This is a genomic window from Desulfobacula sp., assembly GCF_030611305.1.
Taxonomy (GTDB): domain Bacteria; phylum Desulfobacterota; class Desulfobacteria; order Desulfobacterales; family Desulfobacteraceae; genus Desulfobacula.
Genome location: NZ_JAUWQB010000015.1, coordinates 1 through 53,477, shown reverse-complemented (window position 1 = coordinate 53,477; position 53,477 = coordinate 1). Strand labels below are relative to the sequence as shown.

The following is a 53,477-nucleotide window of genomic DNA, read 5'->3' as shown; positions in this document are numbered from 1 at the left end:
CTGAATTTTCATGGTGATATGCTGATGCGTAAAGGGGGTCTGAATTCCATATCCAGAAAAACAAGGATTGAAACTTCATTATTTTGATCATGACATCCTCCTTATTTATGTCTGAATTCCATATCCAGAAAAACAAGGATTGAAACAAATACCATGTACGCATTATATTTGGGCACTCCTTGGGTCTGAATTCCATATCCAGAAAAACAAGGATTGAAACTTTGGGCACTCCTGTATCTTGCTGGGTATCACTGTCAGGTCTGAATTCCATATCCAGAAAAACAAGGATTGAAACATAAATCATATTCCGGACAGATCGCAGTTAAGCAGGGTCTGAATTCCATATCCAGAAAAACAAGGATTGAAACTCAAAATCAAATCGTTTCCACGCTTCCGATGCTCAGTCTGAATTCCATATCCAGAAAAACAAGGATTGAAACTAAACACCCTTCATAGCGCTCGATTTAAAATTTATAAAAAACAGCAAACCTTAGTCCAATAGTGACAAAAATAACCCCAAGGGAAAAAAAGTATTGACAATTTTTACCATAAGGTTATTTTTGTCATATGGAAACACGGTATTTAACAGACATCCTTAGGGATGACCTTAAAAAAAAGATGGTGTTCATAGGCGGACCCCGACAGGTAGGGAAAACAACGCTTGCCTGCTTTATCGCTAAAAAAAGTCACATCTACCTGAATTGGGACAGTCCTAAACATAAATTACAGATCACAGCTCAGCAATGGCCGCCGAATACAGAATACCTTGTCTTTGATGAAATCCATAAATATGACAAGTGGAAAAATCTGATAAAAGGTATATGGGATACCAGAAACAACGAGGAAAAAATCATTGTAACCGGGTCATCCAAACTCAATATTTTCAGGACATCCGGCGACTCTCTGCTTGGAAGATACCATTACCATGTTTTACATCCTTTCTCTCTGAAAGAACTTAACGGGAAGTGTATGACTGACACAGGAATACCAGAGCCTTGTCATTCCCTCATTTTTCCTGAAAAAGGCGAAGACCTCAAGGAACTTTTTAAGTTTGGCGGATTTCCGGAACCCTTACTTGAGGGAGAAGAACGCACACTTTTACGATGGCAAAATGAACGGTTTGAAAGAATATTCAGAGAAGACATCCGTGATGCTGAAAAGGTGAGGTTCTTATCCCAGGTTGAACTTTTGGGAGCGCTCATCCCCGACAGGGTTGCATCTCCTCTCTCTCTTGCTTCTCTTTCAGAAGATGTCCAGACAAGCCCGAAAACCATAATTAACTGGATGGATCTTCTGTGTCGCAATTATTATTGTTTTCGTGTGATGCCGTATCATTTCAGGCTTGAGCGGGCTCTAAAAAAAGAATCCAAGTATTATTTATGGGACTGGTCACAAATTGAAAATGATGGCCCGCGGTTTGAAAATATGGTGGCCTCACATCTATTGAAATTTTGTGATTTTTATTATTATGTCTATGGCCTGAAAATAGAGCTTAGGTATTTGCGGGATCGTGAAGGTCGTGAAGTTGATTTCCTTGTCACCTGGAAAAATACACCCTGGTTCATGGTGGAATGCAAACTTAAACCGGGTCCGCACAAACCCCTGAGCTATTTTGGAGATCGACTGGACGTTGATCAAAGATTTATGGTTACCATGGACGAACAACAGCACTACATCGATAAAAGAAACAATGCTCATGTGATTCCTGCGTCAAAATTCTTGATGGCACTTATATAGAAGGGTGTGTCTGAAAATATTTGTAGTTTAGTCCTTGGCAGATTTTCTTTTCATTTTTTGTAAAGATTTTTTGAATTCTTCACAAGGGTCCGCATAGGAGACTCTCTGGGTAAACCAAAGATAGTCTGCCGGGGGGACTTTTTCAAATCCTTCCAGGTCCAACGGCATAAGATATTCCGATGAATCTGATGGGTTTACACTGATTTCCCTTAAGGCGATGTTGACCTGTTTAATCGTGTTGTCAATTGCCATAACCCTGTTGATTACACCAAGTCCATATTCGGTATGGCCGCCGCCAATAATAATGACTATGGGTCCTTTGCGATGGTTGTACAGCCGGGTGACGGATAATGCCATTTCATCATTTCTTGCGACCCAGGTGTCATACAGTCTTGACTGCATTTTTCCATGACCCATGCCGCAGTGAACTGCTTTGAATATGGAAAACATGTAATCTTTGTATGCCTCATCAGACAATTTAGTTGAGAAAACCTGCTCTTTTTCGATAGGACTGATACCGTTGATTCCTTTCCGTGTAATTCTTTTTTTCAATGTGCCCGGAAGATCGATCCCTGCCACCTGGAGTTTTTCTTTTTTTGCCATACTTAAAAGATCATAATAGTAACGCCACATTTGGTCTGAGTGGGTGTCCCACCTCAGTTTTTTTCTCAGGTCGGCCTCAATGATTTTTTCTATTTTCTTTGAATGGGTGACTTTTCCGGAATCAACAAAATTGAGCAGGTCAGGGGTATTATCCATGGAAAAAAATTCAAATCCAATGGTAGGATTCAATCCATTTTCAATTAGACTGCGGATGACTCTCTGCTGGATATGGTGATGCTCGGGGTTATCATGTTTTTCAGAAAGATAGATTACATCATAGGCGCTGATATCCTTGATCAGGGATTCAAAATTAATGGCTTGGTTTTCTTGGGTGTTAATTATTTTTCCGATAAGAGGGTCTTTTCTCATTATCGATTTTTTCGGTGTAGCGCAGGATTGAATCATGGATATGGCAAAAAAAATCAGGAAAAGAAAAAATAGTCGATTCATTGTGGGAGTCCTTTATCATTAAAAAGCATATCCTCTTTTATGAAGGTATCAGACTTCATTGTTTTTTAAAATAGAGAACCAGGCTTTTCCCGAGGATGGGGTTGAACAGTTTATCAATAAATGCTGTGAATTTCGGTTTTTTCATCAAATCCCAAACCAGAAGCCTGTGATAAAGGTTTACAAGTTTTGAATCTGTTCTGTTGGGCCCGACAAGGCACTTGAGCCACCAGAACGGGGTATGGATGCTGTGGGCATAATGGGAGGAAAAATATGTTACTCCGGAGGATTCAATGGCCTTGATCAAGGAAGCTTTTTTGTAGATCCTGACATGTCCCATGTTGGCATTAAAATACTCATCTGATAAGAGCCAGCAGATTTTCTCCGGCCAAAATCTAGGCACACTGACAGCAAGAATTTTTCCGAGTTTTAAAATTCTGACAAGTTCAGATATGGCCTTTTTATCATCCGGGATATGTTCTAAAACTTCAGAGCAGATAACACTATCAAAGCTGCTGTCTTTAAACGGCAGGGTTGTCACATCCATGCAGGATAGATCAACGCTTTTGCAGCAAAGATCGTTGAGGGTCTTGTGAAATGTTAATTTTTTTTTAGTTTCGATAAGATTTTTAAAGCTGAAATCCGCTCCAACACACAGGGTTTTGTTTTGCTGGCAGGCCTTGATGGTATGCCGGCCTTCACCACATCCGATATCAAGGATTCTGTCTTCAGGAAGAATATCAAGTTGGTTAAAATCAATGGTAATCATTGATAATCTCTCTATAAGCTTCAACAGTCCGGATGGCGGTTTTTTCCCAGGTGAATTCTTTTAACACCCGTTCATATCCTTTTTGGGCAAGCGCTTCACACTGGGAAGGATCATCCATTAATTCTAAAATCGCCTTTTCCAATGCCTTTGCATTTGCCGGCGGTACAAGCTTTGCCGCATTTCCGGCAACTTCCGGCAATGCACCGCCTGTGGTGCAGATCACCGGGATTCGACAGGCCATGGCTTCTCCGACAGGAAGTCCGAACCCTTCATATAAAGACGGTACAACAGCGATGCCGGCCTTGGCATACTCTCTGACAAATTGTTCATGGCCGATTCGGCCGGTAAATGTGATGTGCTGTCCAAGTTCAAGTTTTTTAACCAGGTTTTCAATACCGCCGTTCTTTTTTGGGCTGCCGATGACAACAAGCTTGACCGGTCGTATTTTCAGGATGCCTTTTATTGCAAAAAGAAGATGATAAAGCCCTTTTAAGGGAGTGTCCGCACTGGTGGTGACAATGATGCGATTGGACTGTTTTTTGACAGTGTCCAAAGGATAAAAATTATTGGTATCAATGCCAATGGGAATGGTTTTAAACTTTGATTCAGGAATATTGAATTCTCTGGCAATATCTTTTTTGGAACTTTGGGAAACAGTGATAATACAGGGCAGTTTTTTTGCCACTCTTTTCTGCATACCGATAAACGAATACCACCGAAGCGCCTTGATCTTTTTCAGAAAAGATCTTGTACTTTGAACCGCAAGTCTTCTGTCCACTGTCATGGGATGATGAATGGTTGCCGTGACCGGCATTTTTTTTGCCAGGGATAAAATGCCGTAAGACAGGCACTGGTTGTCATGGATGATATCATACTGCTTTTTTGTCTCTTTAATGTATTTTTTCACCCGCATCCCAAAAGTCAGGGGTTCAGGAAAGCCCATGAAGGAGACATCAAGCCATTCAATCAGGTTGATGGGGTCCTTGAGTTCCTCTATGCGTGGAGTCCTGAAAAGATCTTCAGGATTATAAAGATCCAGTGTTTTAAGCATGGTAAGTGTCACATTGTTATCCGGTCTGTTATTTAATAGGGGATCAGGCGGACCTGAAATGACCTCGACATCATGCCCAAGGTCACAAAGGGCATGGCTCAAGTGCCGGATATAGACGCCCTGACCTCCGCAGTGGGGATTGCTCCGGTAACTGATAAGGCCTATTTTAAGTGATGAATTCATGAGTATATCTGGTGCGCCCGGCTGGAATCGAACCAGCGATCTTCAGCTTCGGAGGCTGACGCCTTATCCCCTGGGCTACGAGCGCGAAAGTCATATAATACTTAAACCTTGACTAATGATCAAGGTCATTATCCAATTTTTCTTTGGCTTCACCGGCAACATAGAGTGATCCGGCAATGCAAATCGCATCTTCTGCCTTTGAAGTGTCAATGGCATGGGTTACAGCCTCTTTTACATCTTCAATAATAGTGACAGGGCTTTGGGTAAATCGCTGGGCGGCTTCTTTCAATACTGAGGGTTCAAGGCTTCTGTCGATTTTTGCCTTTGTGATAATGATATTTTGAGCACAGGGAACAAGGCTTTTAAGCATTTTTTCATAGGGCTTGTCATCAAGGATGCCAATGACAAGTGTCAGTTTCCTGTCTTTCAGAGTTGATGATAGATGCTTTCCGAGAACCTTGGCAGCCTGAAGATTGTGTGCCCCGTCAAGGATCACCAGAGGTTTTTCCATGACGTGCTCAAGCCGTCCCGGCCATCTGGCTAAAGCAAGCCCTTCTTTGACCAGTGTTTCGTTTAAATGGTATCTGTTGTCAGTTTTTTCAGATGTCCTGAAAATCAGTTCACAGGCAGCCAGTGCAAGGCTTAAGTTTTCTTTCTGATGCTCTCCGGGCAAGGGTTTGATCAAATGATGAAAGCGTTTGTCCAGCCCATTATAGGTATATCTGTTCTGCCCTGGATTTTTTCTCGCTGAAAAATCTTTTTTATAAATAAAGAGGTCGGATGATTTTTCTTTTGCAACCTGTTTTATGACACAAAGCCCTGAAGGCTGGGATACACCGGTGACAACAGGTGTGTTCTGTTTGATAATTCCGCCTTTTTCTTTGGCCAGATCTTTAATGGTATTACCCAGATAATCCGTATGCTCGATGGACAGGTTGGTAATAACACTCACCTGGGGCTTGATAACATTTGTGGCATCAAACCTTCCGCCCATGCCGGTTTCGATAACGGCCCAGTCCACATTCTTTTTTGAAAAATAATAAAACCCCATGGCTGTAGTAATTTCGAAGAAAGTGGCTTTTCTTTTCCCGATGTCGACGCTATGAACCGCTTGATAGGCATCCACAACATGCTTATTTGAAATCTGTTCACCATTAACTGCGATCCGTTCATTAAATTTAACCAGATGCGGTGACGTATAAAGTCCTGTTTTAAACCCGGCTTTTTGTAAGATTGATGCAATATATGTGGCAGTAGAACCTTTGCCATTGGTGCCGGCCACGTGAATCAGGCGATAGTTTTTTTGGGGATTGTTTAATAATTTTAAGATGTTTAATATGGTGTCAAGCTCAAGCTTAATACCGAAACGGCCAAGCTTGTAAATTTTATCAAGGCATTCTTGATAGGCGGTTTTTGGGCAGGCGGTTTTTTTCATTTTTTGCAAATAAAAAACCCGGTATAAATCATTAAATAAATAATTTATACCGGGTGAGTTTTAATCGTTACCTAGGTTTTCTACGTGATCTTGAGGCAGCAATCCTTTGCCTTCTCATTGCTTCTCTCATCTTACGCCGTCTATACTGACATGGTTTCTCAAAATGCTTTTTCACTTTAAGACGTTTGAAGAGGCCATCGTTCTGGATTTTCTTCTTCAATATTCTTAAGGCTCTCTCAACATCGTTATCAATAACCGTGACTGTAATTTCCTTCAAAAAACATCGCCCCTTTCATAGTGTATTTAAATATCGAGATATTTATAACCGAACTTTGTAACAAAGTAACACCTTAAAAGCAAGGGAAAAATAAAGCCTTTTCACCTAAAACTGAAGGAGAAAAGGCTTTAAAGTCGAAATTTAAATTAAAGTGACCTATAGTTTGGAAACCAACTCCGCTGTTACTTCCGGAAGTGCTTTTTCACCGGCCAGTGTGAAGTATTTGACAGCATCATCTTTAGCTGCCACATCTTTGAAATAATAGGAAGACGCAAGCGTACCTGTATCTGTGTCATAATAGATGGAATGGCGTTTATCAATGGCAGTCTCATCCTGATCATCATCGCGTGCGCTTAATGCACCGCCGCAGACCCTGCATTTGTCTCCATCCGGTTTGATGGCATCAATAAAAATATTATTCGGGTGGTTGTTATTATTTTCGCAAAGGCGGCGGCCCATGATTCTGTTTTTTGCAATCTGCCTGTCAAGAAGCATTTCAATAACATAACTGAGTTTGATGCCGGCTTCTTCCAAAGATGCATGAAGTTTTTGGGCCTGAACTTTATTTCTGGGGAAGCCGTCCAGAAGCCATCCGTTTTTGCAGTCATCTTGTTTTATTCTGTCAAGTACCATTGGAATTGTGATTTCATCAGGAACCAGGTCACCCTTATCAATATATTCTTTTGCTTTTTTGCCCAGTTCAGTTCCGCCTTTGATGTTTTCACGGAAAATAGCGCCTGATTCAACATGTGCAATATTATATTTATCTTTCAGGATAGTTCCCTGGGTTCCCTTGCCGCTTCCGTTTGGCCCAAAAAATAGAATGTTCATTTAAAACTCCTTATATGTATTAATTTAAGTACCTGTACCCGGTACAATTTTTCTTGACAATTTTTTAAATTATAAGACTCGTTTTTATTTGTCAAGGTTAAGGAAAAAATTGAGAATAGCCTTGAATGTCAGAATGGATGTTGCTATTAATGGGGAACAGAAAAAATCATGAAGCTTTTATAACTCATAAGCGTAAAATATATTTAGGATAAGGGGGAAGGACATGACTGAATTAATTGATGTCAGAGCAAGGGAGATAATTGATTCCAGAGGGAATCCAACGGTTGAGGTGGACGTTGTTTTAGCCTGCGGTGCCATGGGCAGAGCAGCTGTTCCATCCGGTGCCTCGACCGGAACAAGGGAAGCCCTGGAACTTCGGGATAACTCTGAAAGCCGTTTTTTAGGGAAAGGTGTTTTAAACGCCGTTGCCAACGTCAATGAAGTCATTGCACCTGAAATTATTGGATATGATGCCATGGATCAGGCAGGTCTTGACAGAACCATGATTGATATCGACGGTACGGAAAACAAGTCAAGGCTTGGTGCTAATGCCATTTTAGGCGTGTCCATGGCAGCAGCAAGAGGTGCGGCAAAAGCATGTGAGATCCCTCTGTTTCAGCACCTGGGGGGGATTAATGCCCGGGTTCTGCCGGTTCCCATGATGAATGTTATCAATGGTGGTGCTCACGCACCGAACAATCTGGATATCCAGGAGTTTATGATTCTTCCGTTTGGTGCCACTTCTATTACGGAAGCGGTTCGGATGGGCGCTGAGACCTTTCATCATCTTGCAAAAATATTAAAGGGTGAAGGCCTTTCCACAGCAGTCGGGGATGAAGGCGGGTTTGCCCCGAATCTTAAATCCAATGAACAAGCGTTGGAATATATTATTAATGCCATTGAAGCTGCCGGGTACAGGCCGGGTAAGGATATCGGTATTGCCCTTGATGCAGCCGCTTCAGAATTCTACAGGGATGGCAAATATATCTTTCAGTCAGAAGACAGAGAACTTTCAGCCGTGGAGTTGATTGATTATTATGAAAAGTTGATTGAAAAATACCCCTTATATTCCATAGAAGACGGGCTTGCTGAAGATGATTGGGATTCATGGGAAATCATGACCGAACGGCTGGGGGATGCCATACAGATCGTTGGTGATGACATCTTTGTAACAAATCCTGATATTTTTAAAAAAGGAATTGAACTGGGGATTGGCAATTCAATCCTGATTAAACTAAATCAGATCGGAACGGTTACAGAAACTCTGGATACCATTCAAATGGCAAAAGAATCCGGCTATACAACGGTTGTTTCCCATCGATCAGGAGAAACAGAGGATTCTTTTATTGCCGATCTGGCAGTGGGTGTAAATTCAGGACAGATAAAAACAGGGTCCATGTCCAGAAGTGACAGGGTGGCCAAATATAATCAACTCATCAGGATTGAAGAAATACTGGGAGACAGTGCATCATTTCCTGAAAATCTTTTTGTTTGATTTTTTTAATTTACGTGTGACCTTTAGGTTATGAAAAAAAGATTCTTTCCAACCTTTTTTCTACTGTTTTTCATCCTGGCATCAGGTACGGGTGAGGCATTTGTCCCCCAAACGGCTCACCTGTTGCATCTTGTTGTTGGAAAAATCAAACGGCCTGCCGGTATTGAAGCCTTTCAGACCCAAAAAGTTTTAAACTATGAAGACACGGAAAAAGACTTTCTGGAATTAGGGGAAAAATTGATTTATTCATACCCCAACCGGCTCAGATCTGAAATTATTTCAGATACCATGACAAGTTTCAGTGTTGAATCCGATTTCAGATTTATCAAAGTGATGGATGGGATTATAGTTTCCCATGATAAATCATTGGTTGATCTGTATACGGATATCCTTCTTTATCGTGACCATGAAAGTCTTTTAAATCAGCTTGTCTTGGCTGGTATCGATACAGAAAAAGTGTCTTTTCAAAGATATAATGATACCATTTGCTATGTCATTGGCAGGTCTTTGGAAAAAGGCAAACCTTTTGCCGGGCTCTGGATAGAAAAAGATTCTTTTTTACCCATTAAATATGTGATTGAAAAAAACGGCTGGATGGCCGAGTTTTTTTATAACAACTGGCAGCGGGTCAGTAAAACCTGGTACCCAATGCAGGTCAGTATTTTTTTGGACAATCACTTATTTGCAATGATTCATGTGAAAAGCGTTAATTTAAAATCAGGGTTTCCCCCGCTTTTATTTGATATTGACCACATTGAGCGATCATATCCCCAAAATGATCCGGATTCTTTTGATGAGCATGATAAACGCATAGAAAATTTTAAAAAATTATATGAATAACTTTAAATAAGCGAGGAATAATGGTTCAAAACACCAAGTATATTTTTGTTACCGGAGGCGTACTTTCATCTTTAGGCAAAGGGCTTGCATCCGCTGCCATAGGAATGCTTCTTGAAAGCCGCGGCCTGACAGTTACCATACAAAAACTTGATCCCTATATAAATGTTGATCCCGGGACGATGAACCCTTTTCAACATGGTGAAGTGTTTGTAACAGATGACGGGGCGGAAACAGATCTGGATTTGGGCCATTATGAAAGATTCACCCATGCAAAGCTGGGTAAAAACAATAATTTTACCACGGGTAAAATTTATGACCAGGTGATTACCAAGGAGCGCAGGGGGGAATATCTGGGGGGCACGGTGCAGGTCATTCCCCATATTACCGATGAAATCAAGAAGAGCATCTGCCTTGTAGCCGGAGATGTCGATGTCGTGATTGTTGAAATCGGTGGTACCATTGGTGATATTGAATCCCTGCCTTTTTTAGAAGCCATCCGGCAGTTTAAGACTGATGCCGGGGCAGCCAATGTTATCTATATTCATCTGACCCTCGTTCCCTATATCAAAACCGCTTGTGAAGTAAAAACAAAACCCACACAGCACAGTGTAAAAGAGCTTCGAAGCATTGGTATTCAGCCGGATATTCTTCTTTGCAGAACTGAAAGCTATCTGTCCCAGGAAATTAAAGAAAAAATTGCACTTTTTTGTAATGTGGGTGCAGACGATGTTTTTACGGCAAAAGATGTGGACTGCATCTATGAAGTGCCTCTGGTCTACAATAAGGAAGGCCTTGGTGATAAGATATTAAAAAAACTGAACATCTGGGCCAGGGCGCCAAGGCTGGATGAATGGAGAGACGTGGTTGAAAGGCTTAAAAACCCAAGATTTTCAGTGAATATTGCTATTGTCGGCAAATATGTTGATTTGACGGAAAGTTATAAAAGCTTAAACGAGGCGCTTTCCCACGGTGGAGCATCCAATGATGCCAGGGTTAATCTTCAATATGTCGATTCTACAACCCTGACAGAAGATAATGTTGTAGAAATTCTTTCTAAAAGTGACGGGGTTCTTGTCCCGGGCGGGTTTGGCTCAAGGGGGATTGAAGGAAAGATTGTTGCCGCAAAATATGCAAGAGAGAACAAGGTCCCTTATTTTGGGATTTGTCTTGGCATGCACATGGCCGTTATTGAAATAGCCAGAAATTTACTCAACCTTGAAGATGCCCATGGTGAAGAGTTTGATCCCTATACGCCATATCCTGTGATTTATCTTATGAAAGAATGGTATGACGAGCAGACCCGGCAGATTGAAAAACGAGATGAAGATTCTGACAAAGGCGGCACCATGCGTCTTGGCGCATATCCTTGTAAACTGGTTCCTGATACGCTTGCCATGGCAGCCTATAAACAAGAAGAAATTTCAGAGCGTCACAGGCACCGTTTTGAGTTTAATAATGAATATAAAGACCGACTGATAGAGAAGGGCGGTCTTGTTGTCAGTGGGACCTCTCCGGACCACGAACTTGTTGAAATCGTGGAGCTTAAAGATCATCCGTGGTATCTTGGATGTCAGTTTCATCCGGAATTCAAATCTAAACCCGGAAATCCGCATCCATTATTCAGGGAGTTTATCAAAGCGTCATTAAAAAATGCCAAAAAATAAATTGTGATAAGAAGAGCAAAAATTTTTATTTTTACAGGGCTTTTAAAAAATCAATTCAATCATCAAAATAAACGTGTCATCAGTTTTCCTCTGACGGCCTAATTTGTTCATTGTATTGTTCAACAAGCTTTTCATAAAAACAGGGTTACGCATATGGAGTCAAATATTATAATTGAGTGCGGAAATATAAAGCTTGAGGGGATCTTGCAGAAAAATACGTCTCAAAACGCTGTCATTATCTCACATCCCCATCCGCTTTATGGCGGGAATATGAACAATCCGGTGGTGATGACCATTGCAGAGTCTTTTTTTGAAAAAAGGTTTTCAACCCTGAGGTTTAACTTCAGGGGAACGGGCAACAGCACCGGCATGTTTGACAATGGCAACGGTGAGCAGGAAGATATCAGAGCAGTCATGTCCTGGCTGAAAGAAAACGGACATCAAAAAATTTACCTTGCCGGATATTCTTTTGGCGCAAGGGTGAATGCCTGGGTGGTTTTCAAAGGATGTAAAATTGAAGACCATATTATGGTGTCACCGCCTGTGGGATTTATAAGTTTTGATGATATTGAAAAAATACCTTCTACAGGGCTTATCGTGACCGGGGCCAATGACGATATTGCCCCTGCAGACCTGGTTCAAAAGCATATCAATCGATGGCAAATCGCCCCGCGGTACGAGATTATTGAAAATTGTGACCATTTTTATTCAAATTGCCTGGACAGGCTTAAGGCCATACTGACAGATTATCTGTCATAAAAAGGATACGTAATGGGATCAAAACAACCGCATGATTTTGATTATATTGTTATTGGTTCAGGCTTTGGTGGGAGTGTGTCTGCATTAAGGCTTTCCCAAAAAGGGTATCGAGTGGGGGTGCTTGAAAAGGGAAAAGAATGGAAGACGACAGATTTCCCAAAAACTAACTGGAATATCAGAAAATATTTTTGGCTGCCGGCCATGGGGTGTTATGGATATCAGATGCTCACGCTGCTTAAACATGTCATGATCCTTCATGGTGGTGGCGTCGGCGGCGGAAGCCTTGTCTATGCCAACCAGCTTCTCATTCCTCCTGATGGGGTGTTTGAAAGCCCGGACTGGTGTATTGAGAATGTCAAAGAAACACTGATGCCCCATTATGAAACAGCAAAAAAAATGCTGGGGGCAAATATAAGTCCCCAGGTGGGCAAGGCTGATAAGCTGTTAAAAGAAGTGGGAATTGAAATGACAGGGAAAGACACCTTTCATAAAAATGATGTGGGAATTTTTTTCGGTGAACCTGATAAGATAGTTCCAGATCCCTATTTTGACGGCAAAGGGCCGGACCGGACCGGATGCACCTTTTGCGGCGCCTGTATGATTGGATGCCCTGTCGGGGCAAAAAACACGCTGGATAAAAATTATCTCTATCTTGCCAGGGACCTGGGCGCAAAAATTATCCCTGAAACTTATGTGACCGGTGTCAGCCAGGTGCATGGGGGATATGAAGTCATTACAAGAAACACCACCGGGGTTTTTAAAAAAGAAAAGCGATATAAGGCTAAAGGTGTTGTCTTCTCCGGTGGAGTATTGGGTACGGTAAAGCTTTTAAACAAATGCAAGGATGAGGGAATGCTGCCCAATATTTTCGATGAACTGGGAAATTTTGTGAGAACCAATTCCGAAGCTCTTATCGGTGTTAAATCAAATGACAAAACAACCGACTGGAATGACCAGATCGCCATAACATCAGGGATTTATCCGGATGATACCACCCATGTTGAAATCGTGAGATATAATAAAGGATCTGATTTTCTGTTGAATCTTCTAACCATTATGTCCGGCGGTGGTGGTAAGATACCAAGAGTGATAAGGTTCCTGGGAAATATTGTAAAACATCCTTTAAGATTTATCCGGTTGTTATGGCCTCTGGGGAGGGCTGCATCCATGTCCGTCCTTTTGGTGATGCAAACGGATAAAAATCATCTGAAATTGAAATATAAGCCAAGATGGTGGCGGTTTGGCGGCAAATCAATTAATTCTGAGATACCGAAAGGATTTGAAAGATCCCCCAACTTTATTCCGGTTGCCAATGAGACTGCAAAACGCCTGGCAAAGAAAATGGATGGGATTCCTTTAAGCTCGTTTCCTGAAGTTGTTTTACATACATCAACGACTGCGCATATTTTAGGGGGGTGCTGCGTGGGTGCTTCACCAAAGAATGGTGTTGTCTCCAATAAAGGGGAATTGTTCAATTATCCCAATCTCTATGTGGCCGACGGATCAGTTGTTTCAGCCAATCTTGGTGTGAATCCAAGCCTTACCATCACGGCTCTTTCAGAACATATTATGTCAAAGATTCCTAAGAAGGGATGATGTCAATTAATTTGTATGGAGTGTTTCAGGGTATTTGCCTGAAAATTGAGCATAAAATGCTTTAATAGACGTCATGTCTTCATCTATATTGCCGGAAGGGATGAAAACCGGGCCGATACCAATGGTTTTTTGTTTATAATCAATAAAGCCCAAAACAATTGGAATTTTTGCCTGGTAGGCTATATGATAAAATCCTGTTTTCCATTTTGTCACTTTTTCCCGGGTGCCGGATGGGGCTATGGTGATAATCAGTTGTTTTGACTTTTCAAAGGCTTTTATCATGGATAGCACAACATTACCTTTTCCTGATCGGTCAATGGGTATGCCGCCAAGTCGCTTCAGCAGCCATTTAAACGGCCATTTAAACATGGTGTGTTTCCCCATCCAGTGTGTTGGGATTTTGAATTTAAAAACAATTAATAAAAAAAATACAAAATCCCAGTTGGATGAATGCGGAGCGGCAATCAGGACAAATTTTTTGATATCAGGGATTTTTCCCTTAGCCTTCCATCCCATGATAAAAAGCGAAAAGGTTGCAAACCCGTAAAAAATCGGTCGCAACACACCATTATTCATTAAAGTCGGGTTCAACTTTTTCTGTCCCATTTATAAAATTAAAATTCGAATATAAATAAATGACTGCGTAAGTAAATGGATGGGTCGGGGTTTTACAATATTAATACAAAGGGTGCTGAAAAGGCGGTGGTTTATATTTGTCCAGGGCTTATTATGAGTGGATGAGTGGATGATGAGTCGAGGCGAAATTAAAATAAGGCAAACTTGGGGAACAAGTTTACAAAATAAGTTAAAATTGCGAGATATGGTTTCGATTATTATTAATAATTCAATATTTTCCTTATAAAATTAAAAAAATACTTGACAAAAATTTCTTGATTTGGTTAGCCTTAAAAAAAAGATCACTCAAATTTTGTTTTGCGTCTCTTTTTTTGAATCTTAAGTTGAAGGTGTCTCTTTTTTTAAAGTATTACACATTATTAAACTGATATATTTAAGGAGGAAACCATGCCAATCAAAGAAAATACTCTTATTCTTGACGGTTATACATTAACAATTGAAGAATTGATGAAAGCCGGTAAAGATCTGTCTATGAAAGTTGAAGTTGACGAAAAGAACTGGCCCAAGATTCGCGATTGCAGAAAGCTGGTCGATAAATGGGCCAATGAAGAGCGTTGTATCTATGGTGTAAATACAAGCTGCGGCGGTCTTGTTGACTATCTTCTGCCCAAAGAAAGAGATAATGATTTTCAGAAAAATCTTGTAAGAAGTATCACCACCCAGGTGGGTAGACCCTTTGAAGATACACTTGTCAGAACCTTTATGATCGCTAGGGCCAATTCACTTTGTCGCGGTTTTTCCGGCATTAAAGAAGTCAATCTGAAAATTTATCTGGAGATGATCAACAAGCATGTTTTTCCGCTTGTTCCCAGAAAAGGTTCTCTGGGTACCAGTGGCGATCTTGGCCCCTTAGGCTGTATAGCCAGTGTTGCTTTTGGAGAATGGAAAGCAAACTATAAGGGCAAACTCATGCCGGGTAAAGAAGCCATGGAAGCTGCCGGTATTGAACTCATGTATTTGAATGCCAAAGAAGGCCTGTCCCTGATCAATGGAACTTCGGGCATGGTGGGTCTTGCATGCACTGTTATCACAGAAGCCACCAATACACTGAAAAATTCAGATATAATAGCAGCTTTTGCCATTGAAACTCTAATGGGTAGATTTAATCCTTTTGATCCAATAGTTCACGAGCAAAAATACCATCCTGGTCAGTATGCTACTGCAATGAATTTAACCAAGCTTCTCAAGGGAAGTAACCTGGCTATTGATGAGTTGGAACTCTCTATAAAACTTCAAAAAACTTTAAAGGAGCACAAAGGTGTTTCTGTGGCAGATATTCCTGTTGAAGATGCCTATTCAATCCGGTGTACCCCGCAATTTGTGGGCCCCACAAAAGAGGCTTTACAAAACGCCCATGAAGTGCTTTTAAGAGAACTCAATTCCAGTAATGACAATCCATTGATTTTCACAGAGTTAGATACATTTTTTCATAATGGTCATTTCCATGGACAGCCCATTTCATTTGTAATGGATTGCCTTGGAATCTCCATGGTCAATATCGGGGTTGTAAGTGACAGGCGAATTGACAGATTTATGGATGAAGCCCACAGTACAGGACTTCCTCCATTCCTGTGTAAAGAAGATACAGGCGTCAGAATGGGACTTATGGGTGGCCAGTTCATGACAACATCGCTTGTTGCAGAAAACAGAACCCTTGCAGTGCCAGCTTCCATTCAGTCAATTACTTCCACTGCTGATTTTCAGGATATTGTAAGTTTTGGTCTTATTGCAGGAAGAAAAACAAGAAAGATTGTTGAAAACACGAATCATATTTTGTCTTTTGAATTGCTTTGCGCTGCCCAGGCAGCAGATTTAAGGGGTGTTGAAAGGCTCAGTCCTGCGGGTAAAATAATGCACAAAGCAGTACGCGAAACCCTTGATTATATGGATAAAGACAAGGTCTATATTGATGATCTTGAAGATCTCAAGGCCAGGATTGAATCCGGTGAATTTGTTGAAAAAATAGAGAATGAACTTGGCGAGCTTTTGATCGTGCATACAAAAGAATAATTAAAGAACAAGGATGACACCATGATTGAAGAACAAATTGAAAAGAAAATTGCAGATGCTTATAAGGAAAAATTTCCTGTATCCAAAGAGCGGCATGAACAGCTGATCAATTATATTCCCGGTGGTGCAACCAGAAGCTTGAGTTATTTTAAACCCTATCCCATTCATATCGATTATGGACAAGGCGCCTATGTCTATACCCATGAGGGACATAAACTCCTTGATGTGACCAATGCCTATGGTGCCATTGTCCATGGTCATGGTGATCCGGATATTGTCAAGGCCGTTCAGGAAGGCATTGCAAGAGGCTCCCAGTACTCGACCCCCACGGATGGTCAGTATCGCTTAGCAAAACTTTTATGCGAAAGAATACCCGGGTTTGACAGGGTCAGGTTTGTAAATTCAGGGACAGAGGCCACTTTATTTGCTATGAGAACGGCAAGGGCATATACTGGAAAAGACAAAATCCTGAAAATGACCGGCGGGTTTCATGGAACCCATGACAGTGTGGCAGCATCCACAAAAAAGAACGTCATCACAGCCGGAATCCCCAAGGGCATGACCGAGGATATGCTGGAAGTTCCGTTTAATGATTTTCATAGCCTTGAAAAAGCGGTCAGGCGAAATGCACCCGAACTTGCTGCCGTCATCATGGAGCCTTTTCTGGGTGCCGGTGGTGTTGTACTGCCAAAGCCGGGATATCTTGAGCATGTTAGGAAAGTGACTGCCGATAATAATGTCCTGCTCATTTTTGATGAGATTTTTTCTTACAGGGTTAATACGGGCGGGTGCCAGAAGTTTTATGGCGTGGTACCTGATCTGACAACCGTTGGAAAGGTTGTGGGCGGAGGGCTACCCATTGGCGTGTTTGGCGGTAAAGAAGAAATCATGAATATCTATTGCCATGAAAATACGGATAAGCCATTGTACCACTCTGGAACCTTTAATGGGTATGAAACGGTGATGCAGGCAGGATATGCGGCCTTGGTCAAATACGACGAAAATGCGGTAGCCTATGTTAACAAACTGGGAGATCAGCTCCAAAAGGGCCTCATGGAAAGTTTTAAAGCCAATGGGTTAAATATCCAGTCCAACCAGATCGGATCTTTGCTGAACCTGCATTTTGTTAATGAACCGATAACAACGGCTGAACAGGTCTTAAAATCGGAAGAGCAGCTTCATACGCTGATGCACCTGTCTTTACTGAACAAAGGGATTTTTACAATTCCAAGGGGATTGTTTATCCTGTCCACTGCAATGACGCAAAAAGAGATTGATCATCTGGTCGATAAAATAGATGAAACCTTAAAAGAATTGTTGCCATTGATTAAAGAAAAATATAACCATTTAATCTTGTAGCAGGTTTAATTTAAAAAAATGTTCAAAATGAGGAAATAGATGGTTCTGGATAAAATTGATAAGCAAATTTTAAATACACTTCAGGAAAATGGAAAAACAACAAATTCCAAGTTGTCTAAGATTGTCGGAATTTCAGCCCCTGCAACCCTTGAAAGGGTAAAACGCTTAGAGATTGCAGGAGTGATTTCTCAATTTACGGCTGTGCTTGATCCTGAAAAAATTGGGTTTTCAATTATGGCCCTGGTCAGTATCAGCTTAAGCTTAAGTAATCTCTCTTCTGTGGCCTCCATAAAAGAAAAATTTACTGAACTGGATGAAGTGATTGAGTGCTACCAGATTGCCGGTGCAAATGACTTTATTTTAAAGGTGATTGCAAAGGATATTAAAACCTATGGGGAGTTTATGAATAAAAAACTTACCCAGATAGAAGGTATTCAGATGATCAAATCCTCTTTTGTCATTGATAATGTCAAGGAAAAGAGGATGTTTGTTCTTAACTCGGATGAGGAGTATAGAGTGTAAGAAACGATTATAACTTTTTTCAACAGGAGAATTAAAAAAATGGATAACAAAATAATCATCACAGCAGCCGTTACCGGGTCGGTTCATATTCCAACCATGAGTGATTACCTTCCCATAACTCCTGACGAGATTGTGGAAGACGCGGTAAAGGCTCATGATGCCGGTGCCGCCATTGCCCATATTCATGTAAGAAATCCTGAAAATGGATTGCCGGTATCTGATCCGGATCTTTTCATGGAAGTATGTTCAAAGATCAAGGCAAGATGTAATATGATACTGCTTCCCACTACAGGTGGCGGCATGAATCAGACCACTGAAGAAAAACTGATCCCTATCAAAAAGCTGAGACCCGAAATGTGCTCTTTTGATCCCGCACCTTTTAATTTTGGTATTTTCCAGATTGCAGGCCGTTTTAAAGAGTTTAAATATGAATGGGAAAAAGAATATCTTGAACTGTGCAAGAATGTAACTTTCAGGCCAACCTTTAATGATGATATCATCTATGGAAAGGCTTTTCTTGAAATTGATACCAAACCTGAAATCGAAATTTATGAACTGGGCCATGTCAGTTATGTGTCCTGGCTTCTGGAAGAAAATCTTTTAAAACCACCGGTTCATCTCCAGTTTGTGTTCGGCCCCATGGTCGGATGGATGACACCCTCAGTCAAACATCTGGTGTTGATTTATGATGAGGCCAAGGAAGTTCTTGGAGAAGAAAATTTTACCTGGTCGGTTGCCGCCGGTGGAAGATTCCAGATTCCCATTACCACGACTGCCATGGCAATGGGGGCACAAAATGTGAGAGTGGGACTTGAAGATTCTATTTATGCAGGAAAAGGCATCATGGCAAAAGCAAGTGCCGATCAGGTGGGTATGATTAAACGGGTTGGAAAAGAAATGAGCCTTGAGCCCGCAACATCAGATGAGGCAAGGCAGATTCTTGGATTAAAAGGACTTGATAAAGTCGCTTTCTAGGTTTATGAAGTGTTTATTTGAGGCAAAATATGAAAAAAGGAGCAATTCGGTTTTAAAAATATAATCAATTAAAAACAAAGGAGGGCCTCGTTGAATTATTCAGGTTACGCTTCAATTCATGCTCGACACATTCCTGACAAGGTTTGCCTGATCGAACGAACTCCGGCAACGGGTGAAAGACGAACCTTTACCTGGCAGGAATTTAATGACGAGATCAATCGAGCAGCCAACTTTTTGGCAAAAGAGCTGGAGGTAAAGCATGGAGATTTTGTCATGCACCTTCAGAAAGATTCACTGGAATGGCTTGTCACCTATTATGCCATCATACGTCTGGGGGCAGTAGTAGTACCATTAAACTTCCGGTTTGAGACTTCCGATATATTGTATGCCGCAGAAGTCTGTAATCCTGAAGCCTTTATTCTCGGCTCAGAATTTTTAGGAGTTGTCCAGCCTGCTCAAAAAGATCTTACCACTATTAAAAATTATATCTGTATTGGCGATGACGTCCCTGATGACATGATCAATTTCAAAGCCGTTCAAAATCATAAAAACACCTCTGATGCACTAGTTGAAGTTGACAGGGATCATTCTCTGGCCATGATGTTTACTTCAGGTACAACAGGGAAACCCAAACCTGTACTTCATACCCATTTTTCAATTAATAATACGGCCATTGGTAACGGAATGACCTATTTCGTTCAAAAGGATGATAATTATTTATTCTTTTTGCCTTTATACCACAGCGGCACCATGTTTTTGTGGGCTCCGTTTTATGCTACAGGAGCTGCAGGGACCATTATAAGAGATTTCAGAGACCCCAAATGGATCATCGAAGCCATAGCCGAGGAAAAATGTACGGATGTGCTGTTTGTAGTGCCCATCGGGATTGCATTGCTGAATGCCCTGGATAAAGGGGATATCAATCTTTCTGATTATGATCTGTCTTCATGGAAATATATGGAGATCGGTGCTCAGCCCGTGCCATTTGATATTATGAAGCTTCTGGTGAAAAAACTGCCTTGTGCCGTATCTAATATCTATGGCATTACAGAGGGCGGCGGCGGTGGATTGTTCAACCTGTATCCGGAAGATGTCCTTTCAAGACCCGGTTCCATCGGCAAACCAACTTTTGGTGTAGAAGCTAAGATTGTTGGTCCCACAGGAGAGGAGATTCGTGATGACGAGGTTGGTGAATTAATATTCAGGACCCCCAGAATGATGCGGGAATATTATTCAAATCCTGAAAAAACTCAAGAAGCATTAAATAATGGTTGGCTTTATACCGGAGATTTATTAAAGAAAGATAAAGACGGGTATTTTTATATTGTTGATCGAATGAAAGATATGGTCACCAGTGGCGGTGAAAACATCTTCCCGGTTGAAATTGAAGATGCACTCATGGACCATCCTGATATAGATGATATCGCATGTATCGGATACCCGGATGACAGGCTGGTGGAGATTGTTCTTGCAGTGGTTCAACCCAAAGAAGGAAGGGTATTGAGCGAAGAAGATGTAATCGAATTTGCAAAATCAAAACTTTCCCTTTATAAGGTGCCGCGCAGGGTTATTTTTGATCACGTACCCCGCAATCCCACAGGGAAGTTGATGAAACCCCAACTTCGGGAAAAATTTACAGGCAGAAAGGAGGCATTTAAAAAACTGGATTAAATAAAATTTTTCGTTGAGGGCAACTAGTAAAGAAAAAATTAGCTGGATTCCAAAAGTTGAAACAGGTGCGAGGTGTTTTTAAAGCCCGTGCTACAAATCTATAAATTTAAAGGAAAGGAACTAAGTATGAAGCTTCGAACATTTTTAGTATTATTGTTTGTTTTAATGGTTGGATCATTTATGTTCACCTCTCCGGTGTTTGCAAAGGCACCCTCGTTAGATAAGTGGAAACCTGCTTTTGACCCTAAAGGGGCAAAATATAAATGCATTGTTTCTAATGTTTCAACTCCTGGTCTTGTGGGTACGCTTGCCGGTTTTGAAATCCGCGATGAAGTCTGGAAAAGAACAAACGGTCAAGTCTATGTGGACTTTAAACCTTATTCCATGCTGGGCGGTGAGGTGGAAGTGTTGAACATGCTTCAAATGGGGGCTGTCCAGGGTATGGGAGTAAGCTCTGTGGCTTCGACAAACCTTGGTCCCAGATTCGGTATAGTGAATCTTCCTTTTCTTGTGAATTCTTTTGAAAATCTTGATAAATTTATCAACAATAAAAAGATTTTTAATCATTTCCTAAATGCAATGGATCACCAGGGGATCACGGGTCTTGATATTACAGGATATGGAAATTATGGCTGGGCAACCACCATACCCGTTAGAAATATTGCAGATGCCAAAAAGGTAAAATTCAGAATTGCAGAAGCGGCTGTTAATCAGTTAAGCTACAGAAACTGGGGATTCAATCCTGTTTCCATGCCCTGGCCTGATGTGCCGGTTGCTTTGAAACAGGGGGTTATCACCGGCCTTGATCATACTCTCACCGTTTGTAATGTAACAAAGAAATTTGAAGTGGCTAAGTATTTTACCCAGATCAACTATGCCCAGGGGCTTTTCATCTGGATTTTTAATAAGGCCTGGCTTGCAAAGCTTCCCGCTGATATAAGAGAAGCCTTTATTGCCAGTGTTCACGATGTCTGTGCAAAGAGCCGTGTGAAATCACTCACGGAAGAAAACACCAATATCGAAAAAGCAAAAGCAGCCGGTGTTGAATTTTTCAAGCTTTCTGATGCAGACATGGCAACCTTATTGGAACAAAGCAAGGGAGTATATGATAAATATGCCCCTGAAATTAATAAACTTTATCCTGGCGATACCTATAAACCGGATAATTTCTTAAAAGAAGTTCAGGAATCGCTGCAATAAGTTAATTATTGTTTGATAACAAACGCTTAACAGGACTTGGTTTATGCTTGGGAAAAGTTTAAAAAAAATAGACACCATTGTCACCAATATGGAAGAGTGGACCCTTTTTATTATTGTAATGGCAGCACTTTTATCTCTTTTTGCCAACGTTGTTTTAAGGTATGGGTTTAATTACACCCTTGCCTGGAGTGAAGAGCTGGTGCGTATCGTCATTATTTACTCAACATTCGTGGGTGCCAGTGTGGCAGTCAAGCAAAGGGCAATGATTAAAATCGATGCCATTGTCCAGATCTTTCCCAGGCTTAAATCAGGATTGACATTTTATTCCAATATACTGATGCTTATTTTTGCCTGCATGATGGTGTACTATGGGTATAAAATGACCCACCTGCAGTTTTTGACAAACCAGAAAACAATCATCATGCAGATTCCCCTTGTGGTTATATATACCATCATGCCTGTAATGGGCGTGATGGTATTTATCAGAACTGTTCAGGTAATAATTCAAGATTTTCGAACCAGACATCCGAAATAGATAAAAGGGTTTATTTTCATGCAGATCAGCGATTTGATTATTCTATGTATTCTCCTGGGTTTTATGACAACGTATATTCCGGTTTTTTTATGTTTGTTTTTTACAGCAACCATTGGTTTTGTCGTATTCCTGGATATTCCCCCCGACCTGCTGGCACAGACGCTTTTTAGAAGTCTTGATAAATTTGCTCTAGTTGTGGTCCTGTTCTTTATCCTTTGTGGTAATATCATGAGCAAAGGAAAAATGATTGAAAAATTGATGAACCTTGCCAATGCCCTGGTCAGCTGGCTGCCGGGTGGCCTTGGGATGGCCGGTGTCATTGGCTGCGGCCTTTTTGGTGCCATATCCGGATCTACCGTTGCCACGGTGGTTGCTCTTGGCGGATTCATGATTCCGGCTCTTATCAAGAACGGGTATGACGAGGACTACACACTGGGCCTTATGACCACCTCGCCAAACCTTGGTGTTATCATCCCGCCCAGTATCAGTATGATATTTTATTCCATGATCAGCAATGTATCTCTGGAAGGCCTTTTTATGACAGGGCTTATCCCGGGCATTCTTATCATTGCCTGTGTATGTCTTTATACCTGGCTTCTCTACAGAAAAAGAACCGATATCAAGAGATTGCCTGCCCCTGATTTTAAGCAGTTATATATTATTTTCAAGGAAGGATTCTGGGCAATAATGCTCATTGTTATCATTTTTGGCGGCATATTTTCAGGCATGTTTACTGCAAATGAAGCAGCAGTTGTTGCGTGTGTATATGCGTTCCTGGTTGAGCTTTTTATTTTCAAGTCCATGGGGTTTAAAGTAGTAAAAGAAATAACTGTCAGTTCTGCTGTAACCAGTGCCACCTTACTTTTGATTGTTGCATCGGCTACGTGTTTTGGAAGATATCTGACCTTTGAAAATATTCCTAACAGGGTTGCAGAAATTGTTGTGGCAAGCATTCAATCTCCCATTGTCTTTTTGCTGGTCATGAACATTCTGTTGCTTTTTATCGGCATGTTCATGGATATTATTTCTGCGACATTGATATTGGGTCCGGTATTCCTGCCATTGCTCGGCCCATTTAATGTTGATCCCATGCATTTCGGGCTCATCATGACAGTAAACCTTGCCATTGGATACTGCACGCCGCCTATGGGGGTGAGTCTGTTTATTACGGGGGCGCTGGCAAAAAGGGATATCATTTATGTCTCAAGGGCAGTAATGCCATTCTTGGCTATTCAGATCGGTGTGCTCTTCTTTTTGACATACTTCCCTGAAGTTGTACTTTTTTTGCCCAGGCTTTTGGGATATATGTAAAAAAAGCGATAGTTTATGCCAAAAGCCTGATAACAGAAGCCGGGATTCAAGAAAGATCACCCTCTTTTGAATCCCGGCTTCTGTTTAATCTACGCGGCTATATCCCTTTATCAATGATCTTTTTGTCGTGTAACAGTCTTTCCTGGATACCTCTTGAGACTTTCCAGTCTTTCTCAAAATCATTCCAGAAATCCTTGTTATCATCTTTCCAGTCTTTCCCGAAGCGCTGGTTAAAATGGTCTCCAAGTTTTTCAAATAGAAGTTTCCATGTGGGGGTGCCATCATTATGTGCGCCCAGAAGTTCATTGATTAATGAATCAAGCTCACTTAAATGTTCTTTTGAAAGATAGGAAATAGCGCCTTTTTTAATGGATTGCATCAGGGATTCCGGGTTCAACGAATTGGCCGTCAGCATAACGGCAGGGATGTCTCTTCTTACGCACTCTTCTAAAAGTTTAATCCCGTTGACTCCCATAATGTCGAGGATAGCAAGGTCATATTGGGTCTGGAGAATTTTTTGGGAAGCTGTCTCATAATCCTGGGCAATGTCCACCTTTGCTTCATTCAGAATTTCCTGTATGGTTTCAATGACGTCCCATTCATCGTCAACAGCCAGTATATGTTTGCCTTTGAGAAAAGAATCGGTTTGTTTCATTTTTTTTCTCCTTGCCAAAATATATATAGAGGTGTCTGTGCTGTTTGGCTTATAATAATTTTGTTAACGCCCTCAATTAGGCAATAAATATTAATTAATTTTAATATTTATCTTAATTTTGTAAAGTAATCAAAATATGTCGAGAAGTCAAGCTATTACAGGTGTTAGGTGAAAAAATGACGGTTCAGAATAGTTCTAATTGTTTGTCTTTAACCTTGTTTTGAGATTGATGAGATTCAATTTTTTCAAGGTCTGAACATTTTTTTTCAATCCCGGGCTTATCCCATTCCAGGCAGAATGAAGTTTGGGGATGATTAGAATACTCTACCTGCATTGACTGGTCCTGCATCATTTCAATTGTTTTTAATTCATTGAATATCAATTCCTTTTCCTGGTTGGTGATGACCGGAAAACCATAGGGCATATTTTTATGCTTTAAGGGTTTGCCGGACGCTATCCTTTCATTAACAAAATGAATATGCTTCTTTAATCTGTTCTCCATATGATTGTTGGACAAATCAATAATATTATCTTTGATCTTAATGATAGATTCATAAAAACTTTTATCAATTTCACATCCAATGCTGTTTCTGGCTGAAGCTATGGATGCGGCCATGGTTGTTCCAGTGCCCAGAAACGGGTCAAGAACCATGTCTCCTTTAACTGAGTACATATTGATCAAACGAAAGGCCAGTTCAAAAGGGAAGGCTCCGCTTCTGTTTCTTAAAGCCTTGTCAAGCAACCCCTGGCGGCTTCCTTTAATGTCAAACCAGATGTCTGAGAAAAAGGTATTTCTTTCTTCCCAGAATATGGCGCTCTGTCTTCTTTTCTGTTTTTCAGGGCCGCTTGTAAATTCACGCTTGCCGCCTTTCCTGGCTATCAGTATATATTCGTGTTCCAGGGTGACATAAGCTCCTGCCGGCAGCATGCCCGACCCCATGAATTTATTGGGGGCATTGGTCTGTTTCCTCCAGATGATTTCAGGCAAGGCTGTAAAACCAATTTTGACAAGATATTGAAGAATCCTTGCATGGTTTGGATAAATCGCAAAGTTTGACTTGAGACTTCTTGTGGCATCCCCGATATTGATGCAGGCAAATCCCCCATCTTTTAAAACTCTGAATACCTCATCCCATACGGAATCCAAAGATTTGTGCATGAGTTCAAATGCTTTGTTCCCGTTCTGTTTTTGAATTGCCTTTCCAATGGATCTGTTTTGTTTTAAAAAGATGTCATCCCACATTTCAATCATGGGATAGGGTGGAGATGTGACAATAAGACCAATGCTGTTGGAAGGGATCTGTTTGAGATTGTTTGAATTTTGAAAAAAGAGTTGATGCGTTGTTTTCATGTCTGCTCTACCTATTCTGGATAACAATTCATACAATTTAAATTCGAGCCCGAGTATAGCAACCTTATAATTGTTTGTAAAAGGATAAAAAGATTGACGGTGAAAGGGTGAAACTATATGTTGAGTGTGTTTTGGTCCAATGTGAAATTTTAAAAATAAGGAATTCTAAAAAACAGTGAAAAAGAATTTCAAAGCTGGCGTTGTTCAATTTGATGTGGAAAACGGGCAAATTGAAACCAATTTGAATACAGCACTTGGATACCTGGAGACACTCGCATCTGAAAATGTGTCCCTTGCCGTTCTGCCGGAAATGTTTTCGTGTTCCTTTGATAATGAAAATTTAAAAGACCATGCCAGGATTACCGATAAAGTGATTGAAAGGCTTTCTTTGTTTGCAAAAGAGAACCAAATGGCCATTGCGGGAACGCTTCCTGAAAAAGAAAAAGCCCGGATATACAACACCATGGTATTTATTGATGTGGATGGAAAGGTAAAGGGAAGATATAGAAAGCTGCACCTTTTCAGGCTGACAGGCGAACATCTTTATTACACTGGCGGAAATAAGATTGTTACGATTGACTCAAGTTTTGGCAGGATCGGGTTGATGATTTGCTATGATTTAAGGTTTCCTGAACTTGCCAGATCGTTGTTCTTAAAGAAAGCACAAATTGTTGTTGTGTCTGCCCAGTGGCCGGAACCAAGAAAAAAGCATTGGAAAACACTGGTCAAAGCAAGAGCTATTGAAAATCAAATGTTTATGATCTGTTCAAACAGGACAGGGATTGATGATCAGTTGCGGTTTCCCGGTATGTCTATGATTGTTGATCCAATGGGAATAGTTTTGGCTGACGCCGGAAGCGATGATGGCAGTGCTTTTGCAGAAATTGAGATAGAATTGGTAGAAAATACCAGAGCAGAAATCCCATGTAGTACAGACCGGAGACATGATATTTATGGATAAAATTGTCACTTTTTCTGAAATTAAAAATCTATCCAGGCAGTATAAGAGTGCTAAAAAGACAATCGTTTTCACCAACGGGTGTTTTGATATTATTCATGCAGGCCATGTCAAATACTTAACCCATGCTGCAAACCTTGGGGATATCCTTATCCTGGGGTTGAATTCCGATCGTTCGGTGAAGCACATCAAAGGGGAAAAACGTCCGGTTATTGGTCAGGAACACCGGTCTTTGGTCGTCGCAGCTTTGGCATGTATTGATTATGTGGTGTTGTTTGATGAACCTGATCCAAAATGTTTGATTGAAACTATTTGTCCCGATGTGCTGGTTAAAGGGGCGGACTGGCCGGAAGATCAGATCATAGGGGCTGATTTTGTAAAAAAAAATGGGGGACGTATAGAAAGGATCATTTTGGAACCGGATATTTCCACAACAAAAATCATAGAACAGATAGGTGAGCTTTATTATGGAAAGCGCTGATATCAAGGTCTATGAGTTTGAACATTTTAAAAAGCACGCCAGTATTGTTCACGGTATATTTACAAGGACAGGTGGAATCAGGAAAATGAATATGAATCCCTTTGTTTTTTTAAACCAGGTGCACGGGAGTGATATTAAGGTATTGAAAAAGGATGACAATGATTTGCCTGAGAACTTTCAACCCGGAAAAGAGACCTACACGGCTGACAGCATTGTTACCGACATGAAAGAAGTGTTTCTTGTCATCTGGATTGCCGATTGTCAGGCTGTGATGTTGTATGATCCTGAAAAAAAGGTGATTGCAAACGTTCATTCCGGGTGGCGGGGAAGTGTTAAAAATATTATTGGAAAATGCGTGGACAAAATGATTCTGGAGTTTGGCTGCCAGCCTGGAAATATTATGGCTGGTATTTCTCCATCCCTTGGTCCCTGTTGTTCTGAATTTATAAATTATAAGGATGAGATCCCGGAAACTTTATGGAAATATAAAATTAAAGGTAAAGATTATTTTAATTTCTGGGAAATGAGTGAGGCTCAGCTTATGGATAAGGGTGTAAAAAAAGAACATATTGAAAATATGGAAATTTGTACAAAATGTAATACAGATGTTTTTTATTCTTTCCGGGAAGAAAAAACAACCGGCAGATTTGCCTGTGTAATATCAATGATTTAATACAGGGATTTGATTTTGGGCGTTAATATAACGATTTGAAATGAGAAAGTGTAAGAATGGAAAAAATTAATAAAGTTTTTTTAACACAAAAAGTAAAAGCCTCTGGCTGAGCAGCCAAAATTGATCCAGGGACGCTGGATCGAATTTTAGGAGGACTTGAGATTAGAGCCCACCCCAAGCTGATCGTGGGGCTTGATTCTCCTGATGATGCCGGAGTCTATAAGCTTAATTCACAAACAGCGCTTATCCAGACCCTTGATTTTTTAACACCGGTTACGGATGATCCCTATGAATTCGGCCAGATTGCTGCTGCCAATTCTTTAAGTGATGTGTATGCCATGGGAGGTGAGCCCATTACTGTGATGAATATCGTCTGTTTTCCATGTTCCGACCTGGAAGAGGATATTCTGGCCGAGACATTAAAGGGGGGCTTAGATAAAATCAATGAATCCGGTGCCACACTTGTGGGCGGTCATTCAGTTGATGACAAGGAATTTAAATACGGGCTTTCCGTTACAGGTATCGTGCATCCGGATAAAGTGCTGACCAATTCCATGGCCCAAATTGGTGATACTATTATATTAACAAAACCCGTGGGAACCGGAATCATGTCAACTGCCATAAAAGCAAAACTGGCCACAGAGGAAAATATTAAAGAAGCTGTGGCTGTCATGTCCATGTTGAATAAGACCGCAGCAAAGGTCATGTCACAACTTGACATCAATGCCTGTACTGATGTTACCGGATTCGGACTGGCCGGACACTTGCTGGAAATGGCAAAAGGATCAAAAAGATGCATCACACTTCATTCTGAAAAAGTTCCCATGTTAAAAAATGTATTGGATTTTGCGAATATAGGCATGGTACCGGCGGGTGCCCATAAAAACCGCAGGTTTTTTGAAGAATTGACCCATATTGATACAGCAGTTGACCGGGCAGTTGCTGATCTCATGTTCGACCCGCAGACATCTGGCGGATTGTTGATCAGTCTGAACGGAAAAGATGCAAAAAATTGTATAGAAAAAATGAAAACCAATGGCTTAAACGCCTGGATAATTGGTGAAATCACCCGTGACAGCGGCACAGGTTTTTTGAATATAATTTAAAGTTTTTTCACATTGACTTGAGATTCAGCATGTGTTATTTGCTCTCAAGATAAATTGATCTTTGAAGGCTAAAAGAAGTTTTAAAAAGGCAGAAGATGAAAAAGGAAACCGGCAAAACCGTCAGAGAACTTGGATATTTTGCCAGCCTCGGGATATCAGTGGCGCTCGCCATTTTCATTGGCCTTGGAATCGGACTTTGGCTGGATAAGAAATTTGACACAGAGCCTGTTTTGTTGCTTGTTGGACTGGCACTCGGTATTGCAGCCGGATTCCTTAACATTTATAAAGCAGGGCAAAAGGGAAAAAAGTTTTAATGCAGGACCTACAAAAGTTAATTGATTTTATAACAACGTCTAACTGGCTGATCCTTCTGGCTGGAGGAATAATAGGCCTTGCGATGACTCCAGTTAAATTTGCCTTGGGAATCATTTTAGGCGGTTTGATTGCTGCTATCAATTTCCATCTTTTGAGGCGGACATTAAAAAAGATGTTTCATCCTGATATAGTATCAGAAAGAGGACGGTCTATTATCGGCAATGTCCTAGTGAAATATTATATTCGATTTGCCATAAGCGGGGTGTTGATCTTCCTGCTGATATCGAAACATATTGTTCATCCGGTAGGCCTTCTGGCAGGTCTTTCGGTCGTTGTTGCAAGTGTATTTTTGGCTACGGCACTTGAATTAAAAAGAATATTCTTCAAGGAGGCAGTATAAAGTGGAACATCCATATTTGTTTATGACGTCATTGTTCGGAATATTTGGAATGGAAGAATGGGCTGCAGCTCACCCTCATGTCACCTATATGTGGCTGGCGATGGTCGTTTTGATCATTTTAGGTTGGCTGGCCGGAAAAAGTATTTCCATGGTCCCCAACACAATACAGAATGTGTTTGAAGTAGTGATATCCGGGCTCGAAGAATTCATGGTATCCATCACCGGGGAAGAGGGCAGAAAATCTTTTCCTCTGTTATTAACCATCTTTCTATTTGTTCTATTGGGCAACCTGTTTGGATTGATTCCTGGATTTTATCCGCCAACAGCCCAGATCAACACCACAGTGTCGCTGGCCATTATTGCGGTAACATGGAGTCATGTGATCGGCATCAAGATGCACGGGATTAAATATATTAAACACTTTTTGGGGCCGGTACCCGTCTTGATGCCTTTGTTTCTAGTTATAGAAATTATCGGTCATCTGGCACGCGTCTTGTCCCTTACCTTGCGTCTTTTCGGAAACATGATGGGTCATGAGCTGGTTGTAGGGATTCTGCTCATGCTGGCCGGTCCATTTTTAGTGCCGCTTCCAATCATGGCAATGGGTATATTGGTCGCTCTGATACAGGCAATTGTCTTTTTCTTGCTGCCCACCATGTATATTGCAGGGGCAATCGAAGAAGCACATTAATACGAGTTTTACGGGAACTGGGAAGAAGCCCGTTATTTTATATTATTATATTTTAATTATATTAAGGAGTAAAACATGGAATTTCTAGTTGGTAGTGTATGGGCAGCAGGTCTTGCCATTGGTATTGCAGCTTTTGGTTGCGGCATTGGTCAGGGTTTGGGTTTGAACGGCGCAATGGCCGGTATTTCAAGAAACCCTGAAGCAGCCGGTAAAATTCAGGTGAACATGCTGATTGGTTTGGCATTGATCGAGTCTCTTTGTATTTATGCACTTGTTGTTGCAATGATTCTTCTCTTTGTTCATCCTGCTATCGCTCCTGCTGTTAAAGCGCTTGGTTAAGCCATACAGCTTAGATTAGACAGATATTTGTAATAAAAAGGGTGTAAGACATTTTGTTTTTACACCCTTTTTATATTTATTTTTATATTTATTAACGATTTGTCTTGCCTGGCTCTTTTAGTATTGTTATATTTTTCGGGAAAAATAAAAAAAGCAATTGTTAAAACATGACAGTATCTCAATTTTATTAAGAAAAAAATATTATCATGCCTCAGAAAAAAGATATCATAGACTATATCCTTGCCGATCGTGGGGAGGAGTTTGCAGCCCGGGTTGAAGGCTTAGACTGCCTGATTTATAGAAATGACCTTGGCTTAAAAGATGAAATCATAGAAGATCATGATGGTAAGATCCGACAGATTTTAAAAGAAAATGTATTTGTTCAGGTTTGGGAAGGCAAAGCTAAAATTAGAGTTAAGGTTTCTCCGGGGAAAAAAGAAACTTTTTCCATGAAGAAAATAGCCGATATCGCTGTAAATGCTATTCTTGATGAACTTAAAAAGGAGGAGTAGTGGCTGTTATTATCGTCTGCCCTAAGTGCGCAAAAAAACATAAAGTCAATTTGGATACCGTTAAAGAAAAAGTGTCTTTGGGGAAAAAAATTGTTGGGCGATGTAAATCCTGTAGACATAGATTTCCTGTGCAGCTTGACAAACTGATTAATCAGAAAAAAGAAAGATTTCAAAGGCCAAAAACAAGTACCAGAAAAATTTGTGTTACTTTAAGCAAGGGAGGCGTTGGAAAAACCACCACCTCTGTTAACTTAAGTGCAGGCTTGGCCCTTGCCGGGCACAAAGTGTTGCTTGTGGATACGGATACTCAGGGTCAATCTTCCTATGGCCTTGGGAAAAAGCCAAGAGCAGGGTTGGCCGAATTGTTGACAAAAAAGCTTACACCTGAAGAGTGTATTGTCAGGGCCAGAAAAAATCTTTGGCTCCTTTCCGGTGGCAAATCATTGACAGAAATAAAAAGAGTTATTGATCGGAAAACCTTTGGTGCTGAGTGGACCTTGTCTAAGGTTCTGAATAAACTGGATCACAGATATGATTTTGTCATTATTGATACTGCTCCCGGATGGGATCAGCTCACCGTCAATGTCCTGTTTTATGGCACAGAAGTTCTCGTGCCGGTGGCATTGGAGGTGATGCCTTTGCATGGGTTGTCAGAATTTATGAAAAGTTTGGGATCGATTCAAAAATATCGAAAGGAAACTGTCTTAAAATATATTGTTCCCACTTTTATGGATACCAGGATAAAGGGACCTTCGACAATATATTCGCAGCTTAAAAAATTATATCCGGAATATATTTGCACTCCCATAAGGTACAGTGAAAGTCTCAGCGAAGCCCCATCTTATGGAAAATCCATTTTTGAGTTTGCCCCCGGATCTACAGCATCTGCTGATTACAAGGAACTTGTAAGAAAAGTAACACTGGATGACTCAGCACTTCTCTAAAGGATTATTCGTTATTAAGACAAACAAGGCACTACCTTATGCATGCAGGACAATGGAGGCAGTGCCCGCCTTTTTTTTATAAATTGCAGAGTTCCTGGCTGCTGATAACTTTAATATTTTTTTGTGCAAGAATCTTCAATGCCTTATCATAGTCATCAAATCGGAAAATCATGATGGCATTTTTGCATTGCGGATTAGCGAATGCATACATATATTCTACGTTGACATCATTTTCACAAAGTGGATCTAAAATGCTATTCAGCCCGCCTGGCTCATTTTTCACCTCAACAGCTAGAACCTGGGTTTTTCCTACAGTAAAGCCTTCTTTTTTCAATGCTTTTTCTGCTGTTTCATTGTCATTCACAATTAAGCGCAATACACCAAAATCAGTTGTATCGGCAAGAGACAATGCTCTGATATTGACATTTGCATCCCTTAAGATTGCAGTAACTTCTGCAAGCCGACCCTCCTTGTTTTCAATAAATATGGATATCTGTTCAGCAAACATGGTGTTTCATCCCTTTCTACTAATAAAGTTCTCCTTTGAACACGGGTTTTCTTTTTTCAAGAAAAGCGTGGGTTCCTTCTTTTGCATCTTCGCTTGCCATATTAAGGCCAAAGACATCGTTTTCAATTCTGCATCCGCTTTCAAGGTCAACATTAAGACCGTTTTGAATAACTTCCTTTGCAGATCTCAGGGCCACCTTACCCTTATAAGCAATGAGGTTTGCGGTTTTCAAGACTTCTTCCATGAGCTTGTCATGCTCAATAACTTTGTTGACAATACCATATTCCAGAGCCTCTTGGGCATTAATATTTTTTCCGGTGAAAATTAGTTCTTTGGCACGGTTTGAGCCTACTCGTCTTGCCAGTCTCTGTGTTCCGCCAAATCCGGGAATCAATCCCAGGTTGATTTCGGGCAGACCGAAAAGTGCTTTGTCAGATGCATAGATAAAATCACAGCCAAGGGCAGCTTCTAACCCCCCGCCCAGAGCAAACCCGTTTACAGCGGCAATGGCTGGGATGGGAAGATCTTCAATTTTTGAAAAAACCTTTTGTCCTTTTCTGGAAAAGCTTTTTCCCTCAAGAGGATTCATTTTTACAAGTTCGGCTATGTCGGCTCCTGCAACAAATGCTTTATCTCCAGCACCTGTCAGAATGAGAACCTTTATATCTGTGTTCTCTCTTATCTGGTCCAGAGCAGTGTCCAGTTCGTCAAAAAGAGCATTATTAAGCGCATTTAAAGCCTTGGGCCTGTTAAAAAGAATGGTTGCGATAGGGTTTTTAACCTCAAGAATAATGTTTTCAAAAGACATGATGATCTCCTTTAGCATAGGTTATAATTGTCTGGGATTTGTCGCATTTATATATTTTTCAACCCCATCGGTGATGGAGTCGCAAATCGCTGTCTGGTAAGCATCGCTCATGAGCCTCTTGCACTCTGTTTTGTTACTGAGAAATGATGTCTCAATCAAAATGGATGGCATCCTTGCGCCCAAAAGAACATAAAACGGTGCCTGTTTGACGCCTAAATTGTTTATTCCCGAATATTTTTTTTTCATTCCTTTCACAAAAGCGCTTTGTACCACATTGGCAAGCCGTGTGGATTCTTCAATTTTTGCATGTTTCATTAAATCACTTAAGATATATTCCAGATCTGAAATATTCTTTTTGGATGTTGCATTCTCTCTTGCTGCCACAGCAATAGCCTGTTCATCAGTAGCAAGATTTAAAATATAGGTTTCAATGCCCTTAAGACGTCTGTTTTTAGCTGCATTGCAGTGAAGGGATATAAACAGATCCGCTCTTTTTGTATTGGCAATAGCAGTCCTTTCTTCAAGGGTCAGTTTTTTATCGGTTGACCTTGTCAAAAGGACTGTGCATTTTAAGCGGTTCCTGAGGGTAACAGCAAGTTTTTTGGCAATTTTCAGAACAATGTCTTTTTCCCAGACATTTTTATAATATCCCGGAGCCCCGGGGTCAGAGCCGCCATGGCCCGGATCAATAACTATTGTTCTGACTCCCAATGCAAACTGCCGTGTAATATCAGATGATTTTAAATTATCTGTTGTGATCCGGGAAAGTTTTTCAGGTTTGCCTGAATCTGCGATATCTCGATCGGAAGAAGGAACAGGCCTCCCGTTAGATCCTTTCCCCCAGACATCAATAACAATTCTGAAGGGGTCTTTTAAAGAGAATATTTTATAATTTTCAAATGATTTTATATCGATTACAACCCGTACAGTATGGGGAAGGTATTGTCCCGCCCGGGCCTGATTTAAAAGGTTGTCATTGATCTGGGTGTGTTCGGCAATCCCTTTTCCAAGTTTTGATTGTTCTATATCAATATAGAGACGCTGAAAAGGCTTATTAATAGCAGGATCTTTTTTTAAAAGCCTGTGGAAATAATTCCTTTCGCCATCAGCATTGACAACAATTCGGGTGTATTCAGGGTTGGACCAGAATCGAAGGTCTGTAATTGTGACATCCCCCCCGGGAGTGGCTTTTGCCGGAACTGGTTTTATTGCAGGTGGCTTTTGATTTGCTGTTTGAATGGTTTTAACTTTTTTTTCAAGGGGATCTTTCCTGCTTTGAATAAATTTTCTGATAAGGACATCATTTTTTGTCAGTCTTTTTTTTGACCGAATGTGTTTAATCTTTTTTGTATAGAGACGTGGGGTTGCTTTTATGGATTTGAGCAAAGATTTGGCACGGCTTTTGTATGCGCTTCTGGGATATTTGTTCCTGAGTCTTGCAAGAAGGTCAACGGCCTGATTCTTATAGATGCCTTTGCCGGATAATTTGGAGAGGGTTAAATAAAGCTGGGCAGCCTTATACATTCCTGCAGGCGCCCATGAGCTGTCAGGATGAATCCTGTAGATGCTTTCATACCTGCTGATGCATTTGAGCCATTCTGTTGCTTTCTTCTGCTTTAATGAGGAATTTCGAAGCTTTTTATAGCAGGAGTCTGCCATAAGGTATTTTTGTTTTGCACTGCTGGCAAATCCGTTTGCTGTTAAAACGAAAACACCTGTAAAAATAATAGTGATGAAATATATTGGCAGTATGAATGTCTTAAGCTTGACCATATCCTATTTAATGCTTTTTTGTTTTAAATCGTTTAACAAGTTAATCGCTTCAAGGGGAGTAATACTTGAAATATCAATCTTTTCCAACATTTTTTTAATGGATTGTTCATTATAATTAAATAATTCCAGTTGATTGTCGTCCTTTTTTTCTCTCTTTTTACCCTTCTTTTTAGTCTTTTGGGGTAAAGGTTTCGGGATGTCTGTGTTGTTTTTCTGCTCAATACCGGACAATATGTGCTTTGCATTGTCAATGACAACGTCAGGCATGCCGGCAAGCCTGGCCACCTGGATTCCATAGCTTTTATTGGTTCCGCCTTTTACAAGCCGTCGCAAAAACACAATATTATCATTGAATTCTTTGACTGCGATATTAAAATTTTTAATTCTGGGCTTTATATCTTCCAGTTTTATCAATTCATGGTAATGGGTGGCAAAAAGGGTTTTAACGCCTTTATTATTTAAATCATGAAGGTGTTCGGCAACTGCCCAGGCAATGCTCATTCCATCGTAGGTGCTGGTTCCTCTTCCGATTTCATCAAGAATGACAAGGCTTTTTTGTGTGGCATTATTAACGATATTGGCGGTCTCTTCCATTTCCACCAGAAACGTACTCTGACCCGCGGAGAGGTTGTCAAGGGCGCCTACCCGTGTGAATATTCTGTCCACAATGCCAAGAGATGCTTTTTGAGCAGGAACGAATGATCCCATCTGGGCCATTAACACGGTTAGGGCAACCTGTCTTAATACGGTTGATTTTCCTGCCATATTGGGACCGGTGATTAACAGGATCTGGTTCTCCATATCATCCATTTCAATGGAATTGGGGACATACCGCTCTCCTTTGATCAGTTTTTCCACCACAGGATGCCGTCCGTCTTCAATGGAAATGGTATTTAGGTCATTGATGACAGGTTTGGTATATCCATTCTCCGATGCCGCCAGGGCAAGCCCCTGGAGCACATCCACTCCTGCAATAAAATCCGCCATCTTAAGAATAAGGGCTGCTTTTGAAATGACCTTGTCCCGGATGGTGCAGAAAATACTGTATTCCAGAGCATTGCGCTTGTCTTGGGCATTTAATATGGTCGATTCAACCTGTTTCATCTCATCGGTAATGAATCTTTCAGCATTCACAAGGGTCTGCTTTCTGATATAATGATCAGGAACCGAATTTGACTGAGCCTTGGACACCTCGATAAAATAGCCGAACACCTTATTATATTTAATTTTGAGAGAAGACAGTTTTGTTTTTTCTTTTTCCGTAGTCTCAGTCTTTGCAATCCACGATTTGCCATCCCTTGAAATTAACAGCAGTTCATCCAGTTCAGGATTATAACCATCATTGATTAAACCGCCTTCATTGAGCAGATGGGTAGCATCCTCTCTGATGGCTTCTTCGATCAAACCGGCAAGGGAGCCAAGCTCATTTAAAATCATTTCCTGATCTTCAAGATCTTTCCCATTGAGTAAAGAGCTTTTAAACAGGGAGAGTTCCTTAAAAAGAAGGGGAAGTTTTTTTAAAGAGTTTTTAAGGGCAATCAGATCCCTGGCATTCCCCTGACCCATGGAAATTTTGCTGCCAAGGCGTTCAAGATCATACACTGATTTCAGGTGGGTGATGATCAATTGATGAATATGGGAAGCCCTGGTGATTTCTTCAATGCAATCCAGACGCCGGCGGATTTTATTTTTATCAATCAGCGGATATCTGAGCCAGGTTTTGATCAGCCTCGAGCCCATGGCAGTAACCGTCCGATCAAGCACGTGGATCAGGGTTCCTTTTTTATCCAATGTTTGTATATTGGTAAGGATTTCAAGATTTTTGCAGGATCTGTCATCAATCACCAGAAAATTTTTCATATCATAGGGTATGATTTGAAAGAGATGCGTTGTGTCCCGCATCTGGGTGTCCTGGATATAGGAGAGGATGGCGCCCGCAGCAGAAATGGATGCAAAAAGATTCTCTGCACCGAACCCTTCAAGGCTCCTGGTTTTAAATTTGTTTAAAAGCCTTTCTTTTGCTTCTTCAACATCAAATGCAGTCTTTTCAAGATAGGTGATTTGTCTTCCTTCAAAAGCCTGGCGGATATGCTTGTAGACGGGGTCATTTTTAAAAGTGGATGGTAAAAGGATTTCTTTGGGATCAACCTTTAACGCCTCATCAATCAGTTCTAAGGGTATTTTTGACTGCCTGGATTCAACCTGGGTGGTTTTAAAGGTTCCGGTTGATATATCAAGATAGGCAATACCTGCAACGTCTTGTGTCTTTGACAGGGCAAGAAGGAAGTTATTGGACGTTTTATCCAGTAATTCTTCATTTAGGATCATGCCCGGGGTTATGACCCGGACAACTTGCCTTTTCACCAGCCCCTTGGTCGCCGCAGCATCTTCCATTTGTTCACACACGGCAACCTTGCATCCGTTTCCAATGAGTTTGGCAATATAGTTGTCAGCAGCCTTATATGGTATCCCGCACATGGGAACCGGGGTATCGTCATTTTTATTTCTGGAGGTTAAGGCGATTTCCAGGATAGCGGCGGCTTTTTTTGCATCCTCAAGAAACATTTCATAAAAATCTCCCATCCGGTAAAATAAAATTGCATCTTTATATGATTCTTTGATGGCCAGGTATTGTTCCATCATGGGAGTTTTTTTTCTTTTGCTCATGCGCTATCTTTGTTCAGCAGAATCAACCGGCAGCATCTGATTTATCACCTTTTTCATTGTCGTTTTCTGGCTGGTCCAGTACGGGTAGTTCGCCAATCGTCTTTTCTTCCATCTCTTTTTTTATATAAGGATCATGCTGAAATACTTCCAGTTCTGTCTTTAAAGTATTTACCTGTTCTTTAAGAGAAGCGGCAGCAGCATCTTTTGTTTTGATTTCTTTTTTTAACCTGAGTTTTACCACAAACCCTTTGAGGCCAGCCAGAATAAGGCCCAAAAGAAAGCAAATTCCAAAGTAGGCAATATTTTGAAGTTCCGGTATTGTCCAGTTCCAGGAAGCAATTTTAAGATCAAATTTTAATGCTCTGGTTGTCATGAAATAATCTAAATTCTGATAAATTAAAATTCCAAGCAAACCTAAAATAATCAGCCACAAAAGATATTTAATTTTTTTCATTCATCCACTCCATATCCAAGTTTTGTATTATAAACGGTTAAGTTTTGATAATCATAGATCAAATCTTTTTTTTTTTCAATTCTTCTTTTAATAATAAACAGGCTCAACTATTGAATTTAAAGACAGCATTCACTAAACATCCTGAGTTAGAGGAAAATCGGATGAACCAGGTTGACTTCAAGGTTTTCTGAAAAAAACAGGTTCCAGTCCAGATGTTCAGGCGGAACCTGTTTTAAGACTTCAAAACAGGAAAAATGAAGATGGGGCGGTAATTGTGGGTTTTTACAGGTATCGCACACCCTTGCAATGATCTCCCCCTTTTTGACGATACGGTCGGTTTTTAAATTTTTTTCAGGAATGATATGGGCATATGCAAAAAGAATTCGCCTATTGAAAAGTAAAGGATTCTCATGCTCAATTACAAGGGTCTGTCCCAGAAAATCATCACAGATATTTAAAATAATCCCGTCATCCATGGCCGGAACCTTGATGGAATCATCAAAGCGATGCATTCCATCCAGATGGGTTCGGTAATAGGTGATATCTATCCCTTCATGGGCAGAATGCCGGAATTTAAAATCCCCCCACCATTTATCCTTACTTGAAAAAAGCATACCGCAATGAAACAGCCAGTGAATTTTTTGACCATTTTCCATGCCATTGCCCAGACCGTTGACCTGGGAAATGGACTCAAGATAGTCGGAAAACCTGCTCATCACAGGGCTTTCAGGATAATTTTATGTCCCATAAGGTTAATATCTTTAATAATGGCTTTGACTTTCATATTTTCTCCCAAGAGGCCTTTTAAAAGAAATGTATCCTCACCAACCGGGGTTATAGCAGCCACATTTTCCATGATCAGTTTTTCATCACCGTCTTTTCTCAAGTATACATTGGATTCACACATCGTTATAGTCCCTTATTTATATTGTTTGTCATTTCTCAGCATTTTTGCCGTCAAAGGTATATCTTTACCACAATCAATGATTGCTCCGCTATAGGTTTTATTCATTGCACAATTGACAACCAGAATGTTTTTAAAAAATTGATATCCTGCCTGTTCATGGATATGGCCGCATAACACCATTAAGGGCGGGTGATTTTCAATAAGGCGTCTTAAACCGAAACTTCCGGCACTGAATCTGTTCCCTACTTTGTCACAGACATCTCTGGGCGGCGGATGAACCACCAGGATCGTCTCCGGGGTGATGCTGTGTTTAAGCCTGTCAAGGCGTTGAGTCTCCCTAAAACATATTTTTGAAAGAAATGGCAAAGGTATGGTGCCATTCAGGCCAAGAAACCGGGCGTCCTGATATGCCACAGGAGCATGGTTCAGAAGGGTGATGTTTTTCTGGTCCTGCAAAAGGCCTTCAACACGTTTTAAATCTGAATTTCCCCGGACAGTCAAAATGGGAATAGTAATATCCTTTAACCGGTCCAGGGTTTTCAAAGGGGCAAAATAGTTGGTTATATCTCCGGCAATGACAAGAATATCAGGGTTTTCCCGAGAGATAACGCCCTTTATCCTTTCGATTTTTTCAGCCCTGCCATGAATATCGGCTACAGCATAGATCCGCATCTTTATTTACAGGTCCAGACCTTCAAGGGGGCTGGTGAGTTGGGATATGTCCTTATCCATCACATGGGTGTAGCGTTCTGTGGTCTTAACGTCTGCATGGCCCAAGAGTTCCTGCAACATGCGGATATTGATACCGTTCTCCAGCATGGTGGTAGCGAAACTGTGCCGCAGGGTATGGCAGGTAGTCCGTTTATCGATGCCCGCCTTATGCGCCGCTCTCTTCACCGCCTTTTGGATGCCGGATTCCAAGACGTGGTGACGTCTTACAGAGCCTGACCGGGGATCGGCGGAACGTTTTTTTGATGGAAAAACATATTGCCACCGGGTTTCCATGGCGGCATTTTTATATTTCCGACCTAAAGCCACTGGAATATACACTTCACCGAAACCCTCTTCAAGATCGCAGTGATGCAAGGCTTTCACATGTTTGATATGGCTTTGAAGTTGGGAAATGATCGGCTCGGCCAGGATAGTACTTCGCCACTTGTTTCCCTTACCGAGCACATGTATCCGCTTACGGTCAAAATCAAGATCCTTGATTCTAAGGCGTACACACTCCATTAGTCGCAAGCCGGAACCATACAGAAGCTTTGCCATCAATGCGTGGGTTCCCTCAATATGCTGGAAAAACTTCTTGATTTCCTCTTTACCGAGTACAGTGGGCAGTTTGGGGGTTTTTTTTGAACGAACGGGTTGAATCTTTCTGTCCAAAGGTATATTGAGCACCTCACGATAAAGGAAGGCAAGGGCGTTAAGGGCCTGGCGCTGGGTGGATGCTGACACCTCTCGTTTGACTGCCAGTTCTGACAAAAACCGTTCGATATGATGGGAACTGAGATCACGGGGATGGACTTTGCCGCCGAAGAAACGGATATAACGCAATACCCATTGACAATAGGTTTGTTCCGTGCGGTAAGCGTAATGATGGTACCTCAGAACCTCACGGATCTGATCCATTAATTTTAACTTTGGGTCGGGTTGAAATTTTGGTTGACTTTCCATATTAGAATTGAATATACCCTGATAAGTGGAAAATTGAAACTTAAAAGGTCACAAGTGGAAAATGTTTCCATGTTTTTTTGCTTAATGTTAGTGATAGATGGAAAATTTTGAGATCTATTACAGTCAATAGCATAGAAAATATCCACTTATTAATACTGTTAGCCCAACAATTGAACTGTGAACTTTTGGTACAATATGATAAGGAAGTAGCCATATGAGTATTTTAATAAAAACTGTTCGCATTGCAGGTTTTCGAGGTTTAAAAAATCTTGAAGTAATGCTTGAGCAAACCACGATTTTAACAGGCATGAACAATACCGGAAAAACATCTTTTCTCAAGGCCTTGCAGTTGGCTTTGGGTAATCGCCAATTTGTCTCGCAGGATGATTTTTTTATCCAGGGAAGTTCGGTTTCCGAGAAAATAATTATTGATCTATTGATTGTTTCCATCGATGGTGATGGAAAACGGTGTGAGGACTTTTCAGAAGACTGGGAAATTCTATTCACCACCGATAGAATCCGAAATGATGTTGATGGTAAAGCCTTTGTTCCGCTAAGAACAATCATTACTTTCGATGCGATAAAAAACAGCTACAAAACTCAGCAATTTATTCTGCAAGAGTGGCCTGAATTCAAGAAGGGTGATATTGATTGGTTTGGTGTTGATAACAGCAAAAAGACAAGTTTTCATTTCGATGAAGTTCCGTTCTTTTATATGGACGCCCAACGGGATATTCTGGAGGACACAAAATTAAGAAGCTCTTATCTTGGCAAGATGTTGTCCAAAATCGAATATTCCAAAGAGGATATCAAAGAGATCGAAGAACAGATCGAATTATTGAACGAAAAGGCGGTCAGCAGTAGCGATATTTTGTCCAATATCAAAACAACGTTAAAAGAGTTGGATACCGCGATGGATACCCGCAGTGAGGGGATAGAAATCACGCCTTTTACTAAAAAGATTCGTGATTTGAATAAAGGTTTAACGATTTATTATACCGACCGCCATGACAGTTTTTCCATGGAATATCATGGCATGGGAACAAGAAGTTGGTCTTCTCTATTGACGTTGAAATCGTTTATTGCATTGCTTTTAAAAAATGCTGAAAAAGAGAAATCTGTGTTTTTTCCTGTCCTTGCCATAGAAGAGCCGGAAGCCCATTTACACCCCAATGCTCAGAAGAAGCTTTTTGGACAGATAAATGCCATATCAGGTCAAAAAATTATTGCCACCCATTCACCTTATATCGCCGCAACGGCCAATTTAGGTCAGATACGAAATTTTTATAAAGAAAAAACTGTGACTTGTGGCAGGATAGAAATTGATAACTTAGAACCCGAAGATATCAGGAAAATAAATCGACAGGTCATCAATACCAGAGGAGAGATATTTTTCTCAAAGCTAATCGTCTTTTTTGAAGGGGAAACTGAAGAGCAGGCACTACCTATTTTCGCACAAAAGCACTTTAATAAAACACCTGTTGAAATGGGACTGGATTTTGTCGGTGTCGGCGGTCATGGAAATTATCTGCCATTTTTACGCTTTGCCGCGGCGTTGAACATTCCATGGATTATTTTCAGTGATGCGGAAAACACACCAGATAAAAATATTAAAAGTAGTGTTCAGCAACAGTTCTTAAATTGTGGATCTCCGAAAAGTGAAACTGATTGTATTGTTTTTGTTGATGATGGAAATGACTTTGAGAAACAGCTAATTAGTGATGGTTTTGGTGATAAAATTAAAAAAGCCATCGCTTCTTTAGATGTTTATACGAATGACGAACATCGAGAAGCAAAAGAACAGGACAGGTTAACAGAAATCGAAAGTTATGATGACGATAAGTTATACGATGTTATTACGGGTAGAAAAGCTCAATATGGCCCTGCTATAGCTGAACAGATTATACAAAGTGAAAAAGATTTACCTCCAAAGGTAATTGCACTGTTTAACAAGATATCCGCTATTTTAAAAATAGAAGAGGCAGAAGCATGACAACCACAATTGAATTATCCGAAAAGCAAAAAAAAATTGTCTATGCTGAAAATGTCCCAATCTATGTTAAGGCCAGTGCGGGAAGTGGTAAGACACGAGTTTTAACGGAAAGAGTACGCTATTTACTGGCAAAAACCAATAAAAAAGTCCTTGCCCTGACCTTTACCAACAAGGCGGGAAAAGAAATCGAGGAACGATTAAATAATATATCGGAAATCGAGAAGCGTATTTTTGTTGGGACTTTTCATGGTTTTTGCCAATCCATACTTGAAAATCACGGCAATTTGATTGGTCATGCCAAGATGCCGCATATTTTTGAAGATGAAATAGACAGACTGGAGTTAATTGGGCAGGCGATTAAACAAACTCCATCTTATGCAGGCAAATACAAAACACAGGATAAACAAGAGCAGAAAAATTTTCGCTATCGTGTTTTGAATTTTATTTCAGAGATGAAACGGAAGTTGATTGCTGACAATGAAATTGGAGAGCATACTGATGATGAAAATATTGCTTTACTGTATCAAAACTATCAGGAACTTTTGAAATCTCAAGATGCCATAGATTTTGATGACTTGCTATTTCTAGCGTATGGCTTATTGGTAGATTATCCCAAAACAGCCGCCTTGTATCGCCGAAGTTTTTTTGCTGTCTGTGTAGATGAAGCACAGGATTTAAATAATGCCCAATATCAACTTTTACTTGCTTTGACTAATGGAGAATTTAACAATGTTATGATGGTAGGTGATCCCAATCAATCTATCTATCACTTTAATGGCTCTTCACCAGACTATATGGATAAACAGTTTGTTGGTAATTTTAAGCCTGTAATTGTTGAATTGAATGAAAATTATCGTTCATCAAGAAAAGTATTAGAAGCGGCAGAAAAAATCATTCCTGATGCAGAATATATTGTGGGAACGGTTAAGGAAGGGTTTTTTGAGATAAATGGATTAAAGGATGAAGAAGCTGAAGCTCAGTGGGTTGTCGGCAAAATAAATGAACTAATTGCCTTAAAGACGCACGATGATATTGAGGGTGAAATCACCTGTGAAAAGATAGCCGTGCTTGCAAGGAATAAATATATCTTTAACTCGATAGAGATTCAATTAAAAGAGACTGATTTACCGTTTTATTACAAAATGACACCAGGTGCGATTCAGTTTGAATCTGATTTAATGAACATATTTGACCTTGCATTAAGGGTGAGACTGAACCCTCAAGACAGCTTGCATAAACAAAGATTGTTAAGCCGTCTAAAAATAGAAACAACCGAAAATATAAACTTGGGAGATGTAATTTCACTGGTATTGGATGAGTTGAATAAAAAGTTAATCAAACTGGTTACAGAATTAAGTGATGACGGAAGCAACCTAATAATGATGTTGGAAGATTTCAGGGATAATCTGAATGTTGAAGATGAAAATGAAAAGAATATGATCTTCAATGATATTAAAGAGCTTCTTAAACATTGGCGTAATTACGCTAAGAATACAGATAACAAGTCATTGCATCAATTTAAGAATGCTATGGCTTTGGGGCAAACTCATCCATTAACACAACATTCTGGAATTACATTGAGTACGGTACACACAATGAAAGGTCAGGAATTTGATATTGTCTTTGTTATTGGCATGGATGATGAAACTTTTCCTGATTATCGAGCCGTGCGAAGCGGGGGTATTGAGATGACACAAGAAAAAAACAATCTGTATGTTGCTTTTACCCGCGCAAAACGCTTTTTGTATGTTACTTGGCCACAAAAAAGGATGATGCCTTGGGGTAATTATAAAGATCGAATAATTTCACGATTTCTAAAGGTTTTCAATAATTAAAATCATTAGATCCGAAATAGGAAATTTTGCTATTGAGCTTCTTAAAAATGGGGCTAACAAATCACTGCACTGGATTTTTACTCCGCTGCGCTCCGTAAAAACCAGTGAGTTCAGGCGTTATGCTTTTAAAATCATATGAATTTACCAACTAAAAGACATTTAACAACTATTGAACGAGAAGGTGTGAATTACTTCAGATCAATTATTGAAAATGCTAACTGCATTTTTAATGAAATTGATCAAAGAAATGATTTCGGTATTGATGCAATAGTTGAGTTGGTTGATGGGGAAAAGGTAACTGGTAAGAGTATTGCTGCTCAAATAAAATCTGGGGCATCGTACTGCACGGAATCAACATGTAAAATACCCGCATCGAAGGAGCACTTCAATTATTGGATAAACCACTCTTTAACTGTTATTGGATTAGTTTATGATCCGGATAAAAAAACGGGTTACTGGATCGATATTTCTAATCTTTTGAAACATGATCGAAAGAGATTGGACATTGGTCCATACACAATAATTTTTGAAAAAAGAGATATAAATGAATTTGACACCAATGCCTGCCAAAATTTCTTTCTGCCTCATTTCCTAAATAGGCCAATCAATTTAAGTTTTGAGCGTTCAGTTGATTTCGCTAGTTCCAAATATTTGGATATGCACAAAGTTGGTCTTTCAAGTTTGTTAAACAATTTCAGATACCTGGATAAGGTTTGGGATTTATTTTTTGACTTATTCATGGGAAGATCACTTGATAATATTTCTGGATATTTAGTTTACATACTTTCACTGATACCAGGCCATCCAGACATATACTGGCACTCGGGTAATACTATTGAAGAGAAACAACGGTTGAGTCTTGAAGAAAAAATAAGGCAAATGGGACCAGAATTTTTTATAAGGTTGCTATATTTTGTTGATGAAAACGGATTTTATCGAGGTAGTCTTGGTCAATGTGTTGAGGCTATAATTTCAACCATTCCCACTAAGGCATTGATCTTAAGTAATATTTCAAAGGATAATTCAAACGATTTAGAGATTCGTAAATCGGCTCTTATGCTTTATTTATGGTACACTCAGAAAGATTCCGTCAACACCTTAAAAGAACTATCAGAAAATGATAGTGAGATTAGTGAATTTGCAGAATATTTGAAATCAGCCTTTGATGAATGCGGGTATATTGATATTTTTGGATAATAAATCATAACAAGGCTAATTCAGCCGACGCAAAAAGACGCGCGGCTTATTAGCAGCGATAAGCTGACCGCTCCGCGGCCAGCTTATCGGCGGCTGTTATTCTCAGCCGCCGTTATATAAATTCGATTTTCAAACAAATGAGGAGAAAAAAATGATTACGAAATCCCAGTTAGAAAAAATCAAAGAGATCCTCGAAAATCATGTCGGTAGAGAAAACCAGATAAGTTCTGGAAAAATTGGGCCCGCTATTGGTATATATGAAGATGCCACTCATGTTCAAGTAAGAAAACTTATTCTTGAAGCAATCGAAAAGCTTCATCTTCCAGTTGGTGGTAGCAACCGTGGTTATTATTTGATTAAGAACGAAAACGAATTAAAACAGTATACTGCCAGCATTGATAAAAGAATGAACAAAATGCAACGCCGTAAAGACATCATTGAGGATGCTTTTGAAGAATATTATTAATTTTATATAACCATTCGCTGCAATAGATAACATATAGAACAATAAAAAAGGATTGATTCTTTTTGGAAGAATAGCAAACATATGGATAAAATCGCATCACTAAAAAAATTTTTAAATCCAAAAAAGATAGCCGTGATCGGTGCATCAAAGTCTAAAGATAAAGTCGGGGGGATTGTTTTTAGACGGCTTTTGGATTCCCGAAGGCGGTTATTCCCGGTAAATCCTAAAGAGAATGCCATTGAAGGCCATAAGGTCTGTCCGGATATCCAGTCTTTGCCGGAAGATATTGATCTTGCCATCATCACTATTTCTGCTGCAGCCGCAGTAAAATCCGTGGAAATGTGTATAAAAAAAGGAATTCCAAATTATATCCTTGTTGCCGGCGGGTTTGGTGAGGTCGGTGCCGAAGGCAGGGAACTGGAAGAAAAATTAACAAGGCTGGCAAAAGAGAAAAATGTCAATATTCTTGGCCCCAATTCCCTGGGAATCTTTTTGCCGGATGAAAATATTGATACCATTTTTGTTGAACATGGGGATAAGGCGCTGGACAGAAATGGAAGGGTTGCCTGTATTGTTCAAAGTGGCTCGGTGGGTGTTGAAGCCCTTGGGTATGCATCCAATACCGGTTATGGAATGCGAGCCTTTGTGGGCCTGGGAAACAAGTGCGATCTTGATGAAATAGATTTTCTCCATTATTTTGCCCGGGACGAAAAGACAAATTGCCTGGGATTTTACCTTGAGAATATTGAAAAGGGAAGACAATTTTTAACGGCTGCCAAAGACGCTACAAAAGATAAGCCCGTGGTTGTTTTAAAAGCCGGAAGGACCCACACGGCAGCCTCGGCAGTCAGCTCCCATACGGGAAAACTTGCCGGTTCCGACAATGTGATCAGCGGGGCATTGAAACAATTCGGGATTCAGCGGGTTTATGATGATGAAGAGTTTTGTGATGCCACAAAGGTTCTTTCCATGCTGTCGGGTGCTCCGGGGAATCGGGTGGCTGTTTTAACCGCTGCCGGTGGTTACGGGGTGATGTGTACGGATTTTATCGAGAAAAAGGACATGCGGGCACCTTTGAAAATGGCAAAGCTTTCCAAAGATACCCAGAAACGGATTAAAGAGGCCACTTTCCCTTTTGCAGCCTGTGAAAATCCTGTAGATATCACTGCAAGTGCTGATGACAGGATGTTCTCACAAAGCCTTGATATATTGATCGAAGATGATGGGGTGGATATTATTATCTGTATCGCCTTTTTTGCACCCCCGGGGATTTCGGAAAATCTGATAGATATCATTGCTGATAAAATTAAAAAATCCGACAAACCAGTGATCGTATTCACCAAGTACGGCCCCTTCACAGACAATAGTATTAAAAATTTATACTATGCCGGTGTGGCAGCATATCCTTCGGTGGGAAGAGCGGTCCGGGCTGCTCGTTTTCTGGTGGAAAGAACAAAGATAAAGCAGCGGCTTGAGCAGGAGGCATAGCAGGATGGAAAAAAAACTGAAACTCTGGTTTGAAACCTTTGGTGATAAAGAAAATCCTGATGAATTTGATGCCAAGCAGCTGGTAAAGCTCTATTCGATTAAGGTGCCAAAGGGAAAAAGACTGGGACCGGAAGATGAGCTTAATATTAATGATATCAAGCCGCCATATGTAGTGAAGGTCTGTTCTTCAAATATTTTGCATAAGACAGAACAAAAGGGAGTGCTTCTGAATAGTGACAAAGAGTGTATTCAGGATAATTTTAAACTCATGCAGGACCGGTTTCCCAAAAAGAATATCCTTGTTGAAAATCAAAGCACTTATATGGGACCGGAATTTATTATCGGGATCATCAAAGATCCAGCCTTGGGTCATGCGGTAATGGTTGGGGCAGGCGGGGTTCTGACAGAAATATATAAGGACACGGCATTCAGGCTGGTGCCCTGTTCTGTGAATGAAGCCACGGATATGATTGATGAACTGGTTTTATCCCCTGTATTTGATAATTTCAGGGGGATGAGCCTTGATAAAAAAAAACTTGCCCAAGCGATTTCACAAGTGTCAAGGCTTGCCCATGATCTGGGTGATAAATTAAGTCAGCTAGATATCAATCCAATTGTTTTCAGTGACGGGGAATGGATCGCCCTTGATGTTAAAGTCATGTTTGAAGAATAATAGTAAAAAAGCAGTTATTCAAAGATTTTTTCGTCCATTGCATGGACTTCTTTTGCATCTGGTTCCAGGTCCCGGATTTTGCCGGCTTCCTGTAAAAATTCTTTGAGGAATTGAATTTTATCGGCATCCATATCCAGAATCATTTTTTTGGGAATGGATTTGACAAAATTCCGGACTTCGTTCCTCAGTTTTTTTTGTTCAAGTTTTAAAAATGTTTTCAGGGTTGGTTTTGGCAATTTTTTTGTGTCTGCCATAAAGCAGATCGTCCATAAAAAGTGCAATTTTCTGGTTCAAGAAGTTACGGGAAATATAAAATCGGACGAATTTATGAATTAATGTATCTGGTTTGGTATACGGGCAGACAGAAAGACAGAACCCGCAGTCAGACCCGATTGTTTTCCAATAAGAGAAGCACTTTTCCTGGTGTATGGACCAGTGCCTGAAGTTGCGGCTATAGGGCTCGTTATCATGGGTAATGGAACCCGACGGACAATTGTCAGCGCATTTTTTGCACATTTTGCAGAATTCTTCCATATAGAGAGGCTTTGGGCAGGCAGAGTCCGGTAATTCAAGATCCGTTGTTACAATGGCAAGCCTGACACAGGGGCCATGAACCCTGTGCATGAGAATTCCCATGCGGCCCAGTTCGCCAAGGCCCGCTTCAACGGCTATGGGAACACATAAGGTGTCATAATTGGCATCATTATGGGCTCTTGCCCGGTATCCGAACTGTCGGATATAGGTGGCCAGGATATTGGATATCTTTGCTGCTTCCACATATTTTTGTGCAGATTCCTGGAGCACACAACTTGTGGGGCCTTTTTTAATCATTTCAACCCGCATGGGGACCACGATGGCAATGGCTGTTTTATGGGTCTGGTCGGTTTTTTTCCCCCAGTTTGCAGCATGCCGGCCTTTATGGCTGTAAAAATGATGGGATCTCAGTTGTAAAAAACCCACATCACAGGCGCCGTAAAATTTAGAAATGTCAGTTATGGTCTTACAAAATTGTATCGGGTCTATGGATATTTTTTGCTTAGCCACTGCCCCTGTGGACAAAGGAATTGATTTTTCAAGATATTCAAAAGCAGCCTCATAGCAGGGGGCTGTGTATGCGTCATGATAGATCTGTTCTTTTTCTCCGAATTCAGGCTTTTGATGGAGCTGTCTGTCTGTTGATTCGTTCTCCGGACGTATGGCATAATATCTTTCCATTAGGTCCGGGTAATGCTGGATATTGTTCCTGGCAAACATATTATCTCTTTCATCATACTGGTCTGCATTTGAGAGGTCTCGGCCGGTGGGTTTGTTCGGAAAGAAGCTCATTAAAGAGATCAGTCCAAAAAGACCAAGACCTGATATAATAAGGATATTTATGGTTTGAAGGGCATATGAAGCATAGAGAAACCAAGTCCAGAAAAGATTGTTCAGTATGAAGGCAAGCAATGCTATGACAGCGGCCCGGTATTCTTTTTCATTAAAAGAGGACAGGCTTAAGATAAGGAAGAAAAGAGACGTTCCGATTAAAATGGTCCAGTTGATGACTGTCAGTATGCCGGTCATGGAGTTTCTCCGTAGAAATCAATTATTTACACAAATTGGTGTGGTGTATACGGCCCTTTATCATGACTGTGTTAATGGACGTCAAGCCGACAAGATAGCAGAGATCTTCCGGGGTATCAATATCCCATACAACAAGGTCGGCATCTTTGCCTGTTTCAATACTTCCTTTTGATAGCTCAAGGCCGAGGGCTTTTGCACCATTGATGGTGGCTCCGAGCAATGCTTCTTCACAGGTCAGATCAAACAGTATGCAGGCCATATTGAGTATGAGTGTCATGGAATGAACCGGGCTGGAACCGGGGTTCAGGTCTGTTGATACGGCCATGGGAATCTTAAGATTTCTGAAGATATCCACGGGCGGTTTCTGTGTTTCCTTTAAAAAGTAGAAGGCACCGGGTAAAAGAACGGCGGCAACATTATGTTGAGCCATTTTTTTTGCACCTGACAGGGACAGGTACTCAAGGTGATCACAAGACAGGGCATTAAATGTAGAGGCCAAGGCAGCACCATTGGAATCGGATAACTGCTCTGCATGAAGCTTGATGTTGAGCCCGAGGTTTTTTGCTGTTTCAAAGACCTTTTTTGTCTGGGGAAGCGTAAAGGCAATATGCTCACAAAAGACATCCACTGAGGTTGCAATCCCCTGTGCTTTAACCTCCGGCAGCATGGTCTGGGTCACAAGATCGATATAGCCGTCCGGGTTATTTTGATATTCCGGGGGCAGGGCATGGGCGCCTAAAAAAGTTGCCTCTACGTGCAAAGGGAAATTTTCATCTAATTGTCTGATGACCTCAAGGATTTTCAACTCGGTTTTAAGGTCCAGCCCATAACCGGATTTGATTTCAAGGGTTGTGATACCCTGTTTTAACAAAGCATCCACCCGTTTCGATGCCAGAATAAACAATTCATTTTTTGAAGCGTTTCGGGTGGACTGTACCGTGGAGAAAATGCCGCCGCCTTTTTTTGAAATTTCTTCATAGGTTGCGCCATTGAGTCTCATTTCAAATTCATTGGATCTTGATCCGCCCCAGACCAGATGGGTATGACAGTCCACAAATCCCGGCAGAATCCAGCCCTTGTTGCAATCAATGATTTTTGGGCATCCGGTTTTGAAATTTTCGGTCAGATTTTTTTCTTTGCCGACCCATGAAATAGTTTTTCCGGTGACGGCCAGAGCCGCCTTTTCAATAATTGCAAGGGCATTGTCGGCCATGGTGGCAAGATGACAATTGATAAAGAGCGCATCAATTTTATCGGGTAATAAGGTTTCCATGTGTCGTGTCATGACAGATCCTGATGCATATTGATCATGGGAAGTTTGACGCCCTTTGTTTCGGCTACATCAATAGCAGTTTCATAGCCTGCATCTGCATGGCGGATGATCCCTGTGCCCGGATCATTTCTAAGAACAGTGGTTACGCGTTTTTCTGCTTCAGGTGTGCCGTCGGCCACCGTGACCTGACCGGCATGAAGGGCATATCCAATACCGACTCCACCGCCGTCATGGAAGGATACCCATGTAGCTCCCGAAGCCACGTTGGTCATGCAGTTTAACAACGCCCAGTCTGCCACAGCATCAGACCCGTCTTTCATGGCTTCAGTCTCCCTGTAAGGGGATGCAACCGATCCGCAGTCCAGATGGTCCCGGCCGATAACGATAGGGGCTTTAACCTTTCCATCCCTGACAAGATCATTAAACAACTTGCCTGCTTTTTCCCTTTCACCATACCCCAGCCAGCAGATCCGTGTGGGAAGACCCATGTGTTCCACTTTTTCTCCGGCCATTTTCAGCCAGTTGATCATTTTGGTTTTTTTAGGGAAAAGCCTGATAAGTTCACGGTCTGTCACCCTGATGTCTTCGGGATCGCCGGAAAGGGCTGCCCATCTGAAGGGTCCTTCCCCCTGGCAGAAAAGTTCACGGATATAAGCCGGAACAAATCCCGGATAATCCATGGCATTGTCAACCCCTCGTTTCATTGCCTGAGCTCTTAAATTGTTACCATAATCAAAGGCAACGGCCCCTTTATCTTTCATTTCAAGGATGGCTCTTACATGGTCAGCCATGGAATTCAAAGCCATGTCCTTATATTTTTCAGGGTCGGTTTTTCTTAAAGTTAAGGCCTCTTCAAAGGACAGCCCCTGGGGAAAATATCCGTTGAGTTCATCATGGGCGCTGGTCTGGTCGGTGATGACATCGGGAATAAATTCTTTTTCAATCATGGCCGGCAGGATATCCACTATATTTGCACAAAGGCCGATGGAAAGGGGTTTGCCTGCCTTTGCAGCTTCTCTGGCTTTTGAAATAGCTTCATCAAGACTTGCTGTTTCAATGTCCAGATACCGTTTTCCAAGCCTTTTCTCGATCCGGCCGGGGTCAATCTCAATACAAATTGCAACACCGTTTGCCATGGTAACCGAAAGAGGCTGCGCACCGCCCATGCCGCCAAGCCCTGCCGTCACGACAATTTTTCCGGTCAGATCTGAATTGTAATGTTTCTGTCCCAGTGAAGCAAAGGTCTCATAGGTGCCCTGGAGGATTCCCTGGGTGCCGATGTATATCCAGGAACCTGCAGTCATCTGGCCGTACATGATCAGGCCCTTCTTGTCCAGTTCATGGAAGGTGTCCCAGTTAGCCCATTTGGGGACAATATTTGCATTGGCAATCAAAACTCTGGGCGCGCTTTCATGGGTTTTCAGCACACCGACCGGTTTCCCTGACTGGACCAGCATGGTTTCATCATTCTCAAGATCCAGCAGAGTCCTGACAATGGCGTCAAAACAGTTCCAGTTCCTGGCTGCTTTACCAAGACCACCATAGACAATCAACTCATCAGGGTTTTCAGCATTGTCGGGATCAAGATTGTTGCAAAGCATACGCAAGGCTGCTTCCTGGTGCCAGCCCTTGCAGTGAAGCTGGGTCCCCCTGGGTGCTTTGACAGGGCGGGCCACACCACATCCAATCTTAAGATTCTTTAATATTTTTTCTTTATTATTCATTATTTTCCTCCCCATATGGTTGACATTTGTTTTTGAATTGGATACTACTTGTCTATACAAGTATAGATATGATGTCAAGTTGTTTTTACTTGGGGTCAGGCTTGCTTTATTGTCGTTATTGTACTTAATAACGACAATAAAGC

General features: G+C 40.9%; 52 protein-coding genes, 1 tRNA gene and 1 CRISPR repeat array. Of the genes, 30 read left to right on the top strand and 23 right to left on the bottom strand.

Annotated elements, in window-relative coordinates:
- Positions 1-37: 37 nt before the first annotated feature.
- Positions 38-440: a CRISPR direct-repeat array (repeat unit 37 nt; unit sequence GTCTGAATTCCATATCCAGAAAAACAAGGATTGAAAC).
- 127 nt (positions 441-567) lie between these two features.
- Complete coding sequence (locus QAI40_RS04650; RefSeq protein WP_299978768.1) at positions 568-1,737, top strand: ATP-binding protein; 1,170 nt, start codon at positions 568-570, stop codon at positions 1,735-1,737.
- A gap of 27 nt (positions 1,738-1,764) precedes the next feature.
- Here QAI40_RS04650 and QAI40_RS04645 read toward each other — a convergent pair whose 3' ends face one another.
- The 7 genes from QAI40_RS04645 to QAI40_RS04615 form a co-directional block, all read right to left on the bottom strand.
- Positions 1,765-2,790 (bottom strand): ChaN family lipoprotein, encoded by a 1,026-nt coding sequence (locus QAI40_RS04645; RefSeq protein ID WP_299978771.1) that lies wholly within the window; start codon positions 2,788-2,790, stop codon positions 1,765-1,767.
- A gap of 55 nt (positions 2,791-2,845) precedes the next feature.
- Positions 2,846-3,556 (bottom strand): class I SAM-dependent methyltransferase, encoded by a 711-nt coding sequence (locus QAI40_RS04640; protein WP_299978774.1) that lies wholly within the window; start codon positions 3,554-3,556, stop codon positions 2,846-2,848.
- The gene (locus QAI40_RS04635; protein WP_299978776.1) at positions 3,543-4,790 is read right to left on the bottom strand and encodes a glycosyltransferase family 4 protein; all 1,248 of its coding nucleotides are present in this window, start codon (positions 4,788-4,790) and stop codon (positions 3,543-3,545) included. Before QAI40_RS04635 ends, QAI40_RS04640 begins: the two co-directional genes overlap by 14 nt.
- 9 nt (positions 4,791-4,799) lie before the next feature.
- Positions 4,800-4,875 (bottom strand) — tRNA-Arg (locus QAI40_RS04630).
- A gap of 27 nt (positions 4,876-4,902) precedes the next feature.
- A complete protein-coding gene (locus QAI40_RS04625) occupies positions 4,903-6,225 on the bottom strand; it encodes a bifunctional folylpolyglutamate synthase/dihydrofolate synthase (protein WP_299978779.1) in 1,323 nt (440 codons plus the stop codon).
- A 67-nt stretch (positions 6,226-6,292) separates the two neighbouring features.
- Positions 6,293-6,502, bottom strand: coding sequence for a 30S ribosomal protein S21 (gene rpsU / locus QAI40_RS04620; RefSeq protein WP_299978782.1), 210 nt, complete (start codon positions 6,500-6,502; stop codon positions 6,293-6,295).
- 156 nt (positions 6,503-6,658) lie between these two features.
- Positions 6,659-7,333 (bottom strand): adenylate kinase, encoded by a 675-nt coding sequence (locus tag QAI40_RS04615; protein WP_299978785.1) that lies wholly within the window; start codon positions 7,331-7,333, stop codon positions 6,659-6,661.
- 223 nt (positions 7,334-7,556) lie between these two features.
- Here QAI40_RS04615 and eno point away from each other — a divergent pair, with 223 nt between their 5' ends.
- From eno to QAI40_RS04590, 5 genes are all read left to right on the top strand, one after another.
- Positions 7,557-8,828, top strand: coding sequence for a phosphopyruvate hydratase (gene eno, locus QAI40_RS04610; protein ID WP_299978788.1), 1,272 nt, complete (start codon positions 7,557-7,559; stop codon positions 8,826-8,828).
- A gap of 30 nt (positions 8,829-8,858) precedes the next feature.
- A complete protein-coding gene (locus tag QAI40_RS04605; RefSeq protein ID WP_299978791.1) occupies positions 8,859-9,668 on the top strand; it encodes a hypothetical protein in 810 nt (269 codons plus the stop codon).
- Between the two features lie 20 nt (positions 9,669-9,688).
- Positions 9,689-11,332 carry a CTP synthase gene (locus QAI40_RS04600; protein WP_304511460.1) on the top strand — a complete coding sequence of 548 codons (1,644 nt, stop codon included), beginning with the start codon at positions 9,689-9,691 and terminating at the stop codon, positions 11,330-11,332.
- A 153-nt stretch (positions 11,333-11,485) separates the two neighbouring features.
- The gene (locus tag QAI40_RS04595) at positions 11,486-12,091 is read left to right on the top strand and encodes an alpha/beta hydrolase (protein WP_299978796.1); all 606 of its coding nucleotides are present in this window, start codon (positions 11,486-11,488) and stop codon (positions 12,089-12,091) included.
- 12 nt (positions 12,092-12,103) lie between these two features.
- A complete protein-coding gene (locus tag QAI40_RS04590; RefSeq protein WP_299978799.1) occupies positions 12,104-13,687 on the top strand; it encodes a GMC family oxidoreductase in 1,584 nt (527 codons plus the stop codon).
- Positions 13,688-13,693: 6 nt separating this feature from the next.
- On the opposite strand, the gene QAI40_RS04585 is transcribed toward QAI40_RS04590, so the two are convergent.
- The gene (locus QAI40_RS04585; protein WP_299978802.1) at positions 13,694-14,278 is read right to left on the bottom strand and encodes a lysophospholipid acyltransferase family protein; all 585 of its coding nucleotides are present in this window, start codon (positions 14,276-14,278) and stop codon (positions 13,694-13,696) included.
- Positions 14,279-14,710: 432 nt separating this feature from the next.
- On the opposite strand from QAI40_RS04585, the gene QAI40_RS04580 reads away from it, so the two are divergent.
- From QAI40_RS04580 to QAI40_RS04545, 8 genes are all read left to right on the top strand, one after another.
- Positions 14,711-16,333, top strand: a complete 1,623-nt coding sequence (locus QAI40_RS04580) for an aromatic amino acid lyase (protein ID WP_299978804.1) — start codon at positions 14,711-14,713, stop codon at positions 16,331-16,333.
- Positions 16,334-16,354: 21 nt separating this feature from the next.
- Positions 16,355-17,692, top strand: coding sequence for an aspartate aminotransferase family protein (locus QAI40_RS04575; protein WP_299978807.1), 1,338 nt, complete (start codon positions 16,355-16,357; stop codon positions 17,690-17,692).
- A gap of 39 nt (positions 17,693-17,731) precedes the next feature.
- Positions 17,732-18,214, top strand: coding sequence for an Lrp/AsnC family transcriptional regulator (locus QAI40_RS04570; RefSeq protein WP_299978811.1), 483 nt, complete (start codon positions 17,732-17,734; stop codon positions 18,212-18,214).
- 39 nt (positions 18,215-18,253) lie between these two features.
- Positions 18,254-19,189, top strand: a complete 936-nt coding sequence (locus QAI40_RS04565) for a 3-keto-5-aminohexanoate cleavage protein (RefSeq protein WP_299978814.1) — start codon at positions 18,254-18,256, stop codon at positions 19,187-19,189.
- 90 nt (positions 19,190-19,279) lie between these two features.
- On the top strand, positions 19,280-20,860 hold the full coding sequence (locus QAI40_RS04560; protein ID WP_299978817.1) for a class I adenylate-forming enzyme family protein: 1,581 nt from the start codon (positions 19,280-19,282) through the stop codon (positions 20,858-20,860).
- Positions 20,861-20,986: 126 nt separating this feature from the next.
- Entirely contained in the window at positions 20,987-22,060 is a 1,074-nt protein-coding gene (locus QAI40_RS04555; RefSeq protein WP_299978820.1) for a TRAP transporter substrate-binding protein, read from the top strand.
- 43 nt (positions 22,061-22,103) lie between these two features.
- Positions 22,104-22,595, top strand: coding sequence for a TRAP transporter small permease (locus QAI40_RS04550; protein WP_299978823.1), 492 nt, complete (start codon positions 22,104-22,106; stop codon positions 22,593-22,595).
- A gap of 18 nt (positions 22,596-22,613) precedes the next feature.
- Positions 22,614-23,906 carry a TRAP transporter large permease gene (locus QAI40_RS04545; protein WP_299978826.1) on the top strand — a complete coding sequence of 431 codons (1,293 nt, stop codon included), beginning with the start codon at positions 22,614-22,616 and terminating at the stop codon, positions 23,904-23,906.
- A 97-nt stretch (positions 23,907-24,003) separates the two neighbouring features.
- On the opposite strand, the gene QAI40_RS04540 is transcribed toward QAI40_RS04545, so the two are convergent.
- Both QAI40_RS04540 and QAI40_RS04535 read right to left on the bottom strand, forming a co-directional pair.
- Complete coding sequence (locus tag QAI40_RS04540; protein WP_299978829.1) at positions 24,004-24,561, bottom strand: response regulator; 558 nt, start codon at positions 24,559-24,561, stop codon at positions 24,004-24,006.
- A gap of 184 nt (positions 24,562-24,745) precedes the next feature.
- On the bottom strand, positions 24,746-25,912 hold the full coding sequence (locus QAI40_RS04535; protein WP_299978832.1) for a DNA-methyltransferase: 1,167 nt from the start codon (positions 25,910-25,912) through the stop codon (positions 24,746-24,748).
- A 175-nt stretch (positions 25,913-26,087) separates the two neighbouring features.
- Between QAI40_RS04535 and QAI40_RS04530 the strand changes: the two genes are divergently transcribed.
- The 10 genes from QAI40_RS04530 to QAI40_RS04485 all read left to right on the top strand — a co-directional run bounded on the left by QAI40_RS04530 (position 26,088) and on the right by QAI40_RS04485 (position 32,331).
- Entirely contained in the window at positions 26,088-26,873 is a 786-nt protein-coding gene (locus tag QAI40_RS04530; protein WP_299978834.1) for a carbon-nitrogen family hydrolase, read from the top strand.
- Positions 26,866-27,351 (top strand): D-glycero-beta-D-manno-heptose 1-phosphate adenylyltransferase, encoded by a 486-nt coding sequence (rfaE2, locus tag QAI40_RS04525; protein ID WP_299978837.1) that lies wholly within the window; start codon positions 26,866-26,868, stop codon positions 27,349-27,351. The genes QAI40_RS04530 and rfaE2 overlap by 8 nt, the downstream gene beginning before the upstream one ends.
- Positions 27,338-28,024, top strand: a complete 687-nt coding sequence (gene pgeF, locus QAI40_RS04520) for a peptidoglycan editing factor PgeF (protein WP_299978840.1) — start codon at positions 27,338-27,340, stop codon at positions 28,022-28,024. Before rfaE2 ends, pgeF begins: the two co-directional genes overlap by 14 nt.
- A 56-nt stretch (positions 28,025-28,080) precedes the next feature.
- Positions 28,081-29,130 carry a selenide, water dikinase SelD gene (gene selD, locus QAI40_RS04515; RefSeq protein ID WP_304511459.1) on the top strand — a complete coding sequence of 350 codons (1,050 nt, stop codon included), beginning with the start codon at positions 28,081-28,083 and terminating at the stop codon, positions 29,128-29,130.
- A gap of 95 nt (positions 29,131-29,225) precedes the next feature.
- A complete protein-coding gene (locus tag QAI40_RS04510; RefSeq protein WP_299978846.1) occupies positions 29,226-29,444 on the top strand; it encodes an AtpZ/AtpI family protein in 219 nt (72 codons plus the stop codon).
- Positions 29,444-29,845: an ATP synthase subunit I gene (locus QAI40_RS04505; protein ID WP_299978848.1), complete on the top strand. Its 402-nt coding sequence runs from the start codon at positions 29,444-29,446 to the stop codon at positions 29,843-29,845. The genes QAI40_RS04510 and QAI40_RS04505 overlap by 1 nt, the downstream gene beginning before the upstream one ends.
- A gap of 1 nt (position 29,846) precedes the next feature.
- Complete coding sequence (gene atpB, locus QAI40_RS04500) at positions 29,847-30,536, top strand: F0F1 ATP synthase subunit A (RefSeq protein ID WP_299978851.1); 690 nt, start codon at positions 29,847-29,849, stop codon at positions 30,534-30,536.
- A 75-nt stretch (positions 30,537-30,611) separates the two neighbouring features.
- Positions 30,612-30,875: an ATP synthase F0 subunit C gene (gene atpE, locus QAI40_RS04495; protein WP_299978854.1), complete on the top strand. Its 264-nt coding sequence runs from the start codon at positions 30,612-30,614 to the stop codon at positions 30,873-30,875.
- A gap of 206 nt (positions 30,876-31,081) precedes the next feature.
- On the top strand, positions 31,082-31,387 hold the full coding sequence (locus QAI40_RS04490) for a hypothetical protein (RefSeq protein ID WP_299978856.1): 306 nt from the start codon (positions 31,082-31,084) through the stop codon (positions 31,385-31,387).
- Entirely contained in the window at positions 31,387-32,331 is a 945-nt protein-coding gene (locus QAI40_RS04485) for an AAA family ATPase (protein WP_299978859.1), read from the top strand. Before QAI40_RS04490 ends, QAI40_RS04485 begins: the two co-directional genes overlap by 1 nt.
- Before the next feature lie 76 nt (positions 32,332-32,407).
- On the opposite strand, the gene QAI40_RS04480 is transcribed toward QAI40_RS04485, so the two are convergent.
- The 9 genes from QAI40_RS04480 to QAI40_RS04440 form a co-directional block, all read right to left on the bottom strand.
- Positions 32,408-32,839: an ACT domain-containing protein gene (locus QAI40_RS04480; RefSeq protein ID WP_299978861.1), complete on the bottom strand. Its 432-nt coding sequence runs from the start codon at positions 32,837-32,839 to the stop codon at positions 32,408-32,410.
- A 19-nt stretch (positions 32,840-32,858) separates the two neighbouring features.
- The gene (locus QAI40_RS04475) at positions 32,859-33,647 is read right to left on the bottom strand and encodes an enoyl-CoA hydratase-related protein (RefSeq protein WP_299978864.1); all 789 of its coding nucleotides are present in this window, start codon (positions 33,645-33,647) and stop codon (positions 32,859-32,861) included.
- 21 nt (positions 33,648-33,668) lie between these two features.
- Positions 33,669-35,420, bottom strand: a complete 1,752-nt coding sequence (locus QAI40_RS04470) for an N-acetylmuramoyl-L-alanine amidase (protein ID WP_299978867.1) — start codon at positions 35,418-35,420, stop codon at positions 33,669-33,671.
- Between the two features lie 3 nt (positions 35,421-35,423).
- Complete coding sequence (mutS, locus tag QAI40_RS04465) at positions 35,424-38,087, bottom strand: DNA mismatch repair protein MutS (RefSeq protein WP_299978870.1); 2,664 nt, start codon at positions 38,085-38,087, stop codon at positions 35,424-35,426.
- Positions 38,088-38,109: 22 nt separating this feature from the next.
- On the bottom strand, positions 38,110-38,541 hold the full coding sequence (locus QAI40_RS04460) for a LapA family protein (RefSeq protein WP_299978873.1): 432 nt from the start codon (positions 38,539-38,541) through the stop codon (positions 38,110-38,112).
- A 146-nt stretch (positions 38,542-38,687) separates the two neighbouring features.
- A complete protein-coding gene (locus QAI40_RS04455; RefSeq protein ID WP_299978876.1) occupies positions 38,688-39,257 on the bottom strand; it encodes a peptidoglycan DD-metalloendopeptidase family protein in 570 nt (189 codons plus the stop codon).
- Positions 39,257-39,448, bottom strand: a complete 192-nt coding sequence (locus QAI40_RS04450) for a CooT family nickel-binding protein (protein ID WP_299978879.1) — start codon at positions 39,446-39,448, stop codon at positions 39,257-39,259. The genes QAI40_RS04455 and QAI40_RS04450 overlap by 1 nt, the downstream gene beginning before the upstream one ends.
- Before the next feature lie 12 nt (positions 39,449-39,460).
- Positions 39,461-40,120, bottom strand: a complete 660-nt coding sequence (locus QAI40_RS04445; RefSeq protein ID WP_299978882.1) for a metallophosphoesterase family protein — start codon at positions 40,118-40,120, stop codon at positions 39,461-39,463.
- Positions 40,121-40,126: 6 nt separating this feature from the next.
- The gene (locus QAI40_RS04440; protein ID WP_299978885.1) at positions 40,127-41,122 is read right to left on the bottom strand and encodes an integron integrase; all 996 of its coding nucleotides are present in this window, start codon (positions 41,120-41,122) and stop codon (positions 40,127-40,129) included.
- A gap of 214 nt (positions 41,123-41,336) precedes the next feature.
- On the opposite strand from QAI40_RS04440, the gene QAI40_RS04435 reads away from it, so the two are divergent.
- The 6 genes from QAI40_RS04435 (at position 41,337) to QAI40_RS04410 (ending at position 48,774) form a co-directional block, all read left to right on the top strand.
- Complete coding sequence (locus QAI40_RS04435; protein ID WP_299978888.1) at positions 41,337-43,115, top strand: AAA family ATPase; 1,779 nt, start codon at positions 41,337-41,339, stop codon at positions 43,113-43,115.
- Entirely contained in the window at positions 43,112-44,950 is a 1,839-nt protein-coding gene (locus tag QAI40_RS04430) for an ATP-dependent helicase (protein ID WP_304511458.1), read from the top strand. The genes QAI40_RS04435 and QAI40_RS04430 overlap by 4 nt, the downstream gene beginning before the upstream one ends.
- Before the next feature lie 135 nt (positions 44,951-45,085).
- On the top strand, positions 45,086-46,147 hold the full coding sequence (locus QAI40_RS04425) for a DUF4365 domain-containing protein (protein WP_299978894.1): 1,062 nt from the start codon (positions 45,086-45,088) through the stop codon (positions 46,145-46,147).
- A gap of 151 nt (positions 46,148-46,298) precedes the next feature.
- Positions 46,299-46,613 carry a hypothetical protein gene (locus QAI40_RS04420; RefSeq protein ID WP_299978896.1) on the top strand — a complete coding sequence of 105 codons (315 nt, stop codon included), beginning with the start codon at positions 46,299-46,301 and terminating at the stop codon, positions 46,611-46,613.
- 81 nt (positions 46,614-46,694) lie between these two features.
- A complete protein-coding gene (locus QAI40_RS04415) occupies positions 46,695-48,101 on the top strand; it encodes a CoA-binding protein (protein ID WP_299978899.1) in 1,407 nt (468 codons plus the stop codon).
- Between the two features lie 4 nt (positions 48,102-48,105).
- Entirely contained in the window at positions 48,106-48,774 is a 669-nt protein-coding gene (locus QAI40_RS04410) for an acetate--CoA ligase family protein (RefSeq protein ID WP_299978902.1), read from the top strand.
- Between the two features lie 14 nt (positions 48,775-48,788).
- Here the strand turns inward: QAI40_RS04410 and QAI40_RS04405 are convergent, their stop codons facing one another.
- From QAI40_RS04405 to hutU, 4 genes are read right to left on the bottom strand one after another with little or no spacing between them, the layout of a single operon-like run.
- Positions 48,789-49,028 carry a hypothetical protein gene (locus tag QAI40_RS04405; RefSeq protein ID WP_299978905.1) on the bottom strand — a complete coding sequence of 80 codons (240 nt, stop codon included), beginning with the start codon at positions 49,026-49,028 and terminating at the stop codon, positions 48,789-48,791.
- Positions 48,973-50,337, bottom strand: coding sequence for a 4Fe-4S dicluster domain-containing protein (locus QAI40_RS04400; protein WP_299978908.1), 1,365 nt, complete (start codon positions 50,335-50,337; stop codon positions 48,973-48,975). The genes QAI40_RS04405 and QAI40_RS04400 overlap by 56 nt, the downstream gene beginning before the upstream one ends.
- Before the next feature lie 22 nt (positions 50,338-50,359).
- Complete coding sequence (hutI, locus tag QAI40_RS04395) at positions 50,360-51,622, bottom strand: imidazolonepropionase (protein WP_299978910.1); 1,263 nt, start codon at positions 51,620-51,622, stop codon at positions 50,360-50,362.
- Positions 51,619-53,334, bottom strand: a complete 1,716-nt coding sequence (gene hutU / locus QAI40_RS04390) for a urocanate hydratase (protein WP_299978912.1) — start codon at positions 53,332-53,334, stop codon at positions 51,619-51,621. The genes hutI and hutU overlap by 4 nt, the downstream gene beginning before the upstream one ends.
- Positions 53,335-53,477 lie beyond the last annotated feature (143 nt).

Coding starts and splice junctions, on each gene's coding strand:
- QAI40_RS04650 (WP_299978768.1), top strand. CDS start 568: ATGGAAACACGGTATTTAACAGACATCCTTAGGGATGACCTTAAAAAA.
- QAI40_RS04645 (WP_299978771.1), bottom strand. CDS start 2,790: ATGAATCGACTATTTTTTCTTTTCCTGATTTTTTTTGCCATATCCATG.
- QAI40_RS04640 (WP_299978774.1), bottom strand. CDS start 3,556: ATGATTACCATTGATTTTAACCAACTTGATATTCTTCCTGAAGACAGA.
- QAI40_RS04635 (WP_299978776.1), bottom strand. CDS start 4,790: ATGAATTCATCACTTAAAATAGGCCTTATCAGTTACCGGAGCAATCCC.
- QAI40_RS04625 (WP_299978779.1), bottom strand. CDS start 6,225: ATGAAAAAAACCGCCTGCCCAAAAACCGCCTATCAAGAATGCCTTGAT.
- QAI40_RS04615 (WP_299978785.1), bottom strand. CDS start 7,333: ATGAACATTCTATTTTTTGGGCCAAACGGAAGCGGCAAGGGAACCCAG.
- eno (WP_299978788.1), top strand. CDS start 7,557: ATGACTGAATTAATTGATGTCAGAGCAAGGGAGATAATTGATTCCAGA.
- QAI40_RS04605 (WP_299978791.1), top strand. CDS start 8,859: ATGAAAAAAAGATTCTTTCCAACCTTTTTTCTACTGTTTTTCATCCTG.
- QAI40_RS04600 (WP_304511460.1), top strand. CDS start 9,689: ATGGTTCAAAACACCAAGTATATTTTTGTTACCGGAGGCGTACTTTCA.
- QAI40_RS04595 (WP_299978796.1), top strand. CDS start 11,486: ATGGAGTCAAATATTATAATTGAGTGCGGAAATATAAAGCTTGAGGGG.
- QAI40_RS04590 (WP_299978799.1), top strand. CDS start 12,104: ATGGGATCAAAACAACCGCATGATTTTGATTATATTGTTATTGGTTCA.
- QAI40_RS04580 (WP_299978804.1), top strand. CDS start 14,711: ATGCCAATCAAAGAAAATACTCTTATTCTTGACGGTTATACATTAACA.
- QAI40_RS04575 (WP_299978807.1), top strand. CDS start 16,355: ATGATTGAAGAACAAATTGAAAAGAAAATTGCAGATGCTTATAAGGAA.
- QAI40_RS04570 (WP_299978811.1), top strand. CDS start 17,732: ATGGTTCTGGATAAAATTGATAAGCAAATTTTAAATACACTTCAGGAA.
- QAI40_RS04565 (WP_299978814.1), top strand. CDS start 18,254: ATGGATAACAAAATAATCATCACAGCAGCCGTTACCGGGTCGGTTCAT.
- QAI40_RS04555 (WP_299978820.1), top strand. CDS start 20,987: ATGAAGCTTCGAACATTTTTAGTATTATTGTTTGTTTTAATGGTTGGA.
- QAI40_RS04550 (WP_299978823.1), top strand. CDS start 22,104: ATGCTTGGGAAAAGTTTAAAAAAAATAGACACCATTGTCACCAATATG.
- QAI40_RS04545 (WP_299978826.1), top strand. CDS start 22,614: ATGCAGATCAGCGATTTGATTATTCTATGTATTCTCCTGGGTTTTATG.
- QAI40_RS04540 (WP_299978829.1), bottom strand. CDS start 24,561: ATGAAACAAACCGATTCTTTTCTCAAAGGCAAACATATACTGGCTGTT.
- QAI40_RS04535 (WP_299978832.1), bottom strand. CDS start 25,912: ATGAAAACAACGCATCAACTCTTTTTTCAAAATTCAAACAATCTCAAA.
- rfaE2 (WP_299978837.1), top strand. CDS start 26,866: ATGGATAAAATTGTCACTTTTTCTGAAATTAAAAATCTATCCAGGCAG.
- pgeF (WP_299978840.1), top strand. CDS start 27,338: ATGGAAAGCGCTGATATCAAGGTCTATGAGTTTGAACATTTTAAAAAG.
- QAI40_RS04510 (WP_299978846.1), top strand. CDS start 29,226: ATGAAAAAGGAAACCGGCAAAACCGTCAGAGAACTTGGATATTTTGCC.
- QAI40_RS04505 (WP_299978848.1), top strand. CDS start 29,444: ATGCAGGACCTACAAAAGTTAATTGATTTTATAACAACGTCTAACTGG.
- atpE (WP_299978854.1), top strand. CDS start 30,612: ATGGAATTTCTAGTTGGTAGTGTATGGGCAGCAGGTCTTGCCATTGGT.
- QAI40_RS04490 (WP_299978856.1), top strand. CDS start 31,082: ATGCCTCAGAAAAAAGATATCATAGACTATATCCTTGCCGATCGTGGG.
- QAI40_RS04480 (WP_299978861.1), bottom strand. CDS start 32,839: ATGTTTGCTGAACAGATATCCATATTTATTGAAAACAAGGAGGGTCGG.
- QAI40_RS04475 (WP_299978864.1), bottom strand. CDS start 33,647: ATGTCTTTTGAAAACATTATTCTTGAGGTTAAAAACCCTATCGCAACC.
- QAI40_RS04470 (WP_299978867.1), bottom strand. CDS start 35,420: ATGGTCAAGCTTAAGACATTCATACTGCCAATATATTTCATCACTATT.
- mutS (WP_299978870.1), bottom strand. CDS start 38,087: ATGAGCAAAAGAAAAAAAACTCCCATGATGGAACAATACCTGGCCATC.
- QAI40_RS04460 (WP_299978873.1), bottom strand. CDS start 38,541: ATGAAAAAAATTAAATATCTTTTGTGGCTGATTATTTTAGGTTTGCTT.
- QAI40_RS04455 (WP_299978876.1), bottom strand. CDS start 39,257: ATGAGCAGGTTTTCCGACTATCTTGAGTCCATTTCCCAGGTCAACGGT.
- QAI40_RS04450 (WP_299978879.1), bottom strand. CDS start 39,448: ATGTGTGAATCCAATGTATACTTGAGAAAAGACGGTGATGAAAAACTG.
- QAI40_RS04445 (WP_299978882.1), bottom strand. CDS start 40,120: ATGCGGATCTATGCTGTAGCCGATATTCATGGCAGGGCTGAAAAAATC.
- QAI40_RS04440 (WP_299978885.1), bottom strand. CDS start 41,122: ATGGAAAGTCAACCAAAATTTCAACCCGACCCAAAGTTAAAATTAATG.
- QAI40_RS04435 (WP_299978888.1), top strand. CDS start 41,337: ATGAGTATTTTAATAAAAACTGTTCGCATTGCAGGTTTTCGAGGTTTA.
- QAI40_RS04430 (WP_304511458.1), top strand. CDS start 43,112: ATGACAACCACAATTGAATTATCCGAAAAGCAAAAAAAAATTGTCTAT.
- QAI40_RS04425 (WP_299978894.1), top strand. CDS start 45,086: ATGAATTTACCAACTAAAAGACATTTAACAACTATTGAACGAGAAGGT.
- QAI40_RS04420 (WP_299978896.1), top strand. CDS start 46,299: ATGATTACGAAATCCCAGTTAGAAAAAATCAAAGAGATCCTCGAAAAT.
- QAI40_RS04415 (WP_299978899.1), top strand. CDS start 46,695: ATGGATAAAATCGCATCACTAAAAAAATTTTTAAATCCAAAAAAGATA.
- QAI40_RS04410 (WP_299978902.1), top strand. CDS start 48,106: ATGGAAAAAAAACTGAAACTCTGGTTTGAAACCTTTGGTGATAAAGAA.
- QAI40_RS04405 (WP_299978905.1), bottom strand. CDS start 49,028: ATGGCAGACACAAAAAAATTGCCAAAACCAACCCTGAAAACATTTTTA.
- QAI40_RS04400 (WP_299978908.1), bottom strand. CDS start 50,337: ATGACCGGCATACTGACAGTCATCAACTGGACCATTTTAATCGGAACG.
- hutI (WP_299978910.1), bottom strand. CDS start 51,622: ATGACACGACACATGGAAACCTTATTACCCGATAAAATTGATGCGCTC.
- hutU (WP_299978912.1), bottom strand. CDS start 53,334: ATGAATAATAAAGAAAAAATATTAAAGAATCTTAAGATTGGATGTGGT.